The following is a 46310-nucleotide window of genomic DNA, read 5'->3' as shown; positions in this document are numbered from 1 at the left end:
GTGATCGTCAACGAGTTCGGCGAGGTCGGGCTCGATCACCTGCTGATCGAGACGGTGGACGAGGGGATGATCCTGCTCGGGGCCGGGTGCCTGTGCTGCACCGTGCGGGGCGACCTGATCGCCACCCTGGAGGACCTGCTGCGCAAGCGCGACAACGGGCGGATCCAGCCGTTTCGCCGGGTGGTGATCGAAACCACCGGCCTCGCCGATCCGGCGCCGATCCTGCACGCGCTGCTCTACCATCCCTACGTGGCGATGCGGTACGCGCTCCAGGGCGTGGTCACGGTGGTGGACGCGGTCAACGGCGACGGCACCCTCGACGCGCATCCGGAGGCGCTGCGCCAGGTCGCGGTGGCGGACCGGCTCGTCGTGACCAAGGCCGACCTCGCCGGCGAGCGCGCCGAGGCCCTGCGCCAGCGCCTCGCCCGGATCAATCCGGGCGCCGTGATCCTGGCGCCGGACGCCCCGGCCGAGGCGATGCTCGGCGGATTGTTCGACCTCGACGGCAAGGTCGCCGACGTGCGGACCTGGCTCGGGGCGGAGGACCGGCAGCACGCGCATCACCACCATCACGGTCACGACCATCACCACCACGGCCATCACCATCACGACGTCAACCGGCACGACGCGGCGATCCGGGCCTTCCACCTGGTGAGCGACGAGCCGGTGCCGCGGGCGGCGTTCGAGATGTTCCTCGATCTCCTGCGCTCCGCCCACGGCCCGAAGCTCCTGCGGCTGAAGGGGCTGGTGGCGCTCGCCGACGATCCGGGCCGGCCGGTGGTGGTGCACGGGGTGCAGCACGTCGTCCACACGCCCGCCACCCTGCCGGCCTGGCCGGACGGCGACACCCGCTCGCGGCTGGTGCTGATCGTGCGCGACCTCGATCCCGCCTTCGTGCGCCGGCTGTGGGACGCGTTTCTGGGCCGGCCCGCGATCGATGCGCCGGACGCCGCCGCACTGACCGGCAACCCGTTGGCGATCCCCGGAGGCTGACCCATCGGGCCGATCCCGTACCGGGCCGGCACGGCGCTTGAAACGCCTTGCCCGGCGCGGCCGCTGGAGCCGCGCACCTGTCCCGTTCCGGGACGGGTGACCCGGAACGAGGCTGCGATGAGCACTCCCTTCACGCTGATCCAGGGTGGTCTGACCGGCGCGGTGAGCCTGCGGGCGGAGCTGCGCCATCCCTCCTCGCTGCGCGAACCGGAGATCGAGGCGTGGCGCAGCCTGATGGGCCGGGCGATCGAGCCGAGCGTCTACGCCGATCCGGACTTCACCCTGACCATGGCGCAGCACCTGTCCGATGGGCGAACCCTGGCGCTGCTGCTGGTCTGGCAGGACGGCCTGCGCGCCCCGATCCTGCGCGGCGTGCTGCCGCTGCGCCTGCCGTCGCGGCAAGGTCTCTCCGGCCGGGCCCGCCTCTGGCGCCTGCCGCTCGCCGGCACCGCCGAGGCGGCGGTCGACGCCGACCACACGGTCGCGGTCCTGCGCGCCGCCCTCGACCACCTGCGCCACTCGGCCCTGCACCTCGACGACCTGCACTGGCCGGACCTGCGGCCCGATTCGGGCCTCGCGGTCGCCCTCGGCGAGGTCGCGGGCGGCACCGGGCGGCGCCTCACGGTGGCCGATCAGGCCGCCCCGGCGCCAGATCCGGCGCCCCTGACCCTGCCGGCGGGCCGGACCTCGCTGGAACGGGTGCGCGACCCGGTGCGCCTGCGCGACGCGGTCGAGCATGTCCTGGTTCTCGATGCGCGGCGCGGCCCGGACAGCCTGCTCGGTGATCCGGCGGCGGTCACGGCCTTCCGGGTGGTGACGCGGCGCTTCGCCCACCGGCGGCAGGCCTGCATCGACCTGGTGCGGCGGGACGGGGAGGTGGTGGCGGCAGCCGTCCATCTCGCCACCGGCCGCCACGACACGATCTGGCGCCGAGCCGGCCTCGGCCTGGCGCAGGGCCCGGCCCTCGCGCCGGCGCCTGCCCGCGTCGAGGCCCTGGTGACGGTGGATGCGGCCGGCATGGCGCGGCCGCCGCGGGAGCGGACGACGTTGCGCCGCCTGATGCGGCTGCGGGCCTGAGGCCGGCTGCGAGACGCCTACTCGTCCTCGCCGAAGCGGTTGGCGAGGAGGGCGGTGATCGCCTCCATGCAGGATTCCTGGTCGGGCCCCAGAGCCGTGACCCGGATGCTGGTGCCCTGGGCGGCCCCGAGGGTGAGCAGGCCCATGATCGAGCGCCCGCCCACCGTCTCGCCACCCCGGCTCACCGTGACCTCCGAGCCGAACTTCTCCACCGTCTGCACGAACTTGGCGGAGGCCCGGGCATGCAGGCCGCGGCGGTTGATGATCGGCAGGTCGCGGGCGCTGGCGCCCTCCGGAGCCGGCGGCAGCTCGCCGTCCTCGTCGTCTGTATCGGCAAAGGGCGTCATCGGTCGTGGCACCTGCTGGACCCGGTGGGGCGGGCCTGTCGCCCGTCGTCCGGCTCTCGCGCGCATCAAGAGAATCGGCCCGTTACGGTAAACGGGCCGGCGGAGAAAGCTAGAGCGGATGGTGACGAAGGGGAGGGGGCGCCGGCGCGCGCCCGGCCTCCTTGCCGACCTATTTGCCGGCCAGCACCCGCGAGGCGACATTGATGTACTTGCGGCCGGCCTCCTGGGCGTGGAGCACCGCCTCGCCCAGGGTCTCCTCGTCGCGGACGCTGGCGAGCTTGATCAGCATCGGCAGGTTGATGCCGGCGACCACCTCGACCGAGCCGCCATTCATGCACGAGAGCGCGAGGTTCGACGGCGTGCCGCCGAACATGTCGGTCAGCACCACGACGCCGTCGCCGGTATTCACCCGGCACACCGCCGACATGATGTCCTTGCGACGGACCTCCATGTCGTCCTCGGGGCCGATGGTGATCGTCTCGAGCTGCTCCTGCGGCCCCACGACGTGCTCCAGCGCGGCCTTGAATTCCGTCGCGAGCAGGCCGTGGGTGACGAGCACCATTCCAATCATCGACACGAGTTCCGACGCCCCGTTGGAGCCGAGCCGCCATTTTGTGCAGCGCAAAGGCGAGCGCAAGAGCAATGCGGCGAAATCCGCATCATTCGGTCATCATCATGACACGGAGGCGGCGCCAACGCCACAACACCGTTTCGGCCCTCCCGGGGTCGCGCGACACCGTCATCCTGGGCAGCGCCACCTCCCGGAGAAGGATCGTCTCCGACCCGGCCTCGGGCATCCGCGGGGCGGCCTCCGCGAGGTCGACGACGAGGCGCACCACGGCGGAAGGCACCGTCGCCTCAACGGCTTGCAGGGAGAGGCCGCGGATCTCGAGCAGCCCGGCGAGCGCCGGATGCGGGGCCGCGACGAGGCGCCCGTGACGATGCGTCAGGGTCACGCGGTCGTCCCCGACCAGGGCGGTGAAGAGGCCCGAGATAGCGCCGAGCCGCATGAGGTCACGCACCAGGGTCGATTTGCCGCTCCCCGCCGCGCCGCGGATCAGGATCCCGTCCTCGCCCAGAACCAGGCAGCTGGCATGGACGGCGCCCATCTCTCAACGGCTCTGGGCCGGGATGCGGACGATGAAGCGGGCCCCCATGACCGACGGCTCGCCGTCGTCACCGGGCGCGCCCAACCGGTTCTCGGCCCGGATCGTGCCGCGATGGGCCTGGACGATCTGGCGCGAGATCGAGAGGCCGAGTCCCGAATTCTGCCCGAAGCCCTGCTCCGGCCGGTCGGTGTAGAAGCGCTCGAAGATGCGCTCCAGGGCATGGGCCGGGATGCCCGGCCCGTCATCCTCGACGGTGAGCTCGACGGCGTTGCGCCGCCGCCGCAGGGCGACCCGGACGCTGGAGCCCTTGGGCGAGAACGAGCGGGCATTGTCGAGGAGGTTGTTGACCACCTGCCCCAGCCGGCTGTCGTGGCCGAGGATCGCGAACGGGTCCTCGATGCCGGCCGGCGCCGTCTCGACCGAGAGGTCGATCGGGGCGTCGCCGCGGCGCCGGCGCTCGTTGGCCACCGACACCACCGTGGTGATGAGCTTCTTGAGATCGACGCGGCCGGCCTCGGCCCGGGCGAGCTCAGCATCGAGGCGCGAGGCGTCGGCGATGTCGCTGATCAGCCGGTCGAGGCGCTTCACGTCGTGCTGGATGACCTGCATCAGCCGGCCGCGGGACTCGTCGGTCTTGGCGAGCGGCAGGGTCTCGACGGCGCTGCGCAGGGAGGTGAGGGGGTTCTTCAGCTCGTGCGAGACGTCCGCCGCGAAGTTCTCGATCGCGTCGAGGCGGCGATAGAGCGCCTGGGTCATGTCCCGGAGCGCGCCCGAGAGGTGGCCGATCTCGTCGGTGCGGCGGGTGAAGTCGGGGATCTCCTGGCGCGACTTGATGCCGGTGCGCACCCGCTCGGCGGCCTCCGCCAGGCGCCCGACCGGGCCGACGATCTGGCCGGCGACCAGCATCGACAGCACCACCATCACGAGCGCCGCGATGATGAAGACCTGCAGCAGCGAGAACCGCTCCGCCGCGATGATCTTGTCGATGTCGCCCTCCTGGGTCGAGAGCAGCAGGGCGCCCCGCACCGTGCGGCCGCGCTGGATCGGCACCGCCACCGACACGATGGTCTCGCCCGGGCCGTTGCGGCGCACCAGCGTGCCGCGGGCGCCGGCCAGGGCCCGCTGCACCTCCGGCAGGGTGCGCCCGTCCGCCGGGCCCGGCTCGTCCGCCGAGGAGGGGCGGCCGAGGCCCGGCACATGCGTCCGCACGGCGTTCCAGGCCTGCTCGATCAGGCTCGGCTTCTCCTTGTGGACGGGGGGCGGGTCGCGGCTGAGGTCGCCGCGGATGTACAAGCCCCGCGAATCGATCAGCATCGTGCCGTCGCGGTCGTAGACCCGGGCGCGGGTGCCGGTCGGCGTGATCAGGCGGCGCAGGAGCGGGGCCACCCGCTCCGGGTTGAGGGAGAATTCGAGGCCCGAGGGCGTCTCGTCCCCGAAATTTCCGCCCTCTCCGGCCTGGAGCTGGAGCAGGCGGTCGGGATCGATGGTGATCGCGTCGGTGTCGACCGTGGCCGAGGCCGCGATCGCGCCCGCGATGATGTCGCCCTGGGTCAGCAGGCTCTGCACCCGGGCCTCGATCAGGCCCTGGCGGAACTGGTTGAGGTAGAGGAACCCGACGAGCAGCGCGATCAGCCCGGCGAGGTTCAGGACCACGATGCGCCGGGTCAGGCTCGAGGCGAAGCGCTGCGCGATCCAGCGCCGGACCGTCCGCGGGCCGAACGGCTCGCGCGCGGCCTCCGCGTCGGGGTCGATCTCGCTCGACGGCTTGACGGCCGAGCCGCCGAAGACGCGGCCCTTGCTGCCCAATCCCCTGCCGGCAAGCAGGCGGCGCACCGCGCCGAGAGCCGATCCGTCGCTCACGCAGACAAGTCTCTGAAGTCCGATTCTGTGACGGTCAAGTGTCTTACATTTCCTTGAAGCGGTAGCCGACGCCATACAGCGTCTCGATCATGTCGAAGCTGTTGTCGGTCACCTTGAACTTCTTGCGAAGGCGCTTGATGTGGCTGTCGATGGTGCGGTCGTCGACATAGACCTGGTCGTCGTAGGCGGCATCCATCAGGGCGTTGCGGCTCTTCACGACGCCGGGGCGCTGGGCCAGCGCCTGGAGGATCAGGAACTCGGTCACGGTCAGCGTCACCGGCTCGCCCTTCCAGGTGCAGGTGTGGCGCTCCGGGTCCATCATCAGCTGGCCGCGCTCGAGCGAGCGGGCGGCGGCGGCCTCCGCCTCGCGCGCCGAGGCGCCGGGTCCCGCCTCCTTGGCGGCGAAGCGGCGCAGCACGGCCTTCACCCGCTCGACCAGCAGGCGCTGTGAGAACGGCTTCCGGATGAAGTCGTCGGCCCCCATCTTGAGGCCGAACAGCTCGTCGATCTCCTCGTCCTTCGAGGTCAGGAAGATCACCGGCAGGTCGGATTTCTGGCGCAGGCGGCGCAAGAGCTCCATCCCGTCCATGCGCGGCATCTTGATGTCGAAGATCGCGAGGTCGGGCGGCGAATGCTTCAGGCCGTCGAGGGCGGAGGCGCCGTCGGTATAGGTCTGGATCCGGTAGCCCTCGGTCTCCAGGGCGATCGACACGGAGGTCAGGATGTTGCGGTCGTCATCGACGAGGGCGATGGTCGGCATGGGCATTCCCTGGGGCGCGGGCCTCGCCCGCAGGACATACCGGCCCTGCTGAACGTCACCCGACTGGACCCGGTTCCGGGGCAGATGTCGCTGGCCGCGGTCCCGTCGCCAATAAAGGCTGGACAGTGGCCGCGACGCCACGATTCTGTCTCCCTTAAGGCCATCCCGCCGAAAAAGCGAGCACCCGTGGCGAGGCGGCCACAGGCGAGGTCGAATCCGGGATCGCGAGCCGCGGCGTTGCGGGGCCTGGACGGACCCCGGCGCCCGCGCGAAGGTAGCGCAGGACGCGGGCGTGGCGAGGGGGACGGCATGGCCGATGCAGTGGCCGAGGCAGGGCAGAAGCAGGCCGCACCGCTGCCGGCCGCCGAAGCTCCGTTCGATGCGATCGGCCTCGCCAAGGCGCTCCTGCGCAAGATCCGCTCGGGCGCCCTCGCCACTCTGGAGCGAGAGGGGGGCGCGCCCTTCGCCTCCCTGGTCACCGTGGCGACGGATCTGGACGGGACGCCGCTCCTCCTCCTCTCGCGCCTCTCGGCCCACACCCTCAACCTGGAGGCCGATCCGCGCTGCTCGCTGCTGCTGAGCCAGGGCGGCAAGGGCGATCCGCTGGCCCATCCGCGCCTGACGGTGACGGGCAGTGCCGAGCGCAGCGCCGAGCCCCGGTCGCGGGCGCGCTTCCTCGCCCGTCATCCGAAGGCCGCGCTCTACGCCGATTTCCCGGACTTCGCGTTCTTCCGCCTGATCGTGCGGGCCGGGCACCTCAACGGCGGCTTCGCGCGTGCGGCGACGCTGACCGCGTCGGAACTCCTGACCGACCTCACCGGGCTCGACGCGCTCGCCGACTCGGAGCCCGGCGCCGTCGCCCACATGAACGAGGACCATGCCGACGCCGTCGCGCTATACGCCACGCGGCTGGCCGGCGAGGAGCCCGGACCTTGGCGCCTGACCGGCTTCGACCCCGAGGGGCTCGACCTCGTGGCCGGCGAGCGCACCGCGCGGGTCGCCTTTCCCGAACGACTGGCCGATCCCGCCGCGCTGCGCCCCACGCTGGTGGCGATGGCGGCGCAGGCCCGCGCCGTCCCCGGCCCATGACACAAAGTCGAGCTTGTCAGGGGAGAATTCGGCGAATTCGATTGAACCGTGAAGTTTCGCCACCTACTAAAGCAGCTCACCGAGGTCCGTTGATCGGCCTCGGCGCGAAGGTGCGCGACCTGCTAGGACAGGCACGGTCGCCGCGCCGGGCGCGAGCGTAAGTCAATCGGCCCGATCGGACCGGCAGACGGCCGTGTTCCCCAAGGTCGGTGCCAGGAGGAACAGGCGTGAACGACATCGGCGTATTCAACGAGGCGTTCGGCGCCGCCAAGATCGGCCTCCGCAACCTCAAGCGCGTCAACTGGAACCTGGAGGCCCCGAGCCTCTACGAGCACGCCCTGCAGCGTGGCGAGGCGCAGCTGGCCGCCGGTGGGGCCCTGGTGGCCGAGACCGGCATCCATACCGGCCGCTCGCCCAAGGACAAGTTCGTGGTCCGCGACGCCGACACCGAGAACGAGGTGTGGTGGGAGAACAACGGCGGCATTACCCGGGCCCAGTTCGAGACCCTGCTGGAGGACTTCCTGGCCCATGCCGAGGGCAAGGAACTGTTCGCCCAGGACCTCGTCGGCGGCGCCGAGGCCGGCCACCGGGTCCGCACCCGGGTCTTCACCGAATATGCCTGGCACTCGCTGTTCATCCGCAACCTGCTGATCCGCCCGGAGCGCGAGACCCTCGCGACCTTCGAGCCGGAGCTGACGATCATCGACCTGCCGAGCTTCCGCGCCGACCCGGCCCGGCACGGCTGCCGCAGCGAGACCGTCATCGCGGTCGATTTCTCGCGCAAGATCGTGCTGATCGGCGGCACCTCGTACGCCGGCGAGATGAAGAAATCGGTCTTCACCTACCTGAACTACGTCCTGCCGAAGGCCGGCGTGATGCCGATGCACTGCTCGGCCAACGTGGGCCACGAGGGTGACTCGGCGCTGTTCTTCGGCCTGTCGGGCACCGGCAAGACCACCCTGTCGAGCGATCCGAACCGCGTGCTGCTCGGCGACGACGAGCACGGCTGGAGCCCGAAGGGCATCTTCAACTTCGAGGGCGGCTGCTACGCCAAGACCATCCGCCTGTCGCGGGAGGCCGAGCCCGAGATCTACTCCACCACCGAGCGCTTCGGCACCGTGATGGAGAACGTCGTCATCGACCCGGTGACCCGCCAGCCGGATTTCGACGACGCCTCGCGCACCGAGAACACCCGCTGCGCCTACCCGCTGCCCTTCATCAGCAATTCGAGCCCGACCGGCCAGGCCGGGCACCCGAAGAACATCGTCATGCTGACCTGCGACGCCTTCGGGGTTTTGCCCCCGATCGCCAAGCTGACCGGCGCCGAGGCGATGTACCACTTCCTCTCGGGCTACACCGCCAAGGTGGCCGGCACCGAGAAGGGGCTGAAGGGCCCTGAGGCGACCTTCTCGACCTGCTTCGGCGCGCCGTTCATGCCGCGTCACCCCTCGGTCTACGGCAACCTGCTGCGCGACCTGATCGCCCGCCACCACGTCGATTGCTGGCTGGTCAATACCGGCTGGACCGGCGGCGGTGTCGGCACCGGCCGGCGCATGCCGATCCGGGTCACCCGCCGGCTGCTGACCGCGGCCCTCGACGGCTCGCTGGCCAAGGCGGATTTCCGCCGCGACCCGTATTTCGGCTTCGCGGTCCCGACCTCGGTGCCGGGCGTCGAGCCGCACATCCTGTACCCGGTCAAGACTTGGGCTGATAAGGCCGCCTTCGCCGAGACGGCCAAGAGCCTGGTCGAGATGTTCCAGAACAACTTCAAGCGCTTCGAGGCGCATGTCGATGCCGACGTGCGGGCCGCCGAGCCGACCATGTCGATCGCCGCCTGATTTTTTTCCAGGTTTCGATCATGAGAGGGCCCTTCTCCCCGGAGAGGGGCCCTTTTTCATTGTACAAGCACGAACGAAGAAACAGAGGGAGGAGCGGCCGATGATGGTGCTCGTCGTCGGTGCCGGCGTGGTCGGCCTCGCGATCGGCCGGGAACTGGCCCTGCGCGGCCACGAGGTGATCGTCGCAGAAGCGGAGGGCGGCATCGGGACCGGCGTGTCCTCGCGCAATTCCGAGGTGATCCATGCCGGGATGTATTATCCGACCGGCTCGAGCCGAGCGCGCCACTGCGTCGAGGGGCGGCGCCGGCTCTACGCCTTCTGCGCGAGCCACGGCGTGCCGCACGCGAAGGTCGGCAAGCTGATCGTCGCGGCGACCGAGCCGGAGGGCGCCAAGATCGCGGCGATCCACGCGCAAGGGGTCGAGAACGGCGTCGAGGGCCTGTCGCTCCTCGACGGCGAGGAGGCCAGGCGCCTCGAACCGAACCTGACCTGCAACGCCGCGCTCCTCTCGACCGAGACCGGCATCGTCGACAGCCACGCCCTGATGCTGGCGCTGCAAGGCGACATCGAGGGGGCCGGCGGGGCGCTCGCCTTCAACACGCCCATCGCGCGCCTGACCCGCTCCGCCGAGGGCTGGGTCGCGCGTTTCGGCGACGACGCGATCACGGTCGATGCGGTGGTGAATGCCGCGAGCTTCGGCGCGCAGACGCTCGCCCGGGCGACCGAGGGCTACCCGGAGGCGCGGGTGCCGCGCCTGGTGCTGGCCAAGGGCAACTATTTCGGCTGCACCGGCCGGCCGGCCTTCTCGCGGCTGATCTACCCCGCGCCCGTGGAGGGGGGATTGGGCATCCACCTCACCCTCGACCTCGCCGGGCGGATGCGCTTCGGCCCTGATGTCGAGTGGATCGACGCGCCCGATTACGAGGTCGATCCCGGCCGCGGCGCCCTGTTCTATGCCGCGATCCGCCGCTACTGGCCCGCGCTTCCCGATGGCGCGCTGGTGCCTGATTACGCCGGCATCCGCCCGAAGCTGTCCGGGCCGGGGGAGGGGGCCGCCGACTTCCTCATCGACGGTCCGGCCGAGCACGGGCTGCCGGGGCTGGTGCATCTCTTCGGCATTGAGAGCCCGGGGCTGACGTCGAGCCTGTCGCTGGCGGAGGACGTGGCGGACCGGTTGGGGGCGTGAAGCGTCTCGGCGATGATCGTCGTTGCGCCTCGCGTGCGATGGCTGGCGATCATGGACGAGACGCATCGCGTCCCGAGGTGCCGGCGTGAAGCGCCGTAGCCGCGTTCGGTGGAAGATGCGCGCGTGCCTTGACGTGTGTACGCCGTACACATCCAATAGACGTCAATCCGTAGGCGTTTTGACGTCTACCTGGCACCGCGGAGACCCCCATGGCTGCACCTCCCATCGAGCCCAATGTGCCGGAGCAAGACAAGAATGCCGACAAGCTCACGCTGAGGCTGTCGGCCGACAACCGGAAGGTTCTGGAGTGGATCGCGAGCCGATACGGCAACATTACTCTGTCGGAAGCCGTACGGCGCGCGCTTGGAACCGAGAAGTTTCTCCTTGAGCAAAAGGAGAAGGGAGCATCGATCCTGATTCAGGAGAGTGACGGTCGGGTGAAAGAGATTGTCTTTCGCTAATTGTGATCGGTCCGATCACTTTCTCTGGCTGAAATAAAACCCCATCGCGGTGCCGTAAACGCCGAACAATCCCGGCAGGATGATCGACAGAATATCCTTCAGCACGGCCGTCCGATCCGGGAAGGTCACGACGAGGCCGATCGCGGCCATTGAAAGGAGAAATATTGCGTAGGTCAGATGGATGGTGACGCGCTGGCGGAAATCCTCATGCCGGCGTTCGAGAACGTCGGGTGCAATGGCGATCTTGTCGACCTCGACCAAATTCGGCCGTCGCCCCGCGCTGCTGTCGTCGTCTTCCATGATCCGTTCCCTGCGTCAGCCTGCGATCGAGACTATGCCGGAACGGGGCCGATCGTCACTCCGCTGCATCGCGATGGCAGAACGAGAGTTGCGGCCGAGCGCGATCCGAAACGCGCGTGATGGAAGGTGCCGCGTGCGTCCGGCCGCCGTCTTGGCGCGGCGGGGTGCCGCTGCTATCTCCCCTCGACTCTTATCCCCACCGCCGTGCGCCACGCGCATCGCCGCGCCTGCGCGCCGGAGACAGCCACACGATGACCGCGTCCCCCATCGACAACATCCGCAACTTCTCGATCGTCGCCCATATCGACCACGGCAAGTCGACCCTGGCCGACCGGCTGATCCAGATCACCGGCGCGGTCGCGGCGCGCGACATGAGCGAGCAGATGCTCGACTCGATGGACATCGAGAAGGAGCGCGGCATCACCATCAAGGCGCAGACCGTGCGCCTGGAATACAAGGCGCAGGACGGGCGCGACTACGTCCTGAACCTGATGGACACTCCCGGCCACGTCGACTTCGCCTACGAGGTGTCGCGCTCGCTCGCCGCCTGCGAGGGCTCGCTCCTCGTCGTCGATGCCTCCCAGGGCGTCGAGGCGCAGACGCTGGCCAACGTCTACCAGGCGCTGGACGCCAACCACGAGATCGTCCCGGTCCTCAACAAGATTGACCTGCCGGCGGCCGAGCCCGACCGGGTCAAGGAGCAGATCGAGGAGGTGATCGGCATCGACGCCAAGGACGCGGTGCCGATCTCGGCCAAGACCGGCCTCAACATCGAGGCGGTGCTGGAGGCGATCGTCACCCGGCTGCCGCCGCCGAAGGGCGACCGCTCGGCCCCGCTGAAGGCGCTGCTGGTCGATTCCTGGTACGACGTCTATCTCGGCGTCGTGGTGCTGGTGCGCATCGTCGACGGCGTGCTCAAGAAGGGCATGACGATCCGCATGATGGGGGCGGACGCGGCCTACGGCGTCGAGCGCCTCGGGGTGTTCCGGCCCAAGATGCAGGACATGGCCGAGCTCGGCCCCGGCGAGGTCGGCTTCTTCACCGGCTCGATCAAGGAGGTCGCCGATACCCGCGTCGGCGACACCATCACCGAGGACAAGCGCAAGACCAAGGAGGCGATGCCGGGCTTCAAGCCGGTGCAACCGGTGGTGTTCTGCGGCCTGTTCCCGGTCGATGCCGCCGACTTCGAGAACCTTCGCGGCGCGATGGGCAAGCTGCGGCTCAACGACGCCTCGTTCTCCTACGAGATGGAGACCTCCGCCGCCCTCGGCTTCGGCTTCCGCTGCGGCTTCCTCGGGCTCCTCCACCTCGAGATCATCCAGGAGCGGCTGGAGCGCGAATTCAACCTCGACCTGATCTCGACCGCGCCGAGCGTGGTCTATCACCTCAACATGTCCGACGGGGAGAAGCGCGAGCTGCACAACCCGGCCGACATGCCCGACGTGATGAAGATCGACACGATCGAGGAGCCGTGGATCCGCGCCACCATCATGACGCCGGACGAGTATCTCGGCGGCGTGCTCAAGCTGTGCCAGGACCGGCGCGGCACGCAGATCGACCTCAACTACGTCGGCAAGCGCGCCATGGTGGTCTACGATCTGCCGCTCAACGAGGTTGTGTTCGACTTTTACGACCGCCTGAAGTCGATCTCGAAAGGATACGCCTCGTTCGACTATCACATCTCGGATTATCGTGAGGGTGATCTGGTGAAGATGTCGATCCTGGTCAATGCCGAGCCGGTTGACGCGCTGTCCATGCTGGTCCACCGCACCCGCGCGGAGAGCCGCGGCCGGGCGATGTGCGAGAAGCTGAAGGACCTGATCCCGCGCCACCTGTTCCAGATCCCGGTCCAGGCGGCGATCGGCGGCAAGATCATCGCCCGCGAGACCATCCGGGCCCTGTCGAAGGACGTCACCGCCAAGTGCTACGGCGGCGACATCTCCCGCAAGCGCAAGCTCCTCGACAAGCAGAAGGAGGGCAAGAAGCGCATGCGCCAGTTCGGCAAGGTCGAGATCCCGCAGGAGGCGTTCATCGCCGCCCTGAAGATGGACACCTGATCCGGCCGTAGGCCGCATCTCTCGGATACGAAGAAGGCGCGTCGCCCGGCCGGGCGGCGCGCCTTCTCTGCGTCAGGGTCGGGTCGTGCGGAGACTACATGCCCGGCTCGTTCGGACCCGGACCACGGCGGCGGGAGCGGGAGGCGGGGCCCGCCTCGGGCCGCATCGTGGCGATGACCGGGTTCGGCTCGTGGTCCAGGGCGGCGCCCGTATAGGCATCGACGCCCACGCCGATCAGCCCCCCGGCCAGCACGTTGCCGGCGACGCTCGCCGCACCCCGGCCGGCGACCTTCGTGCGCACCGGGACCGATTCCGGGTGATAGCCGGGCTTGGTGAAAGTGGCGACGAACTCGTCCGAGCGCTCGACTTCGAGCGTACAAGGTGTTGTCGGGCAGGCGTACTTCTTGTCCGTGGTCATCGCCGCCCCTGAAGGCACCGAGACGAACGAAACCTGTTCCGTCGTGCCCCGCACGATGCTGCCGCACGCGCCGAGACTGACCGCCACGAGGACGGCCGCACCGATATTCTTGAATGACATTGCGCCCCCAAAGTTGTCTCTTCGGACGATGACGTTGATCAACATCATCCGGCCCGCTCTTTCAAGCTCAGACTTCGGATCCTTGCAGGATCATGGCGTGAGTGGTGAACCGGACACAAACGAAGCGCGCGCGCCTGCCGAACTGGTCTTTGATCTAACAGAATGGCGGCGGCAGCGACTCAGGGATACGGAGACGGCTCTGGGGAATGAGGCCGGCCTTCGCCGCCCGAGACACGGGAGGCGGCCCGACGCGCCGGGCCGATCCCGCCCTCGTCGGCGCGGCGCCCTTGTCGCCTGCCTGCCCGGCATGGCATGACGGCTTCCCTCCGAGACCTTAGGCCGCTTGCTGCGGCCGGGATGTGATGACCGTGTCCGTGCTGAGCCTGAAGCCCCGTCCCGAGGATGTCGACGCGCTGATGCGCGAGATCGGCCGGCGCGCCCGTGCCGCCGCCCGCCGGATGGCTCTGGTCCCAGGCCCGGTGAAGGATGCGGCCCTGCGCGAGGCGGCATCCGCTCTGCGTGACGCAAGCGCGGCGATCCTGGCGGCGAACGCCGCCGATCTCGACGAGGGCCGGGCCAAGGGCCTGACGGCCGCCAGCCTCGACCGCCTGGCGCTCAACCCCGCCCGGATCGAGGGCATCGCGGACGCCCTCGAGAGCATCGCCGGCCTGCCCGATCCCGTCGGGCGTCACCTCGCCACCTACGAGCGGCCGAACGGCCTCAAGATCGAGCGGGTGGCGACGCCGCTCGGCGTCGTCGGGGTGATCTTCGAGAGCCGTCCCAACGTCACGGCGGATGCCGGGGCTTTGTGCCTGAAGGCCGGCAACGCCGCGATCCTGCGCGCCGGCTCGGAGAGCCATCGCAGCGCCACCGCCATCGCGACCGCGATGATCGAGGGGCTGACCCGCCACGGCCTGCCCGCCGACGCGATCCAGCTCGTGCCGACGAAGGACCGGGCGGCCGTCGGCGCCATGCTCAGCGGCCTCGACGGCGCCATCGACGTGATCGTGCCCCGCGGCGGCAAGGGCCTGGTCGCGCGCGTTCAGGACGAGGCGCGGGTGCCGGTCTTCGCCCATCTGGAGGGGATCTGCCACGTCTTCGTGCACGCGGCCGCCGACCTCGCCATGGCCCGCGCGATCGTGCGCAACAGCAAGATGCGCCGCACCGGCATCTGCGGCGCCGCCGAGACCCTGCTGGTCGACCGCGCCTGCGCAGCCACCCATCTCGCGCCGCTGGTGGCGGAGCTGCTCGATGCCGGCTGCGCCGTGCGCGGCGACGCGGCGACCCGGGCGGTGGATCCGCGGGTGACGGCGGCGACCGAGGAGGATTGGCGCACCGAGTATCTCGATGCGATCATCGCCGTGCGGGTGGTCGACGGGCTGGATGCCGCCATCGACCATATCGAGACCTACGGCTCGCACCACACCGAGTCGATCCTGACCGGGGATCAGCAGGCGGCCGAGCGCTTCCTGGCCGAGGTCGATTCGGCGATCGTCGTCCACAATGCCTCGACGCAGTTCGCCGATGGCGGCGAGTTCGGCTTCGGCGCCGAGATCGGCATCGCCACGGGGCGGATGCATGCCCGCGGCCCGGTCGGCGTCGAGCAACTCACCACCTTCAACTACCGGGTCCGCGGCACCGGGCAGATCCGCCCGTGACGGCCTGAGACGGGGGGCGGCCGTTCGGATGCCGTCGTGATCCTGCGCCTGCCGCCCCTCGCGCCGGGCCTGCGGGTCGGCCTCTATGGCGGCTCGTTCAACCCGGCCCATGCCGGCCACCGGCATGTCAGCCGGCTGGCCCTGCGCCGCCTCGCCCTCGACCGGATGTGGTGGCTGGTGAGCCCCGGCAATCCGCTCAAGGACCGCAGCCACCTGCCCGACGCCGCGTCCCGCGCCGCGGGCGCCCGGGCCGTGGCGCAGGATCCCCGCATCGCCGTCACGGATTTCGAAGCGGCCCTGGGCGTCAGATACACCGTCGAGACCCTGTCCTGGCTGACGGACCGCCACCCGGAGATCCGCTTCGTCTGGATCATGGGTGCCGACAGCCTGGCGACGTTCCACCGCTGGCGCGGCTGGCGCGAGATCGCGGCCCGGATGCCCTTCGCGGTGATCGACCGGCCGGGCTACACCCTGCGGGCGATGGCCTCCCCCGCCGCCCGGGCGCTCGCCGCCTCCCGCATCGACGAGGCCGCCGCCCCGACCCTGGCCGATCGGAAGCCGCCGGCCTGGCTGTTCCTGCACGGACCGCGCAACAGCCTGTCCTCGACGGCCTTGCGGGCCACCACGGTCCGATCCGTGTCCTGATCGTGATCGATTGCCCGGGATTCGCGCGGGTCCGGCTTGAAAATTTGCCATCGGTTCGCCACTGTCTCGGGTCAATGGCATCGGCACCGCGTATGCCGCGGGCAACATCGTCTCGTGGCGCCACCGGGTGCCTTCATCGACAGGGGTCGGCACTGAACGACGCAATCTCTCACGAAGCTCACGACGGCGAGCTTCCCGTGCAGCCCGAGGCGCAGGACACCCGGCAGGAATCCCGGACCGACGCGCCCGAGGCCGCGGACATGAGGTCGGTTGCCCTCGCCTGCCTCGAGGACATGAAGGCCGAGGAGACCGTCGAGATCGACCTCGTCGGCAAGACCTCCATCGCCGACGCCATGATCATCACCTCCGGCCGGTCGCAGCGCCATGTCGGCTCGATCGCCGACAAGGTGATCCAGGAGTTCAAGAGCCGCGGCTTCGGCAATCCCCGGGTCGAGGGCATGCCGGCCTGCGACTGGGTGCTGATCGACGCCGGCGACATCCTGGTCCACATCTTCCGGCCCGAGGTGCGCCACTTCTACAACCTCGAGAAGATCTGGGGCGCCGACCGGCCGGCCGACCGTCTCGCCGGCTGACCGCTCGACGACGCAGACAGACGGAAGGCCGCCATGCGGCTCGCCCTCGTCGCGGTGGGCCGCCTCAAGCGCGGCCCCGAGCGCGACCTCGCCGAGGAATATCGCGGCCGCGCCGACGCGCTCGGCCGGGGCCTCGGCTTCTCCGCCGTGCAGCTGACCGAGATCCCGGAGAGCCGGGCCCGGCGTGCGCCGGACCGCTGCGCCGAGGAAGCCGGCGCGATCCTGGCGGCGATCCCGCCGGGCGCCGCGGCGATCGTCCTCGACGAGGGCGGCAAGGCGGTGACGAGCCCGGATTTCGCCGCGCAGGTCGGCGCGTGGCGCGACGGCGGCCGGCCGGGTCTCGCTATCGTGATTGGCGGCGCCGACGGCCTCGATCCTAGTGTCAGGGCTCGGGCGGACCTCGTCTTCGCCTTCGGGGCCGCCACCCTGCCGCACGGCCTCGTCCGTGTCCTGGCCCTCGAGCAGCTCTATCGGGCCATGACGATCCTCTCCGGCCATCCCTATCACCGCGGCGCCCCGTGACCCGAGCGCTCCTCTCCGCCCTGCTGACCGCCGCGGCCCTGGCCGGGGCCCTCCCGGAGGGCCTTCTGCCGGCGCATGCCCAGCCGGCGCCGGAGCCGCCCTCCGATCCGGCGGCGAAAGCTCAAGAGTCCAAGGCTCAAGATCTCAAGGCTCAAGATCCCGTTGCGAAGGCCCAGGCCGAGAAGGACCGGCGGGCCGAGAGCCTGCGGGCGATCGAGACCGCCCTCGCGGCGAGCGCCGAGAGCAAGGCCAAGCTCGAACGCGAGGTGGCCGAGATCAAGGGCGACGGCGCGCGCCTCAACCAGGCCCTGATCGACGCCGCCCGCAAGGCGCAGGAAGCCGAGACCCGCATCTCCGAGCTGGAAGCGCGGCTCCAGACCATGGCGGGCAGCGAAGCGGCGCTCCGCCGCTCCCTGGAGGCCCGCCGCGGCATCATCGCCGAGGTGCTGGCGGCGCTCCAGCGCATGGGGCGGCGCCCGCCCCCGGCCGTGCTGGTGCGGCCCGAGGACGTGCTGGCGGCGATCCGCACCTCGATGCTGCTCGGCGCCGTGGTGCCCGAATTGCAGGGCGAGGCCGAGACGCTGGCCGGCGACCTCGCCGAGCTGGTGCGCCTGCGCAGCCTCATCGCCGCCGACCAGGAGACCCTGCGCGGCGACATCAAGGGCTGGGCCGCCGAGCGCCAGCGCCTCACCGCCCTGATCAGCGCCCGCCAGGCCCGCCTCGGCGAGGCCGAGAGCGGCCTGGCGACGGAGCGCGAGCGCGCCGCCGGCCTCGCCGGGCAGGCCCGCAACCTGAAGGACCTGGTCGACCGCCTCGACGGCGACCTGACGAATGCGCGGCGGGCCGCCAACGCCGCCAAGGAGGCGGCGGAGGCCGAGACCCGCGAGACCCGCGAGCGCTTCGCGGCGGCGGCCCTGCGCGATCCGGCCCGGCTGGCGCCCAAGGTGCCCTTCGCCCAAGTGCGCGGCCTGGTGCCGCGCCCGGTGAGCGGCGAGGTGGTGCGGACCTTCGGCAGTCCCGACGGGACCGGCGGCACCAGCCGCGGCATATCGCTCATGACGCGCCCGCGGGGCATCGTCTCCTCTCCGGCCGACGGCTGGGTGGCCTATGCGGGGGCGTTCCGCTCCTACGGTCGTCTCTTGATCATCAACGCGGGCGACGGCTACTATCTGCTCCTGGCGGGCATGGACCAGATCAACGTCGAGGTCGGTCAGTTCGTGCTCGCGGGGGAGCCGGTCGCCGTGATGGGAGACACGGGCTCCGCACCTTCGGCAGGAGCCGGTGGGCGGAACGATCCCGTCCTGTACGTCGAGTTCAAGAAAGACGGTGGCTCCATCGACCCGGATCCTTGGTGGGCCAAAGGGTCAAGCGAGAAGGTTCGCGGATAATGCGCAAAGTTTCCCTCGTCCTGTTCGGAGCCATGCTGGGCGCCGGGACGGCCACGGTGGCGACCCAGACCCACCTGCTCTCGAGCACGAGCGCCGTCGCCGCCTCGGCCGAGACGTATCGCCAGCTCAGCCTGTTCGGCGACGTCTTCGAGAAGATCCGCACCGACTACGTCGAGAAGCCCGACGAGGGGAAGCTGATCGAGGCGGCCGTCAACGGCATGCTGACCTCGCTCGACCCGCATTCGAGCTACATGGACGCCAAGAGCTTCCGTGACATGCAGGTCCAGACCAAGGGCGAGTTCGGGGGCCTCGGCATCGAGGTCACGATGGAGGACGGCCTGATCAAGGTCGTCACCCCGATCGACGACACCCCTGCCGCCCGGGCCGGCCTGCTCGCCAACGACATCATCACCCAGATCGACAACGACCAGGTCCAGGGCCTGACCCTCAACCAGGCCGTCGACAAGATGCGAGGGCCCGTCAACTCGCCGGTGAAGCTCAAGATCACCCGCAAGGAAGCCAAGGACCCGATCGAGGTCACGCTCAACCGCGACCTGATCCGGATCAAGCCGGTCCGCTCGCGCACCGAGGGCGGCGATATCGGCTATATCCGCCTGACCCAGTTCAACGAGCAGACCTATGACGGCCTGAAGGCCGCGGTCGACAAGCTCTCGAGCGACATGCCGGGCGACAAGCTCAAGGGCTTCATCATCGACCTGCGCAACAATCCGGGCGGCCTGCTCGACCAGGCGGTGATGGTCTCCGACGCCTTCCTCGATCGCGGCGAGATCGTCTCGACCCGCGGCCGCAACCCGGACGAGACCCAGCGCTTCTCGGCCAAGTCCGGCGACCTGACCAAGGGCAAGCCGATCGTCGTGCTGGTCAATGGCGGCTCGGCCTCGGCCTCCGAGATCGTCGCCGGCGCCCTCCAGGACCACAAGCGGGCGACCGTCCTCGGCACCCGCTCCTTCGGCAAGGGCTCGGTGCAGTCGATCATCCCGCTCGGCGGCAACGGCGCCCTGCGGCTCACCACGGCGCGCTACTACACCCCGTCCGGCCGCTCGATCCAGGCCAAGGGCATCGAGCCGGACCAGGAGGTGCTGCAGGACGTGCCCGACGAGCTGAAGGGCAAGGACGAGACCAAGGGCGAGGCCGGCCTGAAGGGCCACCTCAAGCAGAAGGACACCGAGGAGCGCGGCGGCTCGTCGGCCTACGTCCCGCCGGACCCGGCCAAGGACAAGCAGCTCCTCGCCGCGGTCGACTTCCTGCACGGCGTGCAGAAGGGCGCCGCCAACACGGCGAAGACCACGGTCCCGAACCCGAACTGACCGGGGCGCGGCGGGGCCGTCCCGGCGCCCGCCTTAACGCAGCGTTTACCACGAAGGCCCGCAATACCGGTCGAACGACCGGCGCTGCGGGCCTTCCGCTTTCTTGGCAGCGACACGGTCGCGGGACCTCACGCCTGTGCCGCTCGCGTCCGACACCATCCTGACCCGTCCCCTCGGGCTGCGGGACGAGGCGACCGCCCGCACCGCCGGCTGGCGCGCCGTCCTGCGCCCCCGGGTGCTCGCCGCCGCCCTCCTGGGCGCGGCCGCCATCGCCCTCGTCGCATTCCTGGCAACCGGCGACGACCCGCTCGCCGGCGAGCCCTACGCCGTCGCCACCATCGAGATGCGGGCGCCGAGCGCCCCCGTGCCGGAGCCGGCGGTCCCGGCCCGGCCCGATCCGGCGAGCCGCAGCGCCGGCGAGGTCGAGCGAGCCTCGGGCGTCGCGGTGAGCCGCCCGGACGGCACGAGCGCGCCGGATTCGGTGGTGATCCGCGTGCCGGGCGCCGGCCCGGTCCAGCTGAAGCCCGCCCCCGATCCGCGTCTCGCCGAGCGCGGCCGCTACGGCAGCCTGCCGAAGATCGGGCCGGACGGCGCCCGGCCCCTCGACGTCTATGCCCGGCCCGAGGCCGCCGGCCTGGAGCGGGGCGGGGCGGTCGCGGGCCGCATCGCCCTCGTGGTGTCGGGCCTCGGCATCGGGCAGGCCGCGACCCAGGACGCGGTGCAGCGCCTGCCGCCGGCGGTCACCCTGGCCTTCGCCCCCTACGGCGCCGACGTCACCCGCGCCGCCGCCCGCGCCCGCGAGGCCGGCCACGAGGTGATGGTGCAGGCACCGATGGAGCCGTTCGACTATCCCGACAACGATCCCGGCCCCCAGACCCTGCTGGTGGGGTCGAAGCCGGCCGAGAATCTCGACCGGCTCGCCTTCGTGCTCACCCGGGTGCCCGGCGCCGTCGGGGTGATGAACTTCATGGGCGCGCGCCTCACCGGCGAGGCCACCGCTCTGGATCCCGTCCTGCGCGAGATCGGCTCCCGCGGCCTCGGCTTCCTCGACGACGGCACCTCGCCGCGCTCCCTCGCCCGCGAGGTCGGCCGCAAGGCCAAGGTGCCGGTGGCCAGGGCCGAGATCGTGGTCGACGCCGTGCCGCGTCCCGAGGCGATCGACCGCGAGCTCGCCCGCCTGGAGGAGGCGGCGCGCAAGTCCGGGTTCGCCCTCGGCTCGGCCACCGCCCTGCCGCTCTCCATCGACCGCATCGCCCGTTGGGCGCGGGACCTCGAAGCCCGCGGCATCCTGCTGGTCCCGGCGAGCCGGGCCCTTCGGTCAGCCTCCTGATACATCCCCGTCGCTCTCGCGGCATTTTCCTGGCTCGCTCCAGTCCCCTTCACGGGAAATTGCTCTAAGGTCGCCCCATGGCATCGCTTCACCGCCCCTCCGAGGCCGCTCTGGCGCAGCTTCCCTATCGCCCCTGCGTCGGCATCGCCCTGTTCAACCGCGACGGGCTGGTCTTCGCCGGCCACCGGCGGCACGAATCGGCCGATCTCGGCGCCCATGCCTGGCAGATGCCGCAGGGCGGCATCGACGAGGGCGAGGCGCCGCGGGACGCCGCCCTGCGCGAGCTCTACGAGGAGACCAACGTCGCCCCGGCCTCGGTGCGCCTCCTCGCCGAGGCGCCGGGCTGGTATTCCTACGACCTGCCGACCTTCGCGGAAGGCAAGCCCTGGAAGGGGCGCTACCGCGGCCAGACCCAGAAGTGGTTCGCCTTCGCCTTCGAGGGCGACGATCGCGAGATCGACATCCTGCGGCCGGGCGGCGGCGCCCACAAGGCGGAGTTCGACGGCTGGCGCTGGGAACCCCTGGCCAACCTCGCCGAGCTGGTCATCCCGTTCAAGCGCCCGGTCTACGAGCAGGTGATCGCCGCCTTCGCCCACCTCGCGCGTCCGGCGTGACCGACCTCATGCGCTCTCCCGTCGGCGATCCGGCATGACGCGCTGGTGGCTCGCGGGCCTGGCGATCCTGCTCCTGTGGATCGCCTACGGCGCATCGCCCTACGTCGCGCTCTACCGCATCTCGCAGGCGGTGCAGGCGCACGACACGGCGGCCCTGGAGCAGCGGGTGAACTTCCGCACCCTGCGCCTGTCCCTGACCAGGCAGGCTCACGCCGCGGCGGTCGAGGCCATCGCGGCCCGCCGCGACCTGTCGCCCCGGGAACGCACCATCCTGACCGAGGCGAGCGGGGCCCTGGCCGGTCCGCTGGTCGAGTCCCTCGTCACGCCCGCGACCCTGATCGACCTCCTCGACGACGGCTGGCCGGTGCGGGCCGGCCTCGCCCGCGACGCGGCGCCCGGCGGCGAAGCCGCCGCGGCGCCCGAGGCCCAGAGGGGCGGTGGGGCGCTCGGCCTGCACGCCTCGACGTTCAGCCAGCTCTTCGCCCTGTTCCGCTCGTCCGAGCCGCGGGGCTTTCGCGGCATGGTGGTGAGCTACCCGCCCGACCGGCCGCTCGAGAACCGCTTCCGCCTGCGCCTGCGCCTGCGCGGCTGGACCTGGCGCCTCGTCGACCTGGAGCTGCCCGGTGCGCTCCGCGAGCGCATCAGCCAGCGGCTGACCGGGGCGATGCAGCGCTGAGCGCACCCGCTCTGGAGGGCCGCACCGCCCCTTGATGCCCCGGCCCGCGCCCCTCATATCCTGTCCCGGACCGGCGGAGTTGCGGTCGGTCCCGACGGGCGCTGCGGATGCGGGCCCGGACAGCCTACGAAGTGCCTCCGCAACAGGGCTTCGCCGACACCATGACGCGTCCTTCGCCGTTCGGGCATCCGTTCCTGCTAGGCTTCGACGAGATCGAGCAGGCGCTCGACCGCGTCGCCAAGGCCGCCAATGACGGCTACCCGCCCTACAACATCGAGCGCCTGCCCCGCACCGAGCGCGAACCGGAAAGGCTGCGCATCACCCTCGCGGTGGCCGGCTTCACCCGCGACCAGCTCGACGTGACCCTGGAGGAGAGCCAACTCATCGTGCGCGGCCGCCAAGCCGACGACAAGAGCCGGACCTTCCTGCACCGGGGCATCGCGGCCCGGCAGTTCCAGCGCGCCTTCCTGCTGGCCGACGGCATGGAGGTGCTGGGCGCCGACCTGTCGAACGGGCTGCTCTCGATCGACCTCGCCCGGCCCGAACCGGAGCGCATCGTGCGACGGATCGACATCGGGTCGCGCGACGCCGACTGACCGTCCCCATATCGTTTCCACACCGGTCGGCGGGCCGCCTCGGGGCCCGGACCGATCATCGTCCTGCTGCCTGTGAGAGGAGGGCGCATCATGTCCGACACCACCCTGAACCTGGATCCCACCGCGCTGGCGGCCCTCGGCGAGGGCCACGTGGCCTATGTCCGCGCCATGCGCTCGGAGGAGGTCAAGCGCCTCTTCCCCGAGGCCCCGGACCTGACCCCCGGCCTCGATCTCTTCGCCCTGCTCTCGGCGAGCGGCGCCCCGATCCTGCTCACCGACAGCCGCGACGCCGCCTTCGCCAATGCCTGGGCGCACGACCTGCAGGCGGTCAGCGTGCACTGAGCCTCCGGAGGGAGGCTCGGCCGACCGCCCGCGGCGTGAGGCTCAGGCCTCCCCGGGCGCGATCCCCTCGACCGCCGCCACCAGGCGGTCGAGGTCGGCGGGGCCGGAGAGGCGGTGGTCGCCCTCCTTGACGAGGGTGAGGACCACGCCGGACTCCGGCAGCCGCTCGACCAGCCTCATGGCGTGCGGCCACGGCACGTCCGGATCCGCCATCCCCTGCAGGATGTGGACCGGGCAGCCCGGATCGATCGGCCCGCCGAGCATCAGGTGGCGCCGCCCGTCCTCGATCAGGGCGCGGGTCACCGGCGTCGGCTCGGGCGAGTACTGCGATTCGCGCCGCCACACCCCGTCCTGCATCACCTGCCGGCGGATCTCCTCCGGGAACTGCTCCCACATCAGCGCCTCGGTGAAATCCGTCGCCGGCGCGATCAGCACGAGACCGGCGGGCCGGACCCTCGCCGCCGCCAGAAGCGCGATCCAGCCGCCCATCGAGGAGCCGACCAGGATCGGGCGCTCCGGCGCCAGGGCGGCGATCACGCCTTCGGCGTCGGCGAGCCAGTCCGAGATCGTGCAATCGGCGAAGGTGCCGTCCGATTCGCCGTGGCCCGTATAGTCGAAGCGCACGAAGGCGCGGCCCGCCCGCGCCGCCCAGGCATCCAGGGCCTCCGCCTTGGTGGCGCGCATGTCCGACCGGAAGCCGCCGAGCCAGACCACCGGCGGCCCGGCGCCCGGCCGCGCCAGGGTGGCGAGGCGGCGCCCCCGCACGGGCAGCATCGTCGCGGGTGAACGTGCCGGCTCTGTTCCTGGCTCTTGCATGACGTTATCCCCGTTATTCCCTGTGCAACCCTGGTCGCCGTCGGCCGGCGCCCAAGGTTTACCGATCCGCAACAAGGCCGAGCGACCTTGATGCATCGTCCGTGAGCGGACCGCGACGGCCGGCTTCTACACCGGGGACGGCCGGCGGCCATATGCGAGATCCGGCCGGCATGCAGCCGGTCCTTCGTCGATTCCTGCGCGGAGCGGGCACCGTCATACCGCGAGTGCTGCGATCAGAACCCTGACCTTGACCCGGAGTCCCATGCCGTCGAGCCAGGCCACGCCGTTCCCGGTCGCGAGCCACCCACTGGCCGGCCGCACCGTGCTGCAGATCATCCCGGAGCTCGACGCCGGCGGCGCCGAGCGGACCGCCGTCGATGTGGCGGCGGCGCTGGCCGCCGCAGGCGCCCGGGCGCTCGTCGCGACCGAGGGCGGGCGCCTCGTCGGCGAGTTGCAGGCCAAGGGCGGCGCCTGGGTGCCGTTCCCCGCGCGGGCCAAGAACCCCTTCGTCATGGCGCTCAATGTCGGGCGCCTGGCGCGGATCTGCCGGTCGGAGCGGGTCGACCTGATCCATGCCCGGTCCCGCGCCCCGGCCTGGGTGGCCCTGGGCGCGGCGCGGCGGCTGCGCATCCCCTTCGTCACCACCTATCACGGCAGCTATTCCGGCCGCTCGCCGGCCAAGCTCCTCTACAACTCGGTGATGGCCCGCGGCGACGTGGTGATCGCCAATTCGCACTTCACCGCGGATGCGATCCGGCGGCTGCACCCGCAGGTTGCAGGGGACCGGGTGCGGGTGATCCATCGCGGCACCGATCTCGCCGCCTTCGCGCCGGGCCAGGTCGCACCGCAGCGGGTCGAGGCCCTGCGCCGGGCCTGGGGTGTCGCCCCGCACGAGCGGGTGGTTCTTCTCGCCGCCCGCCTCACCCCCTGGAAGGGCCACCGCGTGCTGATCGAGGCGGCGGCCGCCCTGCGGGCCCAGGGCCTCGCCGAGTTCACCGTGGTGCTGGCGGGCGATCCCCAGGGACGCAACGCCTACCTGCGCGAGATCGACGCGATGATCGCGGCCCACGGCCTCGCGGGCCAGGTGAAGCGGGTCGGGCATTGCAGCGACATGCCGGCGGCCTACCGGGCGGCCTCGGTGGTGGCGGTGCCCTCGACCGAGCCCGAGGCCTTCGGCCGCTCCGCGGTCGAGGCCCAGGCCCTCGGCACGCCGGTCGTGGTGTCGGATCTCGGTGCCGTGCCGGAAACGGTGCTCGCGCCGCCGGAGGTGCCGGCCTCCGAGCGCACCGGCTGGCGCGTTCCGGCCGGGGACCCGCAGGCGCTCGCCGGCGCCGTCGCCGAGGCGCTGCAGCTCGGCGCCAGCGCCCGCGACGCCCTGGTGCGCCGCGCCCGCCGCCACGTCGAGACGCATTTCTCCCTCGAGCTGATGCTCGCCGACACCCTGGCGGTCTATGCCGAGCTGCTCCACCCGGATGCGGCGGGGGAGGGTCCGTGAGTGGGCCCCCCAGGTCTCGAGACTTGGCGGAAGCTTGGGGCCGTTCGGCCGGGCTGACGCCCACTGCTGATGTTCACTTGGGCAATCAGCAACCAAGTCCCGCATCCGTGAGTTGACAAAACGGGCGATCTCGCCAAGGTGCTAGCGTACACCCGAGTATGCCCGCGCGGTGGTTCGGGACCGGTCCGGACGGGACCCGGTCGGCGGGCTGCCGCCGGACGACGTGATTGAGGAGAATGAAGCCATTCGCAGACCTATGAGAGCCATGCCGGCCCCGCAGAAAGACGGGCCGCGCGCCAACCGGGACATCCGCGGCGTCCGCGAGGTTCAGCTCATCGACGATACCGGCCAGAACCGCGGTGTCATGGGCTTCTTCGAAGCGCTTCAGGTCGCCGAGGAAGCGGGCCTCGACCTCGTCGAGATCGCGCCGAACTCCGTGCCTCCGGTCTGCAAGCTTCTCGACTACGGCCGCTTCCGCTTCAACGAGCAGAAGAAGCAGGCTGAGGCGCGCAAGCGGCAGAAGACCGTCGAGGTCAAGGAGATCAAGCTCCGTCCCGGCATCGACAAGCACGACTACGAAGTCAAGATGAAGGCCGTGCAGCGGTTCTTCGAGGAAGGCGACAAGGTCAAGGTGACCCTGCGCTTCCGCGGCCGCGAGATGGCGCACCAGGATCTGGGCCTGCGCCTGCTCGAGCGCGTCAAGGCCGAGACGCAGGAAGTCGCCAAGGTGGAGAGCGAGCCGCAGCTCGAAGGCCGCCAGATGATCATGATCCTGGCGCCGCGCTGAAGCACGGCGCCTGACCGCGCTGAAGCACGGCTTCCCCTCCGTGCGGAGCAGGTAGAGGATCACGGAGCGCTCCGGGCGCGGGCTTCACCGAAACCCGCGCGGGGAGCATCGAAGGGCCGGGCATGTCCCGGCCCATCGCTTGCCTACTTCAGCAGCACGACCTGCGCGTCGCCGGTCCGGCGCACCACGTTGACGGTGACGTCGCTGCCGTGGCGGTGGATCAGCAGGTCGACGTGGCTGTCACCGAGCTTCAGGTTGCGGATCAGCACGTCGTCGAGGAAGGCCGGCAGGATCGGATCGCGGAAGCGGATCCGGTTGCGGTCGTGGCGCAGTTCGAGCCCGAGGCAGGCGGCCAGGAACGCGAAGGGCGCCGCCGCCGCCCAGGCCTGCGGGCTGCACGCCACCGGGTAATTGGTCGGGCCGCGCTGCTTGCGCTGGATGAAGCCGCAGAACAGCTCCGGCAGCCGTCGCCCCTCCTGGTAGAGCGAGGCGCCGTGCTGGCCCTCGAACACCCGCGCGGCCTCCGCCTTCAGGCCGTAGCGGGCGAGCCCGAGCGCGATCAGGGCGTTGTCGTGCGGCCAGATCGAGCCGTTGTGGTACGACATCGGGTTGTAGCGCGCCTCGCCGCTGGCGATCGTGCGCACGCCCCAGCCGTTGAACCCGTCCTTCGACATCAGCGCCGCGGCGACGCTCTCGGCCCGCTCCGGATAGGCGATGCCGGTGAACAGCGCGTGCCCGGCATTGGAGGAGCGCACGGCACAAGGCCGCTTCTGGCCGTCGAGGGCGATGGCGTAGGTGCCGATCTCGGGCAGATAGAACTTCTCGTCGAAGGCCTGGCGCAGCCGCTCGGCCTCGTCCTTCAGGCGGTCAGAGAGCCTCTCGTCGCCCATGAGCGCGGCGAGCTTCGAGGCGCCCTTCTTGGCGGCGTAGACGTAGCCCTGCACCTCGCACAGCGCGATCGGCCCCTGCGCCATCCGGCCGTCGGCGTGGAAGATCGAATCGTGGCTGTCCTTCCAACCCTGGTTGGCCAGGCCCTTCTCGGTCTCGCGGGCATATTCGACGAAGCCGTCGCCGTCCCGGTCGCCGTACTCGTCGATCCAGTTGAGCGCCGCCAGGAGGTTCGGCCAGATCGCCTTGATGGTCGCTAGGTCGCCGGTCTGCTCGTAGTATTGACCGGCCAGCATCACGAAGAGCGGCGTGGCGTCGATCGTGCCGTAATAGAGGCGGAACGGCACCTCGCCGAGGATCGCCATCTCGCCGTTGCGGGTCTCGTGCAGGACCTTGCCGGGCTGGGCGTCGGCGGCGGGATCGACGGTGGTCGCCTGCGTCGCCGCGAGATGGCGCAGGACGCCCTTGGCGATCTCGGGATCGATCCACAGCGTCATCATGGCGGTGATGATGCCGTCGCGGCCGAACACCGTGCTGTACCAGGGGATGCCCGCATAGGGGTAGACGCCGTTCGGCGTGCGGCTGAGCAGCATGTAGAGGTCGGCCGTCGAGCGGCAGGCGGCCTCGTTGAACTGGTCGTTCGAGCTCTCGATGGTGGTGATGTTGGCGGTGGCCTTGCGCAGGTCGCGGCGCGCGTCGCGATAGGCGAGGGCGAAGGTCATGCCCTCGCCCTTCGAGTGGCCGTCCTCGCGGCGCGGGCTCGGATAGGCCGCGTGGGTGAAGGGGAGGGCGCTGCCGACCACCGCCGCACCGTCGCGGCCGTGATCGACCGTGTCGCAGATCGCCCGCACGAAGATCGAGGCCCGCCCGCCGGGGGCGAGCTTCACCTCGAACTCGGCCTTGTGCGCTTCGAGCCGGGCCGGCTTGGGGCCGAAGCGCAGGCGGGTGGTGCGCAGGCGCCGGTCGAGCCCGTCGTAGCGATAGGTCACCTCGTTCTCGGCCGTCACCTCGACGCTGCGCTTGCCGCGACGGGCCCGGTCGCTGCCGCGCACCTCGAACAAATCGCGAAAGTCGGCGTCGAAGCTCAAGCTGACGCGCAGGTGGCGCGGCTTGGTGTCGTAGTTGCGCAGGCCGATGCGGTCGTAGCAGGTGCCGCGGAAGAGGAATTTCGTTCGCTCGAGCGCGATGATCTCGCGCGGGATGCTGGTTTCGTCGCCGGCGTCCAACCGGATGTCCGGCGTCGTCAGGTCGACCGAGAGGGCGCCGTTGTCGTCCTGCACCACCGAGCCGAGCAGCATCGGCCGCTGGCCCTCGACGGTCAGCTCCAGGCGCGACAGGAAGCGGGTATCCTGGAAATACAGGCCCTCGGGGCCCGGGAAGACGCCGATATCGCCGTAGCTGTCGAGCACCGCGAAGGCATCGCCGTGCTTGAGCGAGCGCAACTGGCGCTCCACGAGGGAGGTCTGGGCCTCGATGTGGTATTGCGGCAGCGTCTCGTCGTCGGGGGCGGTCGCGACCATCGGCACGGCTTCACTCCTGGGGCATTCGCTCCGCGAGGTGTCGCGGGGCAAGGCGTCACGGGATCGGGGCGGGATCTCGGGGCTCCGAACGGGGCGTCCGGGCGGCAGCGGGGCGGGACCCGCGGCGATTCGCGGGTTGGCGTCCCACGCTAGAGCGAATGTGGGCCATCGTGCGGCGGGTGCCAGGGGGCGCCACGATCGAGCAGGCTCGGATTTTGGGCAGGTGCCATGCAAAGAGAAGGCCCGGCCCCCTCACGGGGACCGGGCCTGCCAGCCGTCAGACCGTTGAAGCGGATCAGACCGCCCGGAGGACCGGGCGCACCGCGGCGCCGTTGGCCGCACCGTTGAGGGCGGCAGGGGCGCCGATGGTCAAGCCCGGGATCTTGATCGCGTCGAGATCGCCGGCGAGCAGAGACTCGTAGGCCGCGACGTAGGAGCGGGCCATGACGCTCGCGGTGAAGCGGGTCTCGAAGTAGCGGCGCACGCCCTCGCGGCTCATCGCCTTGCAGGTCTCGACCGCCGCGACGGCCTCCTCCATCGACTCGACCACGACGCCCGAGACGCCGTCCTTGATGACCTCCGGCACGGAGCCGTTGCGCCACGCGATCACCGGGGTGCCGGCCGACATCGCCTCGATCATCACCAGGCCGAAGGGCTCCGGCCAGTCGATCGGGAAGGCGAGCGCCAGGGCGTTGCCGAGGAACTCGTGCTTCTGGTCCTCGTTGATCTCGCCGATATACTCGACCAGCGGGTGATGGGTCATCGGCTCGATGACCTCGTCCCAGTATTCCTGGTCGGCCTTGTCGACCTTGGCGGCGATCTTCAGCTTGACGCCCGAGGCCTTGGCGATCTCGATCGCACGGTCGGGGCGCTTCTCCGGCGAGATGCGGCCGAGGAAGGCGAGGTAGCCGCCATCCTTGGGCTTCGCCGAGAAGCGGCAATTCTCCGCCGGCAGCCCGTGATGGATGGTCTGGAGCCAGTTGGCGTTCTCGGGCATCGGCCCGCGCTGGTGGTCGGAGATCGACACCAGGGGCATGCCCGTGAAGGTGCGGTAGACCGGCATGAAGTCCGGCACGTCGAGCCGCCCGTGCAGGGTGGTGACGCATTTGTGGTTCAGGTCCTCGAACAGCGGGTACTGCAGGAGGTCGATGTGGAAGTGGATGACGTCGAACTCGTCCGCGCGCCGGCGCAGGTGGTACAGCATGGCGAGGTGGCTGGCGACATGGTCGCGGATGCCGGCGAGGCGCAGGCCCTCCGGGCAGCAGGCGACCAGCTTGGCGCTCGTCTCCGAGTCGCCGCTCGCGAACAGCGTGACGTCATGGCCCTGCCGGACCAGCTCCTCGGTCAGCCAGGAGACGACACGCTCGGTGCCGCCGTAGAACTTCGGCGGAACGGCCTCCGCGAGAGGGGCTACCTGGGCAATGCGCACGACGGATTCTCCTGAGACGCCCAACGATGGCGGGTCACGTTGGCGGGACTTAAGCAGGATGGGGCCTGAGCGGGACATGAACGAAACCGCGCACCCGAGCTTATGGTTCCGGTGCGGCGCACAACGCCAGCGCGAGGGCCCGGTCGTTCCCGTGTCACACAGGAACGCGCCGCCCGACGATGTGGCGATTGCGTGAAGCGCCTTGCCCTGCTATAGCGCGCCCCTCGCCGAACCGCCCGGCCGTGAGGGCTGCCGTGGCGGTTCGTGTCGCTCCACACCTTCGATCGAGCGCGATCGTCGGGGCCCGCCCGTGGCGGATCCCCGGTGGAGTTCGCGTCAGGAGAGCAAAATGCCCAAGCTGAAGACCAAGTCGGGCGCCAAGAAGCGCTTCAAGATCACCGGGACCGGCAAGGTCATGTACGCCCAGGCCGGCAAGCGCCACGGCATGATCAAGCGGACCACGAAGCAGATCCGCAACCTGCGCGGCACGACCACCCTGTTCGAGGGCGACGCCGCCAACGTGAAGAAGTACTTCCTGCCGAACGCCCGGTAAGAACCGGCTTCGACCAGAAGACGCTTCGTCCCGAATCTGTTTCGTAGAACCCCCAGGAGATCACCATGGCCCGCGTCAAGCGCGGCGTGACCAGCCACGCCAAGCACAAGAAGGTTTTCAAGGCCGCCAAGGGCTATTACGGCCGGCGCAAGAACACGATCCGGATCGCCAAGCAGGCGGTCGAGAAGGGCATGCAATATGCCTACCGCGATCGTAAGAACAAGAAGCGCAACTTCCGCGCCCTGTGGATCCAGCGCATCAACGCCGCCGTCCGCCCGCACGGCCTGACCTATTCGCGCTTCATCGACGGCCTGGCCAAGGCCGGCGTGCAGGTCGACCGCAAGGCGCTCTCCGAGCTCGCCATCCACGAGCCGGCGGCCTTCGTCGCCGTGGTCGAGACGGCGAAGTCCGCCCTGCCGGCCGAGCTCGTCAAGGCGGCTTGAAGCCGGTCCGTCGGGCCCGCCCCCTCACGCGGGTCCGATCCATCGAGACGGCACCATCACGGCCCGCCCGCGCGGGCCGTTTTGCGTTGCGGCGGCCCTTTCCCGCGCCCCGGGTTGACGGGGCGGGGCGGGGCGTTGCAGGGCATCCGCGAGCCCCGATTGAGCAGACCATGACCGATCTCACCAGCCTCGAAACCGATCTCCTCGCCCAGGTCGCCGGCGCCGCCGACGAGGCGGCGCTCGACGGCGTGCGCGTCGCGGCCCTCGGCAAGAAGGGCGCCGTCTCCGAGCTGCTGAAGACCTTAGGCAGCATGAGCCCCGAGGCGCGCAAGGAGCAGGGGCCCCTGATCAACGGCCTGCGCGACCGGGTCCAGGGCGCAATCCAGGCGCGGCGCGACACCCTGGCGGAAGCGGCGCTGACGGCGCGCCTCGCCGCCGAGCGCATCGACGTGACCCTCCCGGTGCGCGAGGGACCGGAGACGCGCGGGCGCATCCACCCGATCACCCAGGTGATGGACGAGATCACGGCGATCTTCGGCGATATGGGCTTCTCGATCGCGGAAGGCCCGGATGTCGAGACCGACGAGCTGAACTTCACCGCGCTCAACTTCCCCGAGGGCCATCCGGCCCGGGAGATGCACGACACCTTCTTCCTGCGGCCCGACCGGGACGGGAAGCGCAAGCTCCTGCGCACCCACACCTCGCCGGTGCAGGTGCGCACGATGCGCAGCGTGCAGCCGCCGATCCGTGTGATCTGCCCCGGCCGCACCTACCGGCACGATTCCGACCAGACCCACACCCCGATGTTCCACCAGGTCGAGGGCCTGGTGATCGACAGACAGGCGAACATCTCGCACCTGAAGTGGATCCTGGAGGAGTTCTGCAAGGCCTTCTTCGAGGTCGACAGCGTGAAGATGCGTTTCCGGCCGTCGTTCTTCCCCTTCACCGAGCCCTCGGCCGAGGTCGACATCCAGTGCTCGCGCAAAGGCGGCGAGATCCGCTTCGGCGACGGCGACGACTGGCTCGAGATCCTCGGCTGCGGCATGGTCCACCCGAACGTGCTGCGCAATTGCGGCCTCGACCCGGACGCCGTGCAGGGCTTCGCCTGGGGAATGGGCATCGACCGGATCGCGATGCTCAAATACGGCATGCCGGACCTGCGCCCGTTCTTCGAGGCGGATGTCCGCTGGCTCGAGCATTACGGCTTCCGGCCCCTCGACATCCCGAGCCTGGTCGGCGGCCTGACCGGCTGAGGTCTGCCCGGAGACGACCCGTCCTGAGAGGCGCACCATGACCGAGAGCGAGATCCTGGCGATCACCGACGAGGTCCTCACGCAGTACCTCGCCGCCTCCGGCTACGAGCGTGCCGAACTGCGCGCCGGCTACAACCACGCCGACGAGCCGTCGTTGTTCGTCACCGCCCATTTCATGCCCGAATCGGGCTTGCCTGGGGGGGGCGAAGTCAATGCCGCACACGCGGCGCTCCGGATGGCTCTGTGGGGCAAGGGGGAGGAGCGCTTCCCTTATCTCGATTTTCGATTTCCCGGCGACGAAATCTTGGGCGACGAGGAAGAAGATTATTGGGACGAGGAAGAGAACGCCTGATGCCACGCTTGGGCAACCCCCTCGTCTACGATCTTATCGACGTTGCCGCGGCGCTGGTCGAGCAGCGTGGGCGCCGCAATCTGGAGAAGGCAGCGATGCGGCGTGCCGTCAGCAGCGCCTACTACGCTGTCTTTCACGGTCTCTGCTTCGTCTGCACTCGCGCGCTCGGCCTGTGGCGGCGCGACGCATCGGTGACGGAATCGATCTACCGGCTGCTCGATCACGGTCAGGTCAAGCGTCGGCTGTCCGGGCGCGAGGCGGCCGAGCTGGGTTCGGTGATTGCCGGCATCGGGACCGCCTTTGCCGACCTGCAGGAGCGCCGACACCGGGCGGATTACAGCCCGCCGAATCTGGAGGTCAGCCGCGACGTGACCCGAACCGTGATCGCCCGCGCCCGCAAGACCATCTTCGACCTCGAATCCCTCGACGACGACCAGTGCCGCCGCCTGGCCGTCCTTCTCATCACCAAGGCCCGGCTCGCCTGAGCCGAGAGGTTTAGCCCTATGAAATTCACCCTCTCCTGGCTCAAGGACCACCTCGACACCGACGCCTCCCTCGACGTGATCGTCGAGACGCTGACCCGCATCGGCCTGGAGGTCGAGCGCGTCGAGGACAAGGCGGCGGATCTCTCGGCCTACCGCATCGCCGCGGTGCTCACCGCCGAGCAGCACCCCAATGCCGACCGCCTGCGGGTCTGCACCGTCGAGACCGGCGAGGGCGCGCCCGTGCAGGTGGTCTGCGGCGCGCCGAATGCGCGGGCCGGCATGAGGACGGTGTTCGCACCGCCCGGCACCTACGTGCCGGGCAAGAACATCACCCTGTCGGTGGGCGTGATCCGCGGTGTCGAGAGCCGGGGCATGCTGTGCTCGGGGTCCGAGCTCGGCCTGTCGGACGACCATGACGGCATCCTCGATCTGCCCGCCGAGGCGCCGGTCGGCCAGCCCTACGCGGCCTTCGCCGGCCTCGACGACCCGGTGATCGAGATCAATCTGACGCCGAACCGGCCCGACTGCACCGGCATCCACGGCATCGCCCGCGACCTCGCGGCGGCCGGCATCGGTACCCTGCGGCACGGGCAGCTCGCGCCCGTGCGGGGGGAGGGGGCCTGCCCGGTCTCCGTCACCCGCGACTTCGCCCCCGAGGACGCGCATCTCTGCCCGCTCTTCGGCTTGCGGCTGGTGCGCGGCGTGACGAACGGGCCCTCGCCCGAATGGATGCGCCGGCGCCTGACTGCCATCGGCCTGCGGCCGATCAATGCGCTCGTCGACATCACCAACTACGTCACCTTCGACCGCGGCCGGCCGCTCCACGTCTTCGACGCCGCCAAGGTGAAGGGCAACCTCACGGTGCGGCGCGCCCGCGACGGCGAGGAGATCGTGGCCCTGGACGGGCGGACCTATCGGCTCGACGACGGCGCGATCGTGATCGCGGACGAGAACGGCGTCGAGTCGATCGCCGGCATCATGGGCGGCGAGCATTCGGGCTGCGACGAGGGCACGACCGACGTGCTGATCGAATCGGCCCTGTGGGATCCGCTGACCATCGCCCGCACCGGGCGCCGCCTCGGCATCGTGACCGATGCCCGCTACCGCTTCGAGCGCGGGGTCGACCCGGCCTTCGCGCTGCCGGGCCTCGACTTGGCGACCAAGCTGGTGCTGGACCTCTGCGGCGGCACCCCGAGCGAGGCGACCGTATCGGGCGAGGTGCCGGATACCGACCGCATCATCGACTTCCCCTGGACCGAGGTGCGCCGGCTGTCGGGCCTCGACCTGCCGCGGCCCGAGATGAAGGTGACGCTCGAAGCCCTCGGCTTCCACGTCGCCGGCTCGGGCGACCGGGCGAAGGTGCTCTCCCCGTCCTGGCGCCCCGACGTCGAGGGCAAGGCCGACCTCGTCGAGGAAATCGTGCGCATCGCCGGCCTCGACCGGATCGAGCCGAAGCCCCTGCCGCGGATCGAGGCGACCGTCATCCGTCCGGTGCTGACGGTGATGCAGAAGCGCACCCGGCAGGCCAAGCGCGAATTCGCGGCGCGGGGCCTCGTCGAGGCGGTGACGTGGTCGTTCATCGCGCATGCCGACGCGACGCTGTTCGGCGGCGGCAAGCCGGAGCTGGCGCTCGCCAACCCGATCGCCGCCGACCTCTCGGACATGCGCCCGAGCCTGGTGCCGGGCCTCGCCCGCGCCGCGCAGCGCAACGCCGACCGCGGCACCAGCGACGTCGCCCTGTTCGAGGTCGGGCAGTGCTTCGCCTCCGACCAGCCCGAAGGCCAGACCATCAAGGCAACGGCGCTCCGCCGCGGTTCCGCCCGCCACGGCGGCTCCGGCCGGCACTGGGACGGCGCGGCCCGTCCGGTCGACGCCTTCGAGGCCAAGGCCGACGCGCTCGCCCTGCTCACGGCCCTCGGCGTGCCGACCGGCGGGCTCCAGGTCGTGGCCGGCGGGCCGGACTGGCTGCATCCCGGCCGCTCCGGCACGCTCCAGTTCGGGCCCCGCAACCAGGTCGGGTTCTTCGGCGAACTGCACCCGCGGGTGCTCAAGGCCCTCGACATCAAGGGCCCGGTGGTGGTCTGCGAGATCACCCTCGACGCCCTGCCGCTGCCGAAGCACCGGCCGACCAAGATGAAGCCGGCCGCCAGCCTGCCGGACTTCCAGCCGCTCACCCGCGACTTCGCCTTCGTGGTCTCCCGCAGCGTGGCGGCGGGCGACATCCTGAAGGCGGCGCAGGCTGCGGAGCGCAACCTCGTGACAAGCATCGAGGTATTCGACGTCTACGAGGGCACCGGCATCGGGGAGGACCAGAAGTCCGTCGCCGTGGCGGTGCGGCTCCAGCCGACCGACCGCACCCTCACCGATGCCGAGATCGAGGCGGTGAGCCAGAAGATCGTCGCCGAGGTGACGCGCAAGACCGGCGCGACCCTGCGGGGTTGATCGAGAACGGTTCGGCGGCGCTTCGTGCGCCGCCGGCGGGAACGGGCGAGGAGGCGGGCATGGCGGATACCGATCTGGTCAGGGAACTCTCGGCGGCGACCTACCTGCCCGAGGAGGCCTTGGAACGGGCGCTGGCGGCACCGGACTCGATTGCCGAACCGGTCCTCGAGATCCTCGGCCGGGCCGCCGACGGGGAGGGCGAGGGCCTGACCGAGCCCGAGCGGACCCTGCTGTTCTGGGGCATTCACGTCCTCGCCTCGGCCCGGGACACCCGCATCCATGCAGTCCTGCTGCGCCTCCTGCGCCGCGACGACGCGATCTCGGCGGCGCTCGGCGAGGATTACCCCAATACCCTCGCGGCCCTCGTCGCCGGCAGCTTCGACGGCGATGGCGACCGGCTGCTCGCCGCCATCGCCGGCGAGGCTCCCGTCGGCCTCGCGCGGATGCAGCTCCTCCACGCTCTCGCGCTGCTCACAGCGGACGGACGCATCGACCGCGAGGCGACGAAGGCGTTCCTCGTGCGCTTCGACGACGAGCGCCTCGCCCCGCCCGAGGCCGAGGAGGTCTGGCAGGGCTGGGAGGATGCGATCTCGCTTCTCGGCTTCGAGGACCTCGTTCCCCGCCTGAAGGCGGCGCGCAAGGACGGCCGCAACGCCGGCAGCGTCGTCGGCTGGGAGACGGTGCAGGAGACCCTGAAGGAAGCGCGCCTGCGGCCGAAGAGCCGCGAGCGGTTCGACGACCTGCTGATCGACTACCTCGACGACCTGATCGGGGCGCTCGGTCACACCAGGGAGGGCGCCTACGACCACCTGCCCGACCTCGACGAGGACGGCATCCCGATCCCCGAGCGCAACCCCTACCGCGATGTCGGCCGCAACGATCCATGCCCCTGCGGCAGCGGCAAGAAGTTCAAGAAGTGCTGCCTCGACAAGGTCGAGCAGGGCCTGCCCGCCCTGCCGCCGCTGCCGCCGCTCCGCTGACGACCGTGCCGGCGGCGGACGACCACCGGCTCCGCTCGCGACGCGTCGCCGAGGTCCTGGCGCGGCCTGTCGACGCTTTCGATGGTTCCATCGCCGGTGGAGCGATCGGCTCCGCCGGCGCCATCGCGCCCGCTGCGTTCCCGCGTTTCGTTGGGTTAGAGTTTACTCACAAAGCCGAAAAATGAGGCATGTGCACGTCTCGGCGCATCTATGACGGCCCAGGTGACACGCGCCTTCGTCATGCACCCGCGCCGGGATTGTTTGTTTGTATTGACACGCCAAGGCGCTTTCTTGTCAGTCTATCTCGATAAGAAAAAATTCCAGACCCTGGCTAAGATGGAATGATTCACGAAAACTTCTGAAACGTGTCGTAAGGTCGGCTCCACGTAACACTGGGAGTCGGCGAGCAATCCGATGCGAATCCAAATGCGTGCGCGCTTGTACGGCGGTTTCACGCTCCTGGCGATCCTGGCAGCCGTGATGGGCGGGTTCGCCTACCGGCAGACCGACAGCCTCGACGCAACGTTCCGGTACAAGTCACAACTCGAGCGGGCGGCTCGCGAGCTTTACAGCCTGAACGGCCTGACGGACCGCTTCATGGCCCATAGCCTGAAGTTCCGGACGGCGCCGACGCCCGAGGCGGCCACCGGCATGCAGTCGAGCCTGGCGGACGTGACCCAGCTCGCCGAGGGCCTCGTGCAACGGGCCTTGTCCGAGGAGCGGCGCTCGCTCTATGCCAGCCTGAGCGACCAGTCGAACCGTCTCGCCGCGGATCTGCCGAAGCTGATCGCGCTCGGCACCCAGATCCGCGAGAACAAGGCCGGCGTCTATACTTCGGGCGACGACCTCACCAAGGCCTCCGGCGCGCTCATCGCGCAGCTCCGGTCCGGTGGCGACGACGCGATCCTGGCGCAGGCGGTGGAGATCGAGCGGACCCTGCTGCTGTTCCGCGTCATGAACTGGCGCTTCCTGGCGACCACCGACCCGAAGACCCGCGCGCTCTCGGCGGCGAATTTCACCAGCGCCGAAGGCACGATCGCGAAGCTGAAGGCGCTGAACCTGTCTCCGGCGCAACGGCGGGACCTCGGCACCGTCGAGGAAGTCCTGCATCGTCTCAACCGGCACATCACGGCGGCGGCCTCCGCGATGCTCGAGAGCGAGGCGCTGTACGAGCAGAGCCTGAAGACCAAGGCGGAGGCGCTCGTCGCCTCGGGCGCGGAGGTCCGCGGCAAGCTGGATGCGGCGCTCCAGGAGATGACCGCCCGCAGCAGCGACACGATGAGATCGACGAAGCAGGTGCAGGTCGCGCTGCTGGCGCTCATCCTGGCGATCAGCGCCGCCCTGGCGGTCCTGATCGGCCGCAGCATCACCCGTCCCATCTCCGGCATGACCCGGGCGATGAGCCGCCTGGCGGCGGGCGAGACCGCCGTGGCGGTGCCGTCGCAGGACGCCACCGACGAGATGGGCGAGATGGCCCGCGCCGTGGAGGTCTTCCGCCGGAACGCGGTGGAGCGCATCGCCCTGGAGGCCGACCGCGACGCGCAAGCCTCCGCCCGCCAGCGCCGCGCCGACCGGGTCGACGCGCTGATCAATGCCTTCCAGCAGCGGGTCGCCGGCTCGCTCGAGATCGTCACCTCCGCCGCCTCCGAGCTCGATGCGACCGCCCGCTCGATGACCCAGGTCGCCGACGGCACCAACGCCCAGGCGGTCGCGTCCAGCGCCGCCGCCGAGGAGACCTCGGCCAATGTCCAGACCTTCGCGGCGGCGGCGGAGGAGATGGTGGCCTCGCTCCGCGAGATCGAGCGCCAGGTGGTCCATTCGCGGGAGGTCGCCGGCCACGCCGCGCACGAGGCCGACGCCACCAACGCCGCCATGGCGAGCCTCGGCAGCGCCGCGACCCAGATCGGCGCCGCCGTCACCACGATCTCGGCCATCGCCAGCCAGACCAACCTGCTCGCGCTCAACGCCACCATCGAGGCGGCGCGCGCCGGCGATGCCGGCCGCGGCTTCGCGGTGGTGGCGGCGGAAGTGAAGGAGCTCGCCAGCCAGACCGCCAGGGCGACCGAGGAGATCGGCGGGCAGATCACGGCGATCCAGGCCGCCACCGATCAGGCGAGCACCGCCATCCGGCAGATCAGCGGCACGATCGCGGCGCTGAACGAGATCAGCGGCGCCATCGCGGCGACGGTGGTGGAGCAGACGGCGGCGACGGCGGAGATCTCCCGCAATGCGAACGAGGCGGCCCGCGGCACCCAGGACGTCTCGTCGAGCGTCGCCCGCGTGCTGTCGCTGGCGGACGAGACCGGCGGCGCGGCCTCCCAGGTGCTCGCCGCCGCTGCCGACCTCGCGACGCAGTCCCTGACCGTCAAGCGGGAGGTCGACGGCTTCCTGGGCGAGATCCGGGCGGCCTGACGCGCAATCCCGAGCGGGGCGGCCCTACCGGTCCGTCCCGCTCAGGGGATTGCCCGGGTCCCAGGCATAGGACAACGTCTCGAAGCGCAGGGACCGGGCATCGACCATCAGCAGGCGGCCGACCAGCGGCTCGCCGAAGTCCGCGATCGCGCGGATCACCTCCAGGGCCATCAGCGAGCCCATCAGGCCGGCAAGTGCCCCGAGCACCCCGGCCTCGGCGCAGGTCGGGACCGAGCCGGCCGGCGGCGGGCTCGGGAAGAGGCAGCGATAGGTCGGGTTCGGCCGCCCGTCCGGCCCGGTCTCATGGGCCCGGATCGTGGTGAGCGAGCCGTCGAACTGCCCGAGCGCCGCGGTCACCAGGGGTCGGCGGGCACGGTAGCAGGCATCCGAGACGGCGTAGCGGGTGGAAAAGTTGTCCGAGCCGTCGGCGACGAGGTCGTAGCGAGCGACCAGGTCTTCGGCGTTCTCCGGCGTCAGCCGGGTCGCGTGGGTCTCGATCCGGACGTTCGGGTTGAGCCGGGCGACCGCCTCGGCGGCGCTCTCGACCTTCGATCTCCCGATATCGGGCGTGCCGTGGATCACCTGGCGCTGCAGGTTCGAGAGCGAGACCGTGTCGTCGTCGACGATGCCGATCGTGCCGATCCCGGCCGCCGCGAGGTACTGGATCAACGGCGCCCCGAGGCCGCCGGCGCCGATCACCAGCACCCGCGCCGCCTTGAGGCGGACCTGGCCGGGGCCGCCGACCTCCCGCAGCACGATGTGGCGGGCATAGCGTTCGATCTCGTCGGGGCTGAGCGCGGTCATCCGGCACAGGTAAGCGAGACGCCCGTCGCGGGGAAGACCTTCGACGGCGGCGGTTCTCATCCGCGCGGATCGGCGCTACGGCTCGCGGCAACCGACCCCTCGACCTCTCGCGGATGCGCCCTGTGACCGACGCCCATTCCCCCCTCGCTCTGGCCCAGGGGCTGATCCGTTGCCCCTCCGTGACGCCGCAGGAGGGCGGAGCGCTCGCCTATCTCGCCGGGATCCTCGCCCAGGCGGGATTCTCCGTCGAGCGCCCGGTCTTCTCGGAGCCCGGGACGCCGGATGTCGAGAACCTCTACGCCCGCATCGGCGAGGGGCCGTGCCTGCTGCTGGCCGGCCATACCGACGTGGTGCCGCCGGGGGACGCCTCGGCCTGGCGCCACGCCCCGTTCGCCGGTGCGGTCGAGGGCGGGGAGCTGTACGGGCGCGGCGCCGTCGACATGAAGGGCGGGATCGCCTGCATGCTGGCGGCGGTGCTCGCCTTCCTCGACCGGCGCGGGCCGGATTTCGGCGGTGCCATCGCCTTCCTGGTCACCGGCGACGAGGAGGGGCCGGCGGTGAACGGCACGGTCAAGCTCCTCGACTGGGCGCGCGCGAGGGGAGAGCGGTTCAGCCATTGCCTGCTCGGCGAGCCTACGAACCCGGACACCCTCGGCGAGATGATCAAGATCGGCCGGCGCGGCTCGCTCACCGCCAGCCTGACCGTGCACGGGGTGCAGGGCCACGTCGCCTATCCGCACCGGGCCGAGAACCCGATCCCGGGTCTCCTGCGCCTCGCCCAAGGCCTGCTCGCCGAGCCGCTCGACGGCGGCACGGCGCATTTCGACGCCTCGAACCTCGAATTCACCACGATGGATGTCGGCAATCCGTCGACCAACGTGATCCCGGCCGAGGCGCGGGCGACCTTCAACATCCGCTTCAACGATCTCTGGACGCCCGAGACCCTGGCCGCGGAGCTGGAGCGGCGTCTGGCCGCTGCCGCCGGCAACACGGTGCGCTACAGCCTCGACGTGCGCCCGACCAACTCGGTCGCCTTCCTGACCGCGCCCGACGCCTTCGTCGAGCGGGTCGCGGACGCGATCGAGGCCGAGACCGGCCGCCGGCCGGCGCTCTCGACCACCGGCGGTACCTCGGATGCGCGCTTCATCAAGGATGCCTGCCCGGTGATCGAGTTCGGCCTCGTCGGCCGGACGATGCACCAGGTCGACGAGCGGGTGGCCGTCGCGGATCTCGACCGGCTTGCGGCGATCGTCGGCCGGGTGCTCGACGCGTATTTCCCCGCGGACGATGCGACGCCGCGTCAGGCTTGACCGACATTAGACGAAAGTTGAATCTGGTGGCCTCGACTCCCGAGAGGCCGCCGATGTTCGTGAGCGCTGACGACGTGACCCGCTCCTTGCGCGGCACCGCCGGGCTGATCGGGCGCCGGCCGGACGCGCTGCGCCACTTCGACGTGAGCGAGCGCGGCTTCTGGCGCTCCTTCGGGGCGATCTGGCTCACCGCCCCGGCGGTCACGGTGGCGCTCGCCCTGGAGCGCGGGGCCGGCACGTCGCCGTTCCAGCTCGACCACGTCACCGTGGCGGTGATCGCCGGGCTGGTGGCGGGCTTCCTCGCCGTGCCGCTGGCGATGATCGCGGTCCTGCGCCGCCTCGGCCGCACCCGGGCCTACGTGCCCTTCGTGGTCGTGACCAACTGGTGCCTGGCTGCGGGCCTCGCCGCCCTGGCGCTGCCGGGCGGCCTGCTGCTCCTCGGCCTCGCCACGCCGGGCCTCGCGGCGCTCGAGGCGAGCGCCTTCCTGGTGGTGACGCTGTGGCTGCACGCCCGCGCCGCCCGGGTGATCCTTTGCCTGCCAGCTCCGGCCGCGGTGCTGGTCACGCTCGCCTGTTTCGGGCTGATCGTCGGCTTGGCCGGCGGGGCGCATGCGCTGGTGTGAGCCATCGCCGGAGAGGCCGCACCGGCCTTCAATGTCCGGCGGGCGGCAAGTAGCGGATCGCCGCGATCAGGATCCCGACGGCGGCCGCGACCAAGGCGCCGAGCTTCACGGTCATCCGTTGCTCGAGGACCTTTATCTCGGCCCGGCTCACGGCCAAGCCGAGATCGAGCTTGTGGGCGAGGTCCGTGATCTTTCCTTCAAGGCGAATCTCGGTTTCTCGCAAGTCCGTCCTCAGCACTGATACGCTATCCCGCAGCTCCGTCTTGAGATTGGCTTCGCTCTCACGAAGGTCCGACTTCAGTGCGGCTTCGCTCTCACGAAGATCCGACTTCAGCGCGGCTTCGCTTTCGCGAAGGTCCGCCTTCAGCGTCAAGACGCTGTCTCGCAGGTCCGCCTTGGTGGCAAGCTGCGCCAGATCCGAGTCGCGCCCGTCCTTCAGCGCGCCCGTGATCGCTTCAGCCTGATCCTCCGACAAGCCGGACGCCTTGAGCCGGCGGACCAGGGCATAGGTGTCGAAGGCGACGGCGGTCATGGTCGGCAGCTTCGCTCCAGCATCGCCATCGATGTCAGAAACGCCCGGCACCGACAAGCGCGCCTCAGTGACGCTAGGTCACCCCAGTTCCGCCGGATAATCCACCCCGATCAGCGTCAGCCCGCCCGAGGGCGCGAGCGGACCGCAGCGGGTGCGGTCGCGGGAATCGAGCACGTCGCGCACGCCCTGCGGCGTCAGCCGGCCGCCGCCGGCGAGCATCAGGGTGCCGACCATGCCGCGGACCTGATGGTGCAGGAACGAGCGCGCGGCGGTGACGACGACGATCTCCTCGGCCTCCCGCGCCACGTCGAGCCGGTCGAGGGTGCGCACCGGGCTGTTGGCCTGGCACTCCGCCGCCCGGAAGGCGGAGAAGTCGTGCCGGCCGAGCATCAGTTGCGCCGCCTCGTGCATGAGGGCGGCGTCGAGCGCCCAGGGCACGTGCCAGACGAAGCCGCGGGTCAGGGCCGGTGGGGAGCGGCGGTTGAGGATGCGGTAGCGGTAATGGCGCTTGATCGCCGAGTGGCGGGCATCGAAATCCGGGCTCGCTTCGGCGGCCGAGATCACCGCCACCGGCTCCGGCCGCAGATGGGCGTTGGCGGCGTCGCGCACGGTGTCGGTGCGCCACGGCTTGTCGAGGTCGAGATGGACGACCTGATGGGTGGCATGCACCCCCGCATCGGTTCGGCCGGCGCAGTGGACCCGCACCGGCCCGCCGACGAAGCGGGCGATCGCCTCCTCCAGCGCCTGCTGCACCGAGCGGTCGGCGGCCTGGCGCTGCCAGCCGGCGAAGGCGGTGCCGTCATACTCGACGACGAGCTTGTAGCGGGGCATCAGGCGAGGCGGGTGCCCGGCTCGAGCCGCCGGCCGCGGGCGAAATCCTCGAACGGCATCGCGCCCTTGCCGGCGGGCTGCACGGTGACGAGCCGCAACGCGCCCTCGCCGCAGGCGACCGTGCCGGCGGCATCGAGCAGAGTCCCGGCCTCGCCCGACCCGTCGGCGCAGCGGGTGCGCAGCACCTTCACCCGCTCCGGCCCGCGGCCGAGATCGGCCATGAGGTAGGCGCCGGGGAAGGGCGACAGGCCGCGGACCCGGTCGTGCACCGTCGTCGCCGGCTGCGACCAGTCGAGCCGCGCCTCCTCGTTGGTGATCTTGTGGGCGTAGGCGACGCCCTCGGCCGCCTGCGGCCGGAACTGCAGGTTGCCGCGTTCGAGCGCGCCGAGCGCCCGCGCCATCAGGTCGGCGCCGAGCGGCATCAGCCGGTCGTGCAGCTCGCCGGACGTCATGTCGGGGGTGATCCCCATCCGCTCGACCATGCCGACCGGGCCGGTATCGAGGCCGGGCTCCATCCGCATCACCGCCACGCCGGTCTCCGCGTCGCCCGCCATCACGGCGCGCTGGATCGGCGCGGCGCCGCGCCAGCGCGGCAGCAGCGAGGCGTGCAGGTTGAGGCAGCCGAGGGAGGGCGCGTCGAGGATCGCCTGCGGCAGGATCATCCCGTAGGCGACCACCACCGCGACATCGGCCTCGTGAGCGCGGAAGGTATCGGCCGCCTCCTCGGTGCGAAGCGTCGTCGGGGCCAGGACCGGGAGCCCGAACTTCTCCGCCAGCGCCTGGACCGGCGAGGGCCGGAGCGCCATGCCGCGGCCGGCGGGCGCCGGCGCACGAGTATAGACCGCCACGACCTCGTGGCCGCCGCCGACGATCTCGGCGAGCGTCGGCACCGCGAAATCCGGGGTGCCCATGAAGACGACCTTGAGGGGCATCTTACGCCGCTTCGCGCTTGGCCGCCTTGGCGAACTTCTTCATCACCCGGTCGCGCTTGAGCTTCGACAGGTGGTCGATGAACAGGACGCCGTTGAGATGGTCGATCTCGTGCTGGAGGCAGGTGGCGAGGAGCCCGTCGGCCTCCTGCTCCACGGTCTCGCCGTCGAGGGTGCGGAAGCGCACCCGCACCCGGTCGGGGCGGATCACCTCGGCGTAGTAGTCGGGGATCGAGAGGCAGCCCTCCTCGTAGGGGCGGGTCTCCTCCGAGGTCCAGACGATCTCGGGATCGAGCAGCACCAGCGGCCGGCGCTCCTCCTTCTCCTTCGAGGTGTCGATGGTGACGATGCGCACCGGCTCGCCGATCTGGATGCCGGCGAGGCCGACGCCGGGGGCGTCGTACATCGTCTCCAGCATGTCGGCCGCGAGCTTCCGCACGTCGCCGGTGATCGTGCCGACCGGCGCCGAGATCTCGCGCAGGCGCGCGTCCGGCAGGATGACGAGGGGACGGATGCTCATTCTATGCCAGGCAGTCGGAGAACCGGGCGCCGAGAGGCGCCCGCAAGTGTCCGGGAGATAAGGATTCGTGCCTGCCGGGTCAAACCCGATGATGCGCGGCCGCTAAAAGGCGGTGCGTTGCCGGATCGCCGCCGAGAGGGTGCCCTCGTCGAGATAGTCGAGCTCGCCCCCGACCGGCACGCCGTGGGCGAGCCGCGTCACCTTGATCGGCAGGTGGGTGAGAAGCTCGGTGACGTAGTGGGCGGTGGTCTGGCCGTCGACCGTGGCGTTGAGCGCCAGGATCACCTCGCGCATCTCGGGGGCGCTCACCCGCTCGACCAGGCGGCCGAGATTCAGGTTCTCCGGCCGCACCCCGTCGAGGGCCGAGAGCACGCCGCCGAGCACGTGGTAGCGCGCCGTCACGGCGCCGGAGCGTTCGAGCGCCCAGAGGTCCGACACGTCCTCGACGACCACCAGCATCGACGGGTCGCGGCTCTGGTCGCGACAGATCGTGCAGGGATCCTGGGTGTCGACGTTGCCGCATTCGTGGCAGACCACGATCCGGTCGGCGGCGACCTTCATGGCATCGGCGAGCGGCGCCAGCAGCGTCTCGCGCTTCTTGATGAGCTGGAGGGCGGCCCGGCGGGCCGAGCGCGGCCCGAGGCCGGGCATGCGGGCCAGGAGCTGGATCAACCGCTCGATCTCCGGACCCGCGACGGCCTGGGGCATGGATGACTCGACTTTCGTGGTCTCGCCGGACGATCGAAGGAAATGGCGCGGGAACCCCTCTCCCGCGTGGGAGAGGGGGGAGTGCCCCTCTGAACGGACGACGTGAGGAGGGGGCCTAGAACGGCAGCTTCATGCCGGGCGGCAGCGGCAGGCCCTTCGTCAGCTCCTGCATCCGCTCCTGCGCCGCCCGCTCGGCCTTGGCCTTGGCATCGTTGAGCGCCGCGACGATCAGATCCTCCAGGATCTCCTTCTCGTCCGGCACCAGCAGCGAAGCGTCGAGGCTGAGGCCCTTCACGTCGCCCTTGGCGGTCATCGTCACCGAGACGGAGCCGCCGCCGGAGGCGCCGGTGACCTGGACGCCGTCGAGCTCGGACTGAAGGTCGGCCATCTTCTGCTGCATGGCCTGGGCCTGCTTCATCAGTCCCATGATGTCCATGGCGGCGTCCTCGCGGTGTGAGAGAGAAAATCGTCAAACGGATGTGGGGTGCCGGCGGGCCGCCGGCTACAGGTCGGGATCGTCGGAATCCGGCGGCGGGACGTCGCCGAGATCGGGAGGGTCGGGCGCCTTGTCGCGCACGTCGACGATCTGGGCGCCCGGAAAGTTCTTCAGCACCGCCTGCACCAGCGGATGGCTCGCCGCGCCCTGGTGGCGGCTCTGGACCGCGGCCTTGGCGCGGGCGTCGAGCGTCGCCTCGCCGTCCTCCTGCGACAGGGTGACGGCCCAGCGCCGGCCGGTCCAGGCGAGGAGGGCATTGCCGAGGTCGGTGGCCAGCGTCGGTCGGCCGCCCTCGGCGAGGCGGAACTCGATGCGGCCGTCCTCGAACCGCACCAGATGGACGTCGCGCTCCAGCGCCATCTTCAGGCCGATGTCGCGACGCTCGTCGGCGAGCG

47 protein-coding genes and 1 pseudogene are annotated in these 46310 nt (G+C 70.6%); 30 read left to right on the top strand and 18 right to left on the bottom strand.

The annotated features are described in order from the left end of the window. Together VQ03_RS14755 and VQ03_RS14750 are read left to right on the top strand one after the other, a co-directional pair. Nucleotides 1–993, top strand: a 993-nt coding sequence (locus tag VQ03_RS14755) for a CobW family GTP-binding protein (protein ID WP_048451639.1), incomplete at its 5' end; no start/stop codon positions are given. Nucleotides 994–1110: 117 nt separating this feature from the next. Next, nucleotides 1111–2070: a GNAT family N-acetyltransferase gene (locus tag VQ03_RS14750; protein WP_083468009.1), complete on the top strand. Its 960-nt coding sequence runs from the start codon at nucleotides 1111–1113 to the stop codon at nucleotides 2068–2070. A gap of 17 nt (nucleotides 2071–2087) precedes the next feature. Here VQ03_RS14750 and VQ03_RS14745 read toward each other — a convergent pair whose 3' ends face one another. From VQ03_RS14745 to VQ03_RS14725, 5 genes are all read right to left on the bottom strand, one after another. Continuing rightward, complete coding sequence (locus VQ03_RS14745; protein ID WP_048451638.1) at nucleotides 2088–2417, bottom strand: HPr family phosphocarrier protein; 330 nt, start codon at nucleotides 2415–2417, stop codon at nucleotides 2088–2090. A gap of 169 nt (nucleotides 2418–2586) precedes the next feature. Then, nucleotides 2587–2988 carry a PTS sugar transporter subunit IIA gene (locus VQ03_RS14740; RefSeq protein WP_048451637.1) on the bottom strand — a complete coding sequence of 134 codons (402 nt, stop codon included), beginning with the start codon at nucleotides 2986–2988 and terminating at the stop codon, nucleotides 2587–2589. 88 nt (nucleotides 2989–3076) lie between these two features. Continuing rightward, nucleotides 3077–3526, bottom strand: coding sequence for an HPr kinase/phosphorylase (locus VQ03_RS14735; RefSeq protein WP_048451636.1), 450 nt, complete (start codon nucleotides 3524–3526; stop codon nucleotides 3077–3079). 3 nt (nucleotides 3527–3529) lie between these two features. Next, complete coding sequence (locus VQ03_RS14730) at nucleotides 3530–5278, bottom strand: stimulus-sensing domain-containing protein (protein ID WP_157064115.1); 1749 nt, start codon at nucleotides 5276–5278, stop codon at nucleotides 3530–3532. Nucleotides 5279–5429: 151 nt separating this feature from the next. Beyond that, a complete protein-coding gene (locus tag VQ03_RS14725; protein ID WP_048430384.1) occupies nucleotides 5430–6146 on the bottom strand; it encodes a response regulator transcription factor in 717 nt (238 codons plus the stop codon). Between the two features lie 309 nt (nucleotides 6147–6455). Between VQ03_RS14725 and VQ03_RS14720 the strand changes: the two genes are divergently transcribed. From VQ03_RS14720 to VQ03_RS14705, 4 genes are all read left to right on the top strand, one after another. Then, nucleotides 6456–7235: a HugZ family pyridoxamine 5'-phosphate oxidase gene (locus tag VQ03_RS14720; protein WP_048451635.1), complete on the top strand. Its 780-nt coding sequence runs from the start codon at nucleotides 6456–6458 to the stop codon at nucleotides 7233–7235. Between the two features lie 227 nt (nucleotides 7236–7462). Further along, nucleotides 7463–9073 carry a phosphoenolpyruvate carboxykinase gene (locus VQ03_RS14715; protein WP_048451634.1) on the top strand — a complete coding sequence of 537 codons (1611 nt, stop codon included), beginning with the start codon at nucleotides 7463–7465 and terminating at the stop codon, nucleotides 9071–9073. A gap of 100 nt (nucleotides 9074–9173) precedes the next feature. Next, a complete protein-coding gene (locus VQ03_RS14710) occupies nucleotides 9174–10259 on the top strand; it encodes an NAD(P)/FAD-dependent oxidoreductase (RefSeq protein WP_048451633.1) in 1086 nt (361 codons plus the stop codon). Between the two features lie 209 nt (nucleotides 10260–10468). Further along, nucleotides 10469–10720: a hypothetical protein gene (locus tag VQ03_RS14705; protein WP_048451632.1), complete on the top strand. Its 252-nt coding sequence runs from the start codon at nucleotides 10469–10471 to the stop codon at nucleotides 10718–10720. 15 nt (nucleotides 10721–10735) lie between these two features. Here VQ03_RS14705 and VQ03_RS14700 read toward each other — a convergent pair whose 3' ends face one another. Beyond that, nucleotides 10736–11020 carry a hypothetical protein gene (locus VQ03_RS14700; RefSeq protein WP_048451631.1) on the bottom strand — a complete coding sequence of 95 codons (285 nt, stop codon included), beginning with the start codon at nucleotides 11018–11020 and terminating at the stop codon, nucleotides 10736–10738. Nucleotides 11021–11271: 251 nt separating this feature from the next. Between VQ03_RS14700 and lepA the strand changes: the two genes are divergently transcribed. After that, nucleotides 11272–13077 (top strand): translation elongation factor 4, encoded by a 1806-nt coding sequence (lepA, locus tag VQ03_RS14695; RefSeq protein ID WP_048451630.1) that lies wholly within the window; start codon nucleotides 11272–11274, stop codon nucleotides 13075–13077. A gap of 94 nt (nucleotides 13078–13171) precedes the next feature. Here lepA and VQ03_RS14690 read toward each other — a convergent pair whose 3' ends face one another. Next, entirely contained in the window at nucleotides 13172–13663 is a 492-nt protein-coding gene (locus tag VQ03_RS14690; RefSeq protein WP_245292088.1) for a translation initiation factor 2, read from the bottom strand. Nucleotides 13664–13983: 320 nt separating this feature from the next. Here VQ03_RS14690 and VQ03_RS14685 point away from each other — a divergent pair, with 320 nt between their 5' ends. From VQ03_RS14685 to VQ03_RS14635, 11 genes are all read left to right on the top strand, one after another. Beyond that, entirely contained in the window at nucleotides 13984–15273 is a 1290-nt protein-coding gene (locus VQ03_RS14685) for a glutamate-5-semialdehyde dehydrogenase (protein WP_048451643.1), read from the top strand. A gap of 36 nt (nucleotides 15274–15309) precedes the next feature. Further along, nucleotides 15310–15918 (top strand): nicotinate-nucleotide adenylyltransferase, encoded by a 609-nt coding sequence (locus VQ03_RS14680; protein WP_048451628.1) that lies wholly within the window; start codon nucleotides 15310–15312, stop codon nucleotides 15916–15918. 293 nt (nucleotides 15919–16211) lie between these two features. Beyond that, entirely contained in the window at nucleotides 16212–16511 is a 300-nt protein-coding gene (gene rsfS / locus VQ03_RS14675; protein WP_048451642.1) for a ribosome silencing factor, read from the top strand. A gap of 33 nt (nucleotides 16512–16544) precedes the next feature. After that, entirely contained in the window at nucleotides 16545–17033 is a 489-nt protein-coding gene (gene rlmH / locus VQ03_RS14670) for a 23S rRNA (pseudouridine(1915)-N(3))-methyltransferase RlmH (protein WP_048451627.1), read from the top strand. After that, entirely contained in the window at nucleotides 17030–18421 is a 1392-nt protein-coding gene (locus VQ03_RS14665; RefSeq protein ID WP_048451626.1) for a murein hydrolase activator EnvC family protein, read from the top strand. The genes rlmH and VQ03_RS14665 overlap by 4 nt, the downstream gene beginning before the upstream one ends. Next, nucleotides 18421–19749 carry a S41 family peptidase gene (locus VQ03_RS14660; protein ID WP_048451625.1) on the top strand — a complete coding sequence of 443 codons (1329 nt, stop codon included), beginning with the start codon at nucleotides 18421–18423 and terminating at the stop codon, nucleotides 19747–19749. The genes VQ03_RS14665 and VQ03_RS14660 overlap by 1 nt, the downstream gene beginning before the upstream one ends. Nucleotides 19750–19885: 136 nt before the next feature. After that, nucleotides 19886–21079: a divergent polysaccharide deacetylase family protein gene (locus VQ03_RS14655; protein ID WP_048451624.1), complete on the top strand. Its 1194-nt coding sequence runs from the start codon at nucleotides 19886–19888 to the stop codon at nucleotides 21077–21079. A gap of 77 nt (nucleotides 21080–21156) precedes the next feature. Next, entirely contained in the window at nucleotides 21157–21693 is a 537-nt protein-coding gene (locus VQ03_RS14650; RefSeq protein ID WP_048451623.1) for an RNA pyrophosphohydrolase, read from the top strand. 34 nt (nucleotides 21694–21727) lie between these two features. Next, the gene (locus tag VQ03_RS14645) at nucleotides 21728–22369 is read left to right on the top strand and encodes a DUF2939 domain-containing protein (protein WP_048451622.1); all 642 of its coding nucleotides are present in this window, start codon (nucleotides 21728–21730) and stop codon (nucleotides 22367–22369) included. A 161-nt stretch (nucleotides 22370–22530) separates the two neighbouring features. Continuing rightward, complete coding sequence (locus VQ03_RS14640; protein WP_048451641.1) at nucleotides 22531–22965, top strand: Hsp20 family protein; 435 nt, start codon at nucleotides 22531–22533, stop codon at nucleotides 22963–22965. A 90-nt stretch (nucleotides 22966–23055) separates the two neighbouring features. Beyond that, nucleotides 23056–23307 carry a BQ00720 family protein gene (locus VQ03_RS14635; protein WP_048451621.1) on the top strand — a complete coding sequence of 84 codons (252 nt, stop codon included), beginning with the start codon at nucleotides 23056–23058 and terminating at the stop codon, nucleotides 23305–23307. Nucleotides 23308–23349: 42 nt separating this feature from the next. Here VQ03_RS14635 and VQ03_RS14630 read toward each other — a convergent pair whose 3' ends face one another. Beyond that, a complete protein-coding gene (locus VQ03_RS14630; RefSeq protein ID WP_048451620.1) occupies nucleotides 23350–24123 on the bottom strand; it encodes an alpha/beta hydrolase in 774 nt (257 codons plus the stop codon). Nucleotides 24124–24385: 262 nt separating this feature from the next. Between VQ03_RS14630 and VQ03_RS14625 the strand changes: the two genes are divergently transcribed. Further along, nucleotides 24386–25618: a glycosyltransferase family 4 protein gene (locus tag VQ03_RS14625; RefSeq protein WP_083468007.1), complete on the top strand. Its 1233-nt coding sequence runs from the start codon at nucleotides 24386–24388 to the stop codon at nucleotides 25616–25618. A 265-nt stretch (nucleotides 25619–25883) separates the two neighbouring features. Beyond that, nucleotides 25884–26405 carry a translation initiation factor IF-3 gene (gene infC, locus VQ03_RS14620; RefSeq protein ID WP_063928361.1) on the top strand — a complete coding sequence of 174 codons (522 nt, stop codon included), beginning with the start codon at nucleotides 25884–25886 and terminating at the stop codon, nucleotides 26403–26405. Between the two features lie 143 nt (nucleotides 26406–26548). Here the strand turns inward: infC and VQ03_RS14615 are convergent, their stop codons facing one another. After that, nucleotides 26549–28813 carry an amylo-alpha-1,6-glucosidase gene (locus VQ03_RS14615; protein WP_083468006.1) on the bottom strand — a complete coding sequence of 755 codons (2265 nt, stop codon included), beginning with the start codon at nucleotides 28811–28813 and terminating at the stop codon, nucleotides 26549–26551. 295 nt (nucleotides 28814–29108) lie between these two features. Continuing rightward, nucleotides 29109–30242 carry a glycosyltransferase family 4 protein gene (locus tag VQ03_RS14610; protein WP_048451617.1) on the bottom strand — a complete coding sequence of 378 codons (1134 nt, stop codon included), beginning with the start codon at nucleotides 30240–30242 and terminating at the stop codon, nucleotides 29109–29111. A gap of 349 nt (nucleotides 30243–30591) precedes the next feature. Between VQ03_RS14610 and rpmI the strand changes: the two genes are divergently transcribed. The 8 genes from rpmI (at nucleotide 30592) to VQ03_RS14570 (ending at nucleotide 39162) form a co-directional block, all read left to right on the top strand. After that, nucleotides 30592–30795 (top strand): 50S ribosomal protein L35, encoded by a 204-nt coding sequence (gene rpmI, locus VQ03_RS14605; RefSeq protein WP_007561407.1) that lies wholly within the window; start codon nucleotides 30592–30594, stop codon nucleotides 30793–30795. Between the two features lie 65 nt (nucleotides 30796–30860). After that, nucleotides 30861–31238, top strand: coding sequence for a 50S ribosomal protein L20 (gene rplT / locus VQ03_RS14600; protein WP_048451616.1), 378 nt, complete (start codon nucleotides 30861–30863; stop codon nucleotides 31236–31238). A gap of 170 nt (nucleotides 31239–31408) precedes the next feature. Continuing rightward, entirely contained in the window at nucleotides 31409–32491 is a 1083-nt protein-coding gene (gene pheS, locus VQ03_RS14595; RefSeq protein WP_048451615.1) for a phenylalanine--tRNA ligase subunit alpha, read from the top strand. 37 nt (nucleotides 32492–32528) lie between these two features. Further along, nucleotides 32529–32843: a hypothetical protein gene (locus VQ03_RS14590; RefSeq protein WP_048451614.1), complete on the top strand. Its 315-nt coding sequence runs from the start codon at nucleotides 32529–32531 to the stop codon at nucleotides 32841–32843. Nucleotides 32844–32851: 8 nt separating this feature from the next. Continuing rightward, on the top strand, nucleotides 32852–33328 hold the full coding sequence (locus tag VQ03_RS14585) for a hypothetical protein (protein WP_157064113.1): 477 nt from the start codon (nucleotides 32852–32854) through the stop codon (nucleotides 33326–33328). An 18-nt stretch (nucleotides 33329–33346) separates the two neighbouring features. Next, complete coding sequence (gene pheT / locus VQ03_RS14580) at nucleotides 33347–35770, top strand: phenylalanine--tRNA ligase subunit beta (protein WP_048451612.1); 2424 nt, start codon at nucleotides 33347–33349, stop codon at nucleotides 35768–35770. Nucleotides 35771–35829: 59 nt separating this feature from the next. Then, entirely contained in the window at nucleotides 35830–36750 is a 921-nt protein-coding gene (locus VQ03_RS14575; RefSeq protein ID WP_048451611.1) for a YecA family protein, read from the top strand. Nucleotides 36751–37176: 426 nt separating this feature from the next. Then, nucleotides 37177–39162 carry a methyl-accepting chemotaxis protein gene (locus VQ03_RS14570; RefSeq protein WP_245292087.1) on the top strand — a complete coding sequence of 662 codons (1986 nt, stop codon included), beginning with the start codon at nucleotides 37177–37179 and terminating at the stop codon, nucleotides 39160–39162. Nucleotides 39163–39186: 24 nt separating this feature from the next. On the opposite strand, the gene VQ03_RS14565 is transcribed toward VQ03_RS14570, so the two are convergent. Then, nucleotides 39187–39966, bottom strand: coding sequence for a HesA/MoeB/ThiF family protein (locus tag VQ03_RS14565; RefSeq protein ID WP_048451640.1), 780 nt, complete (start codon nucleotides 39964–39966; stop codon nucleotides 39187–39189). A gap of 113 nt (nucleotides 39967–40079) precedes the next feature. Between VQ03_RS14565 and dapE the strand changes: the two genes are divergently transcribed. Further along, nucleotides 40080–41276, top strand: a complete 1197-nt coding sequence (gene dapE, locus VQ03_RS14560; protein WP_048451609.1) for a succinyl-diaminopimelate desuccinylase — start codon at nucleotides 40080–40082, stop codon at nucleotides 41274–41276. 53 nt (nucleotides 41277–41329) lie between these two features. Further along, on the top strand, nucleotides 41330–41899 hold the full coding sequence (locus VQ03_RS14555) for a hypothetical protein (RefSeq protein ID WP_048451608.1): 570 nt from the start codon (nucleotides 41330–41332) through the stop codon (nucleotides 41897–41899). 28 nt (nucleotides 41900–41927) lie between these two features. On the opposite strand, the gene VQ03_RS14550 is transcribed toward VQ03_RS14555, so the two are convergent. From VQ03_RS14550 to VQ03_RS14520, 7 genes and pseudogenes are all read right to left on the bottom strand, one after another. Then, a complete protein-coding gene (locus VQ03_RS14550; RefSeq protein ID WP_245292089.1) occupies nucleotides 41928–42482 on the bottom strand; it encodes a coiled-coil domain-containing protein in 555 nt (184 codons plus the stop codon). 27 nt (nucleotides 42483–42509) lie between these two features. Next, complete coding sequence (truA, locus tag VQ03_RS14545; RefSeq protein ID WP_048451606.1) at nucleotides 42510–43262, bottom strand: tRNA pseudouridine(38-40) synthase TruA; 753 nt, start codon at nucleotides 43260–43262, stop codon at nucleotides 42510–42512. Next, on the bottom strand, nucleotides 43262–44194 hold the full coding sequence (gene fmt, locus VQ03_RS14540; RefSeq protein ID WP_048451605.1) for a methionyl-tRNA formyltransferase: 933 nt from the start codon (nucleotides 44192–44194) through the stop codon (nucleotides 43262–43264). The genes truA and fmt overlap by 1 nt, the downstream gene beginning before the upstream one ends. Nucleotide 44195: 1 nt before the next feature. Next, complete coding sequence (gene def / locus VQ03_RS14535; RefSeq protein ID WP_048451604.1) at nucleotides 44196–44711, bottom strand: peptide deformylase; 516 nt, start codon at nucleotides 44709–44711, stop codon at nucleotides 44196–44198. A gap of 102 nt (nucleotides 44712–44813) precedes the next feature. Further along, nucleotides 44814–45419: a recombination mediator RecR gene (recR, locus tag VQ03_RS14530; RefSeq protein WP_048432067.1), complete on the bottom strand. Its 606-nt coding sequence runs from the start codon at nucleotides 45417–45419 to the stop codon at nucleotides 44814–44816. 115 nt (nucleotides 45420–45534) lie between these two features. After that, nucleotides 45535–45855, bottom strand: coding sequence for a YbaB/EbfC family nucleoid-associated protein (locus VQ03_RS14525; protein WP_048451603.1), 321 nt, complete (start codon nucleotides 45853–45855; stop codon nucleotides 45535–45537). Nucleotides 45856–45921: 66 nt separating this feature from the next. Then, nucleotides 45922–46310 (bottom strand): annotated as a pseudogene (locus VQ03_RS14520) (DNA polymerase III subunit gamma/tau); the annotation flags it as partial.

It is taken from the genome of Methylobacterium tarhaniae, assembly GCF_001043955.1.
Classification (GTDB): Bacteria; Pseudomonadota; Alphaproteobacteria; order Rhizobiales; family Beijerinckiaceae; genus Methylobacterium; species Methylobacterium tarhaniae.
Note: the sequence above shows the minus strand (reverse complement) of the source record. Positions and strands in the feature narration are given on the sequence as shown.

Coding starts and splice junctions, on each gene's coding strand:
- VQ03_RS14750 (WP_083468009.1), top strand. CDS start 1,111: ATGAGCACTCCCTTCACGCTGATCCAGGGTGGTCTGACCGGCGCGGTG.
- VQ03_RS14745 (WP_048451638.1), bottom strand. CDS start 2,417: ATGACGCCCTTTGCCGATACAGACGACGAGGACGGCGAGCTGCCGCCG.
- VQ03_RS14740 (WP_048451637.1), bottom strand. CDS start 2,988: ATGATTGGAATGGTGCTCGTCACCCACGGCCTGCTCGCGACGGAATTC.
- VQ03_RS14735 (WP_048451636.1), bottom strand. CDS start 3,526: ATGGGCGCCGTCCATGCCAGCTGCCTGGTTCTGGGCGAGGACGGGATC.
- VQ03_RS14725 (WP_048430384.1), bottom strand. CDS start 6,146: ATGCCGACCATCGCCCTCGTCGATGACGACCGCAACATCCTGACCTCC.
- VQ03_RS14720 (WP_048451635.1), top strand. CDS start 6,456: ATGGCCGATGCAGTGGCCGAGGCAGGGCAGAAGCAGGCCGCACCGCTG.
- VQ03_RS14710 (WP_048451633.1), top strand. CDS start 9,174: ATGATGGTGCTCGTCGTCGGTGCCGGCGTGGTCGGCCTCGCGATCGGC.
- VQ03_RS14705 (WP_048451632.1), top strand. CDS start 10,469: ATGGCTGCACCTCCCATCGAGCCCAATGTGCCGGAGCAAGACAAGAAT.
- VQ03_RS14700 (WP_048451631.1), bottom strand. CDS start 11,020: ATGGAAGACGACGACAGCAGCGCGGGGCGACGGCCGAATTTGGTCGAG.
- lepA (WP_048451630.1), top strand. CDS start 11,272: ATGACCGCGTCCCCCATCGACAACATCCGCAACTTCTCGATCGTCGCC.
- VQ03_RS14690 (WP_245292088.1), bottom strand. CDS start 13,663: ATGATGTTGATCAACGTCATCGTCCGAAGAGACAACTTTGGGGGCGCA.
- rsfS (WP_048451642.1), top strand. CDS start 16,212: ATGAAGGCCGAGGAGACCGTCGAGATCGACCTCGTCGGCAAGACCTCC.
- rlmH (WP_048451627.1), top strand. CDS start 16,545: ATGCGGCTCGCCCTCGTCGCGGTGGGCCGCCTCAAGCGCGGCCCCGAG.
- VQ03_RS14660 (WP_048451625.1), top strand. CDS start 18,421: ATGCGCAAAGTTTCCCTCGTCCTGTTCGGAGCCATGCTGGGCGCCGGG.
- VQ03_RS14650 (WP_048451623.1), top strand. CDS start 21,157: ATGGCATCGCTTCACCGCCCCTCCGAGGCCGCTCTGGCGCAGCTTCCC.
- VQ03_RS14645 (WP_048451622.1), top strand. CDS start 21,728: ATGACGCGCTGGTGGCTCGCGGGCCTGGCGATCCTGCTCCTGTGGATC.
- VQ03_RS14640 (WP_048451641.1), top strand. CDS start 22,531: ATGACGCGTCCTTCGCCGTTCGGGCATCCGTTCCTGCTAGGCTTCGAC.
- VQ03_RS14635 (WP_048451621.1), top strand. CDS start 23,056: ATGTCCGACACCACCCTGAACCTGGATCCCACCGCGCTGGCGGCCCTC.
- VQ03_RS14630 (WP_048451620.1), bottom strand. CDS start 24,123: ATGCAAGAGCCAGGAACAGAGCCGGCACGTTCACCCGCGACGATGCTG.
- VQ03_RS14625 (WP_083468007.1), top strand. CDS start 24,386: ATGCCGTCGAGCCAGGCCACGCCGTTCCCGGTCGCGAGCCACCCACTG.
- infC (WP_063928361.1), top strand. CDS start 25,884: ATGCCGGCCCCGCAGAAAGACGGGCCGCGCGCCAACCGGGACATCCGC.
- VQ03_RS14615 (WP_083468006.1), bottom strand. CDS start 28,813: ATGGTCGCGACCGCCCCCGACGACGAGACGCTGCCGCAATACCACATC.
- rpmI (WP_007561407.1), top strand. CDS start 30,592: ATGCCCAAGCTGAAGACCAAGTCGGGCGCCAAGAAGCGCTTCAAGATC.
- rplT (WP_048451616.1), top strand. CDS start 30,861: ATGGCCCGCGTCAAGCGCGGCGTGACCAGCCACGCCAAGCACAAGAAG.
- pheS (WP_048451615.1), top strand. CDS start 31,409: ATGACCGATCTCACCAGCCTCGAAACCGATCTCCTCGCCCAGGTCGCC.
- VQ03_RS14590 (WP_048451614.1), top strand. CDS start 32,529: ATGACCGAGAGCGAGATCCTGGCGATCACCGACGAGGTCCTCACGCAG.
- pheT (WP_048451612.1), top strand. CDS start 33,347: ATGAAATTCACCCTCTCCTGGCTCAAGGACCACCTCGACACCGACGCC.
- VQ03_RS14575 (WP_048451611.1), top strand. CDS start 35,830: ATGGCGGATACCGATCTGGTCAGGGAACTCTCGGCGGCGACCTACCTG.
- VQ03_RS14570 (WP_245292087.1), top strand. CDS start 37,177: ATGCGTGCGCGCTTGTACGGCGGTTTCACGCTCCTGGCGATCCTGGCA.
- VQ03_RS14565 (WP_048451640.1), bottom strand. CDS start 39,966: ATGACCGCGCTCAGCCCCGACGAGATCGAACGCTATGCCCGCCACATC.
- dapE (WP_048451609.1), top strand. CDS start 40,080: ATGCGCCCTGTGACCGACGCCCATTCCCCCCTCGCTCTGGCCCAGGGG.
- VQ03_RS14555 (WP_048451608.1), top strand. CDS start 41,330: ATGTTCGTGAGCGCTGACGACGTGACCCGCTCCTTGCGCGGCACCGCC.
- truA (WP_048451606.1), bottom strand. CDS start 43,262: ATGCCCCGCTACAAGCTCGTCGTCGAGTATGACGGCACCGCCTTCGCC.
- fmt (WP_048451605.1), bottom strand. CDS start 44,194: ATGCCCCTCAAGGTCGTCTTCATGGGCACCCCGGATTTCGCGGTGCCG.
- def (WP_048451604.1), bottom strand. CDS start 44,711: ATGAGCATCCGTCCCCTCGTCATCCTGCCGGACGCGCGCCTGCGCGAG.
- recR (WP_048432067.1), bottom strand. CDS start 45,419: ATGCCCCAGGCCGTCGCGGGTCCGGAGATCGAGCGGTTGATCCAGCTC.
- VQ03_RS14525 (WP_048451603.1), bottom strand. CDS start 45,855: ATGGACATCATGGGACTGATGAAGCAGGCCCAGGCCATGCAGCAGAAG.